Here is a 57,671-nt window from a genome sequence, read left to right as displayed (position 1 = left end):
AATTTCCGGAAGAACCACCCATTCAATCTCCCAGGTTCCCGTTGCCCGCTCATGATCTTCTTCCATTGCATTGAGTAAAGCTGCCACCTGCTGCCGTATAATCGGAACCATGCCACTGATGTACACAGAAGAAACCGGATTGTGTTTTTGCGGCATGGTACTGGAAGCACCTCGCCCTGCGGTAAAGGGTTCAGTGACCTCGCCAACCTCCGTTTGAGCCATTAGTTTGATATCCAGGGCAATCTTTCCCAAAGTACCTGTAATCAAACCCAACAGGCAGGCGACTTCCGTAATTCTGTCACGCATGGTATGCCAAGCGATAATAGGTGTGCCGAGTTTGAGCGCCTCCATAATGCCAGACTGTACCGCTAACCCCCGGTCACCCAGGGACGCCAGATTACCGGCTGCACCGCCAAATTCACCAACCAGCACACGTTTCTTGATTTCTTGCAGGCGCTGTTGATGTCGGTGGAAACCAGCCAACCATACAGCCGCCTTATAGCCAAAGGTGATTGGCACGGCCTGCTGAAGGTTACTGCGAGCTACCATTGGCGTATCCCGGTAATCCTTTGCCAAGTTCGCCAGGGCATCGACAATGGCGTCTACCTCTGTTTCCACTAACCCCAGGGCCGCGCGAATCTGCAGCACTGTTGCGGTATCGGTAATATCCTGGGTAGTGGTCCCCCAATGGCACCACTGCCCCGCTCCCCCGCTACAAAGCGCAACTAGCTGTTGAACAACCCCAAGAACCGGGTAGCCAATCAGCTCTGTTTGAGATTTCAACCGCGCAAAATCGATTTCCACAGCATGGCAGTGCCGACAAATTTCATCGGCTGCCTCCTGAGGGATAATACTCAACTGTGCCTGAACCCTGGCCAGTGCAGCTTCCACATCCAGGTAGTACTGTATTCTCTGCCTGTCTGAGAAAATCTCACTCATGGCATTGGTGCTGAACATTTCACTAAAGACTACTGAGTCAATCAATGTTGCGGCCATTCTTCACCCCATAAACATCAGGCGATGCCAGCGACTTTACATATATCGTTAATAAGAATTCAGGGAAGCTCTCGAACTTAGTGAAAGGGACATGAACAAACTAATAACTGACTATGGTGAGCCTGCTAGATAAAGAATAGCACCCAGTCTGAGGCTGCTATATTGAATTAACCAACATATATAAGGTCTTTGCCAAAGGAATAGAAATTTTCGGCTCACTCCCCCTAATTGGAGCCCAGGCCGAACGCCAGATATCCCGTTATTGCCAATAGAAGTAATACTCCTATCAACCCTACGCGACCAGGCATTTCTGATGGTGAGGGTTGAATATCCCTCTCCTGCATATAAGAGTCGACTATCCCTTTAGCTTCTTTTAGATCAATCGCTCGAGACTCACGCAGCAATTTTATAGCCAGGATTGTTCTACCATCTTCGATCGCTTCAATCACATTTTTTTCCAAATCCATCATGCATCCATCGAAAGTTCCAGGAAGTATAATTCTGGCACATGAAACACAAAAATTCATGGTTTTGATCCTCTCCTACCCAAGGCTTACCTGAAGGAAGCGGCAGGACGATGACCTCCTCTAAACTGACCAGGCTTATATCTCTACTACGGGAATTGATCTATATCAATCACCATACAAAAACCAGACATAGGCACAACTTATGTTTTCAAAAAAAATCCACCAACAAAAACATAACCTCATATTACTGAGCACATCAAGAAGAACAAATCCAAATAGAAGATAGGAATCAAAATTAAAATACCCACTAAGTATTAGTTCAACCTAACCTAATTCCACACATTCATCAAAACACAAGACACATCGACAAAGAGGTTATTGATTAAGAAAACTCGATCGGTATACTGAAATACCAAAACGATAACAATAGCTCACTCGCATACACCGGACGTATGTCAGAAAATTGAAAGCTTAATACATTAAACTTTTAGCTTTCTGGCGGCTTGATTAAACATGGAATTAAAGGCTTAAGATGAACGATCAAAGCAGGGCCTGGCTAGAGCAACTATCGCAAGAAGCACTTAAGCACAGAGCAATAAACCACCCTTACCTTGTACAATTTAGCAACGCATCACTTCCCGATTTCCGTTACGCCGTAGCCGATTTCGCTCAGCAATACAGCTTATACTCATCTCGTTTTGTCAATTTATTAACTGCGGTGATCTCCAAACTCACCGATCAGAAACATCGCAATATTCTGCTGGACAACCTGAGTGAAGAGTCCGGTTACTATGCCGAGAATGAACTTCAGGAATTACATTCCCATGGTATAGATCCGAGCTGGGTTCGAGGCATCCCGCACGCTGAACTATTCAACCGGTTTAGAGAAAAAGCCACCAGAGATATCGCAGAAATTCCAGTATCAGATGATGCTGCTATCTGGTATGACATGCTCTCAGCAGTGCTACTTTATGGCTCTACCGAAGAGGCTATAGGCGCTCTGGGCCTGGGCACAGAACACGTGGTAAGTTCAATCTACCCCTTCATTGAAAAGGGGCTAAAACAAATACCTGAAATTAGCCCCGAGGACTACTGCTTCTTCTCCGTTCACACCTTGATCGATGATCATCACGCAGAGAGCTTAAACCAGATCGCCTTGGATTTTGCCAACACCGAGATGGGGAGAAAGCGCCTGCACTACGGCGTCTTGAAATCGTTAAACCTGAGAGCGGCCTTCTGGGATGGCCTGCTAGATCGAGCACACAAAAACAAAAAAAACAATTCGAATAATCATAAAGTATCAATCGACCAAAAAACAGGAGTGGCTCAGGATGAACCAACCTCTATCAACTGAGACGATTTATAACGCACAAGCAAGTAACTGGTTACGATCAGAAAAAGTTTTGCTAAGTGATTTTACTGCGAGACCCCGCGTCCTTGAATCTCTTGGAAATATCGAAGGGCAAGATATTCTGGACTTTGGGTGCGGCGAGGGTTATGTGTCACGCATGCTCCTTGAAACAGGGGCAAAATCGGTCTTTGGCGTAGATTCCTCAGCTGAAATGATTACCCAGGCACAAACAATGGCTTCAGAGCTAAAGTTGGCTAATGCTAACTATGCTGAAGGCAATGTGGTTACCTTTGACCAGTTTCCACAAACCAGCTTCGATAAAGCTATTGCGGTTTTCCTTTTCAATTATCTGACTATCGAAGAAATGACGCAGGTAATGACCAGAGTGCACGCCTTACTGGCACCAGGTGGTACCTTTGTCTTTACCGTACCCCACCCCTGCCTGCCATTCATGCGAGCAGAAACCCCGCCTTTCTACTTTGAACACGGAAAAAAAACCTATCTCGATGGTATCAACCAAACCTTCGAGGGTAAAATTTGGCGTAGAGACGGTATTCCCGTATCTGTTCGCTGTGTTCATAAAAATTTTTCACACTATTTTGAAGCCCTGGCAAAAGCGGGCTTTAATAGCCTGCCAGAAGTAAAAGAATTAGCTGTAACTGATGAACATCTGGCATTTGACCCTAAATTTTTTGGCCCACTAAAAGGCTATCCACTGCATGTGTTATTTAAGGTGAAGGCAAATGATTGATATGGCTCCAGCTGAGGTTGTTCGAGCACAAGCCTGGACAGCTGCAGAGATGACCACAAAATCCAACTGGAAGTTTAGCTGGCCAACCCAGTGGCAGGCAGAAATAAAGGCCCTGCAAGAGTGGGCCTTAAATCAAGAGGACCCCATTCAAGCCTTGCAGAAAGATTCAGTCTCCACCCCACAGTTCGATCAACTTGCCCAGCAGATCAAATACGAGGTGCAAGAAGGAAATGGGGCAACCTGGATCCAGGGTGTCGAAGGTTTTGATCAAAAAATCCTAAACCTATTATTTCTAAAGATCAGCTTGGCAATGGGGAAGACTATCGATACCTACGGTCGACTTTACGGAATATTGGACACAGGCAGAAGTTATAAAGACGAAGCGATACCAGTTTCTCAAACCAATGCTGCCACTGGAGTACATACAGATAGCTCACAGCGGGCGATACAACCCAATATTCTAGGCCTCTGCTGTATAACTCCAGCAATAGAAGGTGGTAAATCCAAAGTTGTATCGGCGGCTCAAGTGCACGAGAATCTTCGGGAAAATACCCCGCAAAAACTGGAACTACTCTACGACAACTATATTCGAGATCTTGTCACACCAGGAAGTGATAAAGCGACTCAAAATGTTCTTAACAATTACTTTCCAATTTTTAGCTACACCAATGGCAAACTTTCTATCCGTTATATGCGCTACTGGATAGAGAAAGGTCACCAACGAGTGGGCAACCCCCTAACGAAGGAGGCTCTCCAAGCACTAGACTTTCTCGATGGGGAACTCAACAATGAAGAAAACGTTGTTAGCTTTTATATGAATTCTGGCGACATGATTTTTATTGATAATACTAGAATCCTGCACGATCGCGATGAATTTATCGACACACCCGGGCAAAAACGAATATATACAAGGGTGTGGATAGATTAAGTGCTTACAGGCTCCTGGAGAATCTTTTCCTGGGGCCTGTCAATTAGGAGTATTAGTCTACTGGGTAGGTAATTATAAAGTCGGATCCGATTTAATCATTCTCACTAGCAACATAAGTATGAGGAAGCTGAATATATTCAAAAAACTTTCGCCCAAATCGGCCTCCAGTACTCTCTCTAACTCCAGGCCTGCCAAAAAGCAGCTCCCCTATATTCACTCCAACCCCAACATAGAGCTCTCTACGCAAAGGGTCGTCTCGTTCTTTTTCTTTCAAGGTGAAACCCCGAGCAAAGTAACCCCCATGTAACTCCAGATAATTAAGAGGATTTCTCCGTGATAAGCCAAAGCCACTTAACTTTAAGGCCAGTAGATATTTTTGCCCCGAGTAATCTGAGTGTGGCTTAAAGCCAGAGCGATTACCCGATGGAAGATATTCTAGACGAAAATCCAGCTTTTCCCTAAGCCCGGGGATATTCCGTCTTAGGTAAGAGATTCCTACCCCCGCAGTATTGGCAACAACGTCCTCCCAGGCAAATCCATGCTCCTTAGAGTAACCATCGCCCAACTCCACAAATAACATACTCAGCCAAGCTAGAGTGACTGCACTAGCCTCCGCCCCCACAGCATTATCAGCCTTGCAGTGTATGGCATCTGTAAAGAATTCACTGAGAAGATAGCTCCCATAGACATGACCTAGCTTATCCATACCACCATTGGCAGTATCATCCTCAAAGAAACCTTCACTAGTTGTACCAAAACTACTAGATCCCCAATCCCAATCCACTAAACCAATCGCTAAAGTGGAAACAGCTACCCCTGCAGCCTCAAATGGAATGGTAGAAAGGTGCTGCTTGAATTTAGACAGTTTAAAGCCATGCTTTCTAGAATCAGCCACCGGGTACTGTTGTACACAACCAAATCTTTGTGATTCTTCGAAGGATATTGAATTACGGCCTACAGGGCTGGCCACCTCTTTAGCTAACACCTCAAAGCTCCACATAGCAAAAAGCATGACTAAAGAAATTCTCTGAGCTATTACACGATTCATCATTTCCATTTATTCCTTTAATAGGAAAATCCGACTTCAACTTTTATCACATTCAAGGGTAAGTGTTGTATGACAAAGCAAACTATCTTAGCAATAAAGCCAAACTTGATAGTTCAACCATCCTTGTTATCTCTATACATACCAATCATTAAGATAGGAATAAATATAAACAAGGTTCAGAAACAGACCTGAAAGATATTATTGCGCCACAAAAGTGAGCTGGATAGAAATTATACTTCTACATGGACATATTGAATCAACTGGCATTATTACTGGAATAACTCACTTCAAGACGATGCAATTGCCTATAAACACCGCAACATGAGGATAAAGCAATTATAAAAGTAATATAATTTATTTAATATGAATAATCGACCAACCGCCAAACATTGTTACTATAAGTTAAGAAATAGCAAGGATCAACCCACCCAAAATTAAATCATAAAATTTACTGGCTATCAATACTTGAAAGTGCATTCCAAAAATTACTCTCATAGACTTGAATAAGCCTTACGCGAGTTTCAATGTCCGACTCACGCACTCCTGCGGCTAAGCCTTGCGACACTATAGCTATAGCCTGCTCTCTAAAATCAGAAGGTAAAGCACTAAAATTGATTAAGAACTCCAGCTGACTGTCAGACAACCCCTTATACTGTTTAAGTGCTTTTGCCATACGGCCAACATTTTTACCAAAACTTTGAAAGTTGATTAAAAGAGCTGCCGCAATCTCTGCAGGTTGTGCATAATTTGCCAGCCATGCTGTATAAGCTGGATACGCCTGCGCTCCAGCTAGCGGACGATACTTAGTAATTTGACTTTCCGAGATATTAAGCGCCTGAATTAGAACCGGTAATTGCTCACTGGCTGACACCTCATTAACGATTAAACGATAAAAGAATTTTTTGATCACCTTACTTGAAGAACCACCGAATCGATGCAAGGAGAGCGCATTATTGCGAAGGTCAGATTGAATAATCAGACGCTGTTCCAGTACAAAAGCGTTTACAACTGACATTGACAACTCATTCTTCTCTAGCTTCTGGAGAATGACAGGAACTTCATTACTAAGATATTTCTTTTCAAGCCTCTGAATTAACTCTTCGGCCTTATTTTGTTCCTCCTTAACAGCCCCAGCTACAGAATTCGCTATCGCTATTACAAAGAAAGTCACAATAACCACCATCCTGGAAAAACATCCTAAAGTCACCATATGGCAGCCCCGCAATTAAAACATTAAGTGTAGCACCCTTTAAGAGTCTTGATTAAACCACCTAAAGAAATCTCAATAGATAATGTAGATAAATTACTAGCAGAGGCGATGTTATTTATTTGAAATTAACAAGAGGTATAAATCGCCACCAGCAAGATGAAACTGCTTTCATTAAAAAAAATAAATTTGCCTTACACAAAAAACTCTCAAAACTGTTGTGGTCTAATCCTTCCGGACACTTCGCTAAGATGGTAAAACCAGCAAGCGAGGTAAAGTATGACAACAAAAGGTACGCGCCGGCAATTCAAACCGGAGTTCAAGAAAGACGCCGTAGCCCTTGTCTCTGAGCAAGCGTATTCGATTTCTAAGGCCGCAGAGGCTGTAGGAACCGCTGCCAGCAACCTGCGACGCTGGATAAAAGAGCTGAAGCAGGAAGAGAGTGGAGTAAGGCTGGATACCGGCGAGCGCGCAGAATTGGATCGGTTACAACACGAAAACAAGCCGTTGCGGATGGAGAAAGAAATCCTAAAAAAGGCCAGTGCATTCTTTGCGAAAGTAATGAAATAAAGTAAAACTTTATTAAGAAGCAACAGGGCCGCTTTCCAGCTAGGAGGCTCCGCCGAGTAATGCAGGTAAGTATTACTATTGGTGCCACCACAGTAATGGCTTGCTTGACACTAAAAAATGGCAACTATGCTATCGCTTGAAGGTCTTATTTGCAGAATCTCGACAGAGCCATGAAAGTCGTCGGTTAATGAAACCTCTACGTAAGGGAGGCATTGCGATCGGGCGCCATCGAGTCCGTAAGTTAATGGAAAAGCTCGGTTTGACGGTAAAATGCAAGAAGCGATTTACACTGACGATAGATAGTAACCACCAACTGTCGGATGCAGAGAATTTTCTGAAAGGGATTTCGCACCGTGTACTAAAAATCAAGTTTGGACTTTGCAGGCCTGGCTGTACTTAGCAGTACTGATTGATCTCCATTCACGCCGGATTTTTGGTTGGCGCTTAGATCGTCAAATGGAAACAGCTTTGGTAAGTCACACATTGATGATAGCTGTCAATTTTCGCACGACCCCCAAAGGTCTTCTATATCATTCTGCTCGAGGTAGTCAGCATGCCACCAAACGCTATTGAAGCAGCAGCGAATGGTGTACTCAATGAGCCACAAGGGAAACTATTGGGACAACGTACCGACTGAACGTTTTTTAACGGTCTCAAGCGGTGGAGGTGCTCTAGTGATATTTGTAAAAAATGGAGAGACCTGCTCTATCGGTTACAGGATTAGCAAAGATTGTCTAGGTTTTTCGCGAATATGAGTATGCATATCACGGCATACCCACAGCCTTCTCAAACTTAGGTGGGCACTTCTAACCTTTGGAATGGGACCATAATTTATGCTTACTGCCATCTCTATTCTGTAGAGTAAGAAAGTTAAAACTAGCTGGGTCCCGCAAATGATAACCTGTTAACACTCCTTTGACCCCCTATCTGAACGACTCTGCGAATCTTAAGAACTGTATGTATTAATCCCGGGTTTTCAGGCACCTATAACTATTATTATTCTACCAAGACCGGTTAGCTGATTCCGACATCGGCTACCGTGAAACTATAACAACCTAAAAGCACCATGAGCGTAATATTCCAAAATCGCTCAAGTTGCGTGTACTAATTGCTGAAAATATAGGAAGCGTGATGATTTAAAGCACGCAAATACTTATATCTATGGCTTGCCCATGAAAAATTTTGGAAATCTAATTTATCCAGCCCCTCTACACACTGGACCTTTTTAAACATAGCTTCAAGCCTTACAACCGCATTCCCTACTCCCAAATAACGCAGCTTCTCGGGATAAAACTCTGGATAGCACTGCTCATCTGGCACCAATGGCGTACAGCCCGCTACTGCGGCCTCCATGACGGCCAGCCCTTGAAACTCGTGGTAGGCGGTAGAGAGAAACACATGGCTATTGCGTAAAGTTTGCCGATAGAGTTGTTCGTTTTCCACATAGCCTACTACCAGGAGGTTTTGGCTGAACTCCTGTTTAATCCGTTCAAATTCTTTTGGGCTGTTGCGAAAGGACTGGCCCATCAGATTAAGTAAAAATTTTACTTTATTCTCCTTGAGGCCCTCTAGGATTTTTAGTAAGCGGTCGACTCCTTTGTCATATTCCCAGCGGGCGGCCCAGCTGATAATCAGGATATCTTCTGTGACCTCCCCTTGGTAACCCTGTGGCCAGCGATGATTCCAGGTAAAATCAGCCTCGAGAGACTCCTCAATAAAAAGTGCGTCCTCTAAAGGCACAGGTAACACTTGGGATTTTCTTTCAATTTCCTCGCAAACTCCAGCAGGCACGCAGTCTGGAAAACGCTTTAATAACTTGGCCGCCCCTTCGAGTAAAGTGCGGCGGTTATATTCCGAGTTAAATAGCAGTAAGTCACCAGCCAGTGCGGTATAAATATTCAGCAATTTCGGCTCTAAGGACCGAAACGCATCTGAACTGCTTGGATAGGCAAACTGGTTCTCGTGGAAATACACCGCGGTAGGCACCCCCACGATCTCTGGCGCTAAGCCACGCAAGGCGCTGAGATCGGTCATAGAGGTAGCGATAATCAGATCCCATGTCTGCCTTAACGTCTGTGCATTCTCGCCCCTAGCCCAGGTGAGACTGTTGCCGCGAATACGCCAGCTGAAATAGCGCGGTGGCAGTGTAAGAACTGTCCACTGCCATTCGGGAAATGCGGCGACTAAACCCTTACGCCAGCGCTTATGGCTATCTGCGTCGTAGGCCGAGAGTAAAAGAACTTTCATGGGAAATTAAAACAACAAAATTTGGAGATGCAGGGCTTAAACAAAATATCCAGCCCAGCTAGAGGCCATCAGGCGGAGAGTATCAGTCGAAAGTACGCACATTCATAAGGCGTGCAAATAGACTGGAGGTGTCCCAGCGGGAACCGCCGATCGCCTGTACCTCGCTGTAGAACTGATCCACTAGCGCCGTCACTGGTAACAGGGCTCCGTTGTGTTGAGCTTCCTGCAGGACAATAGCCAAATCTTTACGCATCCAATCCACAGCGAAACCGTGGTCATACTCGCCCGCCAACATGGTTTTGGAGCGGTTCTCCATCTGCCAGCTCTGTGCAGCGCCTTTGGAAATAACATCGACTACCTGCTCGCCATCCAGCCCTGCCGCCTTGGCAAAATGCAGCCCCTCGGCTAATCCTTGGACCACCCCGGCGATACAAATCTGATTAACCATTTTACATAGCTGACCGCTGCCCACCGGCCCCAATAGAGTTATTGCCCTGGCAAAAGAATCAATCAATGGCTGAACACGCTGGAAATCCGCTTCCTCACCGCCAACCATCACCGTGAGCACGCCATTTTCGGCACCGGCCTGACCGCCGGATACCGGGGCGTCGAGAAAGCCGATGCCTTTCTCATTGGCAATCTCTGCCAATTCACGGGCGACATCTGCCGAGGCGGTAGTGTGATCCACAAACAATGCACCCTCTTCCATAGTCGCGAAGGCACCCTGCTCTCCGGTAACCACCTGGCGTAGGTCATTGTCGTTACCTACACAAGCAAACACCACTTCGGCACCTTTTGCGGCCTCAGCGGGTGTTGCAAAGCACTCCCCCTCATATTCGACGAGCCACTTTTCTGCTCGACTGGCTGTGCGGTTATACACTCGCATCTTGTGACCAGCCTTTGCCAGATAACCCGCCATGGGGTACCCCATTACACCCAGGCCAATAAACGCTACCGTTGTCATATTCATTACCCCCATATTATCCAAATAAGTGCCGCCCCCAGAATCAGGCGGTAAATAGCAAAAGGTGCCATGCCGATACGGCTAATAAACTGCAGGAAAAAGTGAATGCATAGATAAGCACTAATAAAAGAAAGCACCGTTCCCAATAGAATATCGCCCCAAGGCACACTCTCCAGAGCGAGCAAATCGTATGTCAGTAACATAGATGGCAACGCGATTGCCGGTATCGATAACAAGAAGGAAAAACGTGCGGCGGCTTCGCGTTTCATTCCAAGCATCAGTCCCGCAGTCATGGTGATACCGGAGCGGGAAGTGCCGGGAATAAGAGCCAATACCTGCGCGCAACCGATGATCAGGGCCTTTTTCCAGTTGAGCTGGGCCAGGTTCTGCCGCCGTGCCCCACGCACATCGGCCCACCAAAGTAACAGACCAAAGCCTATTGTAGTGGCTGCTATAACCGCCGCTGTGCGTAAATGGGTTTCTATATAGCCTTTGAAGATCAATCCAACCAGACCAACGGGGATGGTTGCCAACACGATCAGCCAGGCCAACCTACCCTCGTCAGTAAACTGCCTGGACTTCAGCCCCCCAAGGCCATCACACAATAACAACCCAATATCCTTGCGAAAATATAGGACTACCGCAATCAGCGATCCAAAATGCACGGCCACATCGAAGGCGAGCCCCTGATCCTGCCAGCCGAATACTTCAGCGGGCAAAATCAGGTGTGCCGAGCTGGAGATGGGAAGAAATTCAGTAAGACCCTGAATCAGAGCCAATACAACAATCTGAAAAATTTCCATGAATTACCGGGATCGAATTTTTTGTCGTTTTTGCCAAGTAACTTCATTGCGAAGATAGACGGGCTCCAATTCCTCGGCGGAAAGCGTCTTAGCTGCCTGCCATAGGGGAACAGCCAGCTCGGCAATATCCCGTGCGTGAATAAGGGCATCCAGATCACACTCCTTTGCCTTGGCCGCAGCTAGCGCTTCGTAGTGCCAACCAGGACCAGCGCCGTAAAAGGAAGCGGCCAATCCATCGGTTTCCAGAGACAACAAAACCTGCTCCGGGTTCTGAACGGCTTCAGGGCACAGGCTGTCATTGGGCGACTGGGTATCGTATATACCCCAGTACACCTGCTGCATACGGGCATCGAGCATCGTCACAATAGGAGATTCGCCCCATTCCGGGTGTGTTCGCCTCGCTCCTAAAGCCAAGGCTGCAAGACTGGATACCGGTACTACTGGTTTATCCACGGAAAAAGCCAGCCCCTGCACGCAACTGATTGCGATTCGCAGCCCGGTGAACGAGCCGGGACCTCGACTTACGGCAAAGGCATCCAAGCCAGGCAGGGTTAATTCAGCTTCTGCCAATACTTCGTCCACCATCGGTAACAAGCGGCGAGTATGGTCACGCTCTGCCTGTACGAAGCGCTCGGTAATCTGGCCGTTACTATAAAGTGCCACAGAGCAGGCACCAGACGTGGTATCCAGGGCAAGAATCTTCACAACTGTCTCAAACCGGGTAATCGAGGGAGGTGAATTGTGGCATGGTCACAAAGGCTAGTCATGTAGATTCATACGATGCGGAAAGAGAAAACCCCGGCATAAGCCAGGGTTGACGGGAAGCCAGCCATACTCTAGTGGCTAACAGCGGACTTGGTATTTATGGAACTAGGCTGCACTCTTCGGCGGGCGACCACGCCGACCTGTACCCGCTTTAGGCGGGCGGCCACGACGTGCGGGAGCCTTTTTAGCTGCTGTCGTTGCGGTGGTGGACTTCTTAGGACGGCCCACCCTTTTAGCCTTCGCAGGCTTGGCTGCAGTAGTGGCCTTTTTAGGGCGCCCGACACGCTTAGCGGCTTTAGTTTCAGTGGCAGCCTTTTTAGGGCGGCCCATTTTTTTGGCGGAAGGAGACTTTTTAGTCGTGGCTTTCTTCGCCTTTTGTACCTCTGCTTTTAACTTAGCCGCGGCTTTTTTCTCCAGCTCCTTCGCTTTTGCCACAGCTTTCTTCGCTGCAGCTTTTACCTTGGCCTCAGCTTTCTTCTCTGCGGCCTTGATCTTCTTAGCGTGAGCCTTTTCCCGGGTCTTCACCCAGCGCGCCTCAAAGGCTTTGAGGGCTGCAGCCAGCTCTTTATCGGCCTTAGCGGAAAGGCTATCAGAAAGGGCGCTAACCTTCTCTTTAGCCGATTCTTCAGCGAGACGAACGGCATCCATGGTCTTGGCCTTAACGAGTTCCACTTTGGCCATCGCCAGCTTGGCGCGCAATTCCTTTGCCTTGCTATTGGCATTAGTCAAAGAAGTCTTTGCCGCTGCCGTGCTACTTTTTTGAACCCGCGCCTTTGCTTTTGCCACACGATCCATTTGTGCATCCAGCGACTTGCTCGCTGCATCCACTGCTTTCTGTGCTTTATCGACTATTGGCGACGCTTTGGTCGAACCAGTTGTCTTTTTAGCACGTGTACTCTTTTTTACTACTCTTGCCATCCCTTGTCTCCTCACTAAAAAGAAGAAGTACTTCCAAAAGTGTGCCGGCAGCATTGCCTGTTAGCGATCGAATAAAACCACGATGGGTTATTTTATTACTTATACAGAGCGACGCACCGCCTATTTCGATACAACTTTATCAAAGTTAATAAAAATACAGGGCATTGCAAGTAAAAAAGCGAAAAATGAGAAATTTTTCAGCAAAAAAGTATCTTTTTCTTATCAAATTGCCTTTTACGGTGACCAAATTGGTAAAAGCTTGAAATTATTTTGCTCCAGGCAACTTATCTTCAATAATCGCGGCAAGTGCTTGAATATGGTCTGCACGTAAATTTAACGCGGGAATATAATGGTATTCACTGCCGCCGGCATCGATAAAATTAGCGCGATTCTCCACCGAAATTTCTTCTAGTGTCTCCAAACAGTCCGCCGAAAAAGCCGGGCAGATTACATCGACACTCTTAATTCCGCTTTTTCCCCACTCGATTAGTGTTTTATCCGTATAAGGCTGCAACCACTCCGCTTTACCAAAGCGTGACTGGAAAGTAACTTGCCAGCGATCCTGAGTAATTTGCAATTCTTCAGCGAGCAGCCTCGCCGTTTCCTGGCAGTGGCGATAATAGGGGTCTCCCTTATCAACATTCGCTTTGGGAATACCGTGGAATGACAACATGAGTTTTTCGGCCTGGCCGCACTTCTGCCAATGCTCTCTAACGGAATTGGCTAGAGATTTAATATAAAGCGGTGAATGGTAATACTCCCTAATCAGGGTAATATCCGGAATATCACGACTTTTTCGAAAAATCTGCGCCACTTGATCGTAAATGGCAGCCGTCGTCGTAGCGGAGTACTGGGGATACAAGGGTAAAACGATAAAGGATTCATAGCCTTTCTTTCGCAAACCATCAATAACCTTGTCAAGGCGCGGCTCGCCATAAGTCATCGCAAATTCTACAGCAAGGTCCCGCCCTTTATCGTTCAGATGCTTTTGTAACAACTCAGCCTGGCGACGCGTATAGTAGAGAAGTGGAGAACCTTCAACCTGCGCACCGTCTGCACTGCAATTCCATATTTCTGCATAAGCCGGAGCAATGCGCTTCGGGCGAAAAGGCAATATGAAGCCATTTAAGATGGCCAGCCACAGCGGCCGGGGTATTTCCACCACGCGGGGATCGGAGAGGAAATCCCGCAGGAATTCTCTCACCGCAGGTGCCGTGGGGTGTGCGGGGGTACCCAGATTCATCAAAACTATCGCTGTGGACATACAAAGACCCGTCTGAAATACAATTTTGCCAGGAAAAACCTGCCGGCAATCTTAATGATTGACCAATCAACTACAAGGGATAGCGCTCCCTGAAACTGCGCAAAGGGGTCCCCGGCAATTCGGCAAGATACAAAAAAGCCCCCAAGTGGGGGCTTTATAAAAAAGTGCGATTGCAGCAATCAGCTGAGTGCCTCGATGACCTTTTCGCGGATATCATCCATGCTGCCAACACCCATCACTTTACTGTATTTGGGGGCCGCTTCAGGGGAGCGCGCTTCCAGCTCTCGGTAAAAGCCAACCAACGGCGCTGTTTGCTCGTGATAAACCGCCAGGCGCTTGCGCACAGTCTCTTCAGTATCGTCGCTACGCTGTACCAATGCCTCGCCAGTCACATCGTCCACACCTTCGCTTTTGGGTGGGTTGTACTCGGTGTGGTACACACGGCCAGAGCCTTCGTGTACGCGTCGCCCGGAAAGGCGTTTAACGATTTCCTCATCATCCACTGCAATTTCCAGCACGTGATCGATGTGGACATCCGCATCCAGCAGGGCTTGTGCCTGGGGAATAGTGCGCGGGAATCCATCGAACAGGAATCCATTGGCACAGTCCGCCTGGGTAATGCGCTCCTTCACCAGGGCAATAATCAAGTCATCGGAAACCAGCTTGCCGGCCTCCATGATGTCTTTCGCCTGCAGGCCGAGAGGGGTGCCCGCTTTCACCGCTGCGCGAAGCATATCGCCGGTGGAGATCTGCGGAATGCCGAACTTCTCTGTTATGAATTGTGCCTGAGTGCCCTTGCCGGCTCCCGGCGCCCCCAAGAGAATAATTCGCATGTTCAGTTAGCCTCCAAAACTGTCGACGCATCAATAGCCGCCGCGCCAAAAGAGCGCTACCTTACACGCACACCCCAAATTGGGCAAGATTGTGGCCGTTATGTACCCATTCCCGCAGGGTAAGCGACCCTTTTACCTCGATCACTCATTGCCGGAGCGCGGTTTCTCACTCGCTTTTGCCCGCTCCCAAAGCCCATCTAACTCCTCCAAACTCGCATCTGCAGGCACACGCCCATCGGCCCGGAGTGCCGTTTCCACAGCGCCAAAACGACGCACGAACTTACGATTGCACTGACGTAGTGCCGTCTCTGGGTCAATTTTGAGATGTCGGGCAGCATTGACACAAGAAAACAGTAAATCGCCGAGCTCCTCACCGGCATGCTCGCGATCTCCGGCTTCGATGGCCTCCCGCAGCTCCGCTACTTCTTCTTCAATTTTATCCAGTACGCCATGGATATCCGGCCAGTCGAATCCCACTTGAGAGGCCCGTTTCTGTAATTTGGCCGCGCGTGTCAATCCCGGCAGCCCCGCAGTGACGCCAGCCAGAATGCCGACTTCCCCCTTTTTACTGCGCTCCTCCGCCTTGATCGCCTCCCAATTCCGCTTTACCTGAGCCTCATCCACTGCAGCGGTATCATTCTCGCCATAGAGGTCTCCACTGGGAAATACATGGGGATGGCGGCGCACCAATTTACGCACCAGGGTGTCCACAATACGGGAAAAATCGAAATGGCCCTGCTCGCGCCCGAGCTGGGAGTAAAAAATCACCTGGAACAATAAGTCCCCAAGCTCTTCGTGCAGGTGTTCGTAATCCTCAATCTCAATCGCTTCCGCAACTTCGTAGGCCTCCTCTATCGTGGAGGGCACAATCGTGGCATATGTCTGTTTTAAGTCCCAGGGGCAACCTCCATCCGGGTTGCGCAACTGGGCCATCAGGTGGAGCAGGTCCTCCACCGTGTACTGATTTTGCAATTATCCCCCTCAGCGCAGCATGCGCCGCTTCGCCGATGCCACATTAGGCAGGCGGTTAATGCGGTGCAATACATAACTCAATTCTTCAAAATTGTGGATCTCAGCGGTAAGCACCATTTCAACCGTATGCTTATGCTTATTGGTATTGGTTTGCATCGCCGTAATATTGATTTTCTGGCTGTCGAGCATGGCAGTGACATCGCGCAGTAGTCCGAGGCGATCATAAGCCTCGATGACGATTTCCACTGCATAGAGCTCCCTCGGCTTTGCCGCCCAGTTAACCTCCAGTACCCGCTCGGATTCCTCCGTCTGCATGCGCAGCATATTCGCGCAATCCTTGCGGTGTATCGACACACCGCGGCCAAGAGTGATGTAGCCCATAATTTCATCACCAGGTACGGGATTACAGCAACCGGCAATATGCGTCAGTAAATTGCCAACGCCTTCAATATAAACATCCGCCTTGCCCGCCCCGGAGGCCACCGGAGCGGTGAGTGAGGGCACTCGCTCGACATTATCGACCTTGATCATGCGCTGGGCGGTATTCAATACCTGCCCCACACCGATATCTCCAGCCCCCACTGCCGCATAGAGGTCATCCAGCGAGTGCATGTTCAGCTTGGCTGCAAGCTTTTCAAAATCAAAATCACTGAGGGCCAGTTGCTTGAATTCGCCGTCGAGGATACTGCGGCCATCCGCAATATTTTGGTCGCGTGCCTGCTGCTTGAACCAGTGGATAATTTTGGCCCGCGCCCGCGAAGTGGTGATATACCCCATACCCGATGACAGCCAATCGCGGCTGGGCGCTTCACGCTTTCCGGTAAGAATCTCCACCTGGTTGGCGGTTTCAAGTTCGTGATTGAGCGGCACAATGCGTCCATCCACCTTAGCTCCGCGGCAGCGGTGACCGATCTCAGTGTGAATTTTGTAGGCAAAATCCAGAGGCGTCGCGCCGCGAGGCAGATCGACCACGTGCCCATCGGGGGTGAACACATAGATACGCGAGTCCCCCTCCCCGGCCTGCAGGTCATCCTGCAAGGGGTTCCCCCCCACCTCTTCATGCCAATCAAGCACTTGGCGCAACCAGGAAATTTTTTGCTCGTAGCTATCCTGGCTCTCTGTTTTCAAATCGGTGCCTTTATAGCGCCAATGTGCACAAACCCCGTACTCGGCCTCTTCATGCATGGCAAAAGTACGAATCTGCACTTCCAACACTTTGCGCTCTGGGCCGATCACCGCCGTATGTAGGGAGCGATAGCCATTTTCCTTTGGGGAGGCAATATAATCATCAAACTCATTGGGAATGTTGCGCCATAGGTTGTGCACTATCCCCAGCACCGCATAGCAATCCCGTACCGTAGGCACGAGAATACGCACGGCACGTATATCGTAAACCTGGGAAAAACCGATATTTTTGCGGCGCATTTTACGCCAGATACTGTAGATATGCTTCGCGCGGCCGTAGACATCTCCTTCAATGTCCGCCCGCGCCAGCTCTGAGCGCAGAAGTTCTAAGACCTCATCGATATATTTCTGTCGGGCCAGCCGTTTTTCATCCAGCAGACGTGCGATCTGCATGTAATCCTCGGGCTCCAAATAGCGGAAAGACAGATCCTCCAGCTCCCATTTGATGTGCCCGATACCGAGCCTGTGGGCCAGTGGCGCATAGACGTCGGCCACTTCGCGGGCCACGCGCTGACGCTTTGCCGGCTCAGCATTTTTTGCCGCGCGAATGGCGCAGGTGCGCTCGGCGAGCTTAATCAGGGCAACTCGGACATCGTCAACCAGTGCCACCAACATACGGCGAATATTTTCCGAGTGCTCCTCGACCGCCCCACCTTTACCACCTTCGCCGGTATCCGCACTGCGACTGCGGATCGCCGCCATGCGCAAGACACCGCGAATCAGCTTGGCCACGACAGGGCCAAACTCCTCTTCCACCTTTTTTATCGCCAGGCGCTTTTCCCGAACCGCCCGGTAGAGTACCGCGGCCACCAGGGCTTCGGAGTCAATTTGCAGATCCGCCAGTATCTCCGCCATTTCCAGGCCCGAGGCAAAACTGCTGGCACCTTCCGCCCAAATATTTTCTGCATCGATCGCTCGCTGTTCGGCCTCAGCACTGACTTCTGCGGCGCGACGCAGGATCACTATAGCGGCACCATCCAGCCCAGCCAATTTCTGTACATGGCGCAACCACGATTCCAAATCGTGCTCGCTCTCACCTCCAAAGGAATGATGTTTTCTGACTTGAACCATGTTTTACCGAACCGAAACAGGAATTTGTAAACGCATTGGCACCCATTGCCAGCCAGTAAAACTGCAATACCAGCCAAATGCAGTGCGCACTCCATTTAAGGGGCGTTTCTATCATAGGTTTGGGCACACTAAAGTCCACGATTTTCTTTATGTTTTTCAATAAGCTGCGCGAAATTCAGCGATAACCTACCCCACTGCGGACAAAACTTTTCACCGGGAGCCGCAAACTACGACACCATAACGAACCAGGCCAAATAATTTGAAAAAACGTTGCGGGCAAGGACAACTCGACCAAAGGAGGGATTTGCAAGCCGAAAAGAATTTGCTTAGCTTCCAATGACTTTTCCATCGCCTGAAAGGTCGGCAATTGCACGTCATGTATTCAACTCTAGTTTTGATCAAATCAGCAAAAATAAGAGTTAATTTTCGGCATCTAAAAAATACTACCAGCCTATAAAACGCGATCAAATCTTCGTGCCGGCACACACCATTAGTGGACAAAATCGAGGCAAAAAATTCTTTTGCAATAATAAGAATAAAGTACCGCTAGAAATTCCATGGTACCTCTACTCTCAGGGAGAAAATGATCGCAAGGCAAAGAGCCTTTAAATAAACCCTAGAAAAAAGATTTTGAAATATGCTTTAAAGAAAAATAACTGGGAAAATAGCGGCCTTTTAACCTAAGAGCAACAACCAACATCAAGGTTCACCAGCACCCGATTTAACACAGAGGCGCAACAGAAATACTGCACGCCCCGTAAAGCCTCACGAATTGAACAACCCAGATGATAAGTAACGATCCCCCCGATCGCAGATGATGGCCACAATCGTAGCATTCTCCACTTGGCTTGAGAGGCGCAGAGCACCGGCAACAGCCCCTCCAGAGGAAACACCACAAAAAATACCCTCCTCCCGCGCTAGTCTACGTGTCATCTCTTCGGCTTCACGCTGATCCATATCAATGACCAGGTCCACCTCCTCGGGGACAAAAATTTTCGGTAGGTAAGCCTCGGGCCAACGACGGATACCGGGGATACTGGAACCGTCCGTAGGCTGTAAGCCCACGACCTGAATAGCGGGATTCTGCTCTTTTAAAAAGCGGCCACAGCCCATAATGGTGCCGGTTGTGCCCATGGAGGAAACAAAGTGTGTCACTTGTCCATCGGTCTGCTGCCAGATCTCAGGGCCTGTGCCCTCATAGTGGGCCAGGGGGTTGTCGGTATTGGCAAATTGATTGAGCACCAAACCCTTGCCCTCGGCTTGCATTTTCAGGGCCAAGTCTCGGGCCCCCTCCATACCTTCCTCTGCGCTGACCAGAATTAACTCAGCACCGTAAGCAGTCATAGAGGCCTTGCGCTCCGCAGTCGCACTGTCCGGCATAATCAGGATCATTCGATAACCCTTAATAGCCGCCGCCATTGCCAGTGCAATACCGGTATTGCCACTGGTCGCCTCTATTAAAGTATCCCCAGATTTGATCTGCCCCTTACCTTCGGCATGGTTAATCATTGAGAGCGCCGGACGGTCTTTTACTGAACCGGCCGGATTATTGCCTTCCAACTTAAGCAAAATCGTATTGCTGGTATCACCGGGCAGGCGCTGCAGCTTAATCAGGGGGGTATTGCCTACGCAGTCAGCAATCGTGGGGTAATCCATAATGCATTGATCCAGACATGTATAGCGGCCGCACAGTGTACCCGAAGCTTACCCCCAGTCTAAATAACGACTCCTTAGGTGGACTGTATAGTCGAGTTATTACGCTCACCCATAACAGAAAAACATTGCCCTCTATAGCGGGGATAAGAGTGCGCCTCTACTTACATACAGGTAAAATGGGGAAAAAATAATCGACAAGGCCCTCTACTCGCCATGGCCCCAAACAATACCGACACCTCCATACCGGCGCCTTCTGAGCTGCGCTCGCTGCGTTCAACCATGTTTCGCTTCACGGTAGCTCCAGCGCTGATCCTGGCTATGACCCTGGCCCTGGTCTTCACACTCCAACAAATGCACGACCGCCGTCAACTACTACTAAGCCACGGACGCGCGAGCGCAGAACAGCTGGCCGAACTGATCGAGATGAGCGGTGGGCACCCCTCTGAGCTGCGCATGGAGTGGCTGCGTAAAAGTCTGCTAGCTCTGATGCTGGAAAAGGATATGGTCCGTTCGGTACATATCTATTCCACAGAAGCCAGTGCGAAGCGTCCGCTTGATATAGCCACCGGCTTGGGACTACTGGCCAGTGTTGGTCCACGGCCACGCACTCCCATCACCAGCGATCAGCTCAATAAACGCGAAGCCTTTATTTTTGAAGATGACGAAACCCTGCAGGTTTTACAGCCATTAAAGGGTGATATAACCACCTGCTGGATCAGTATCGAGCTGCACCGACCCTACTTTCTCGTGGGCACCTATCAGGTATTACTCGTTGGCCTTGTAGGCCTGATTATTTGTACCCTGGCGGCCCTGGCCTGGTCGGTGATCTTGTCTGAGCGCTTTGCTCACAGTCTGGTGCGCATGGGGCAGGTTCTGCAGGCTATAGGCCGCGGTGAGTTCGATCGCCGCACTCACGAAATAGAAAACCGCGAGCTCGCACAACTGGCCAGCCAGATCAATGAAATGGGGGAGAGTCTCGGCAACTATCAGCGGGACTATAAATCAAACATACTACAGAGCATGGACGATCTACGGCAGTCCCTCGACAGTATGGAAGAACAGAATATTGAGCTGGATCTGGCCCGCAAAAGAGCCCAGGAGGCGAGCCGTATCAAGTCGACGTTTCTGGCCAATACCAGCCATGAAATTCGCACCCCCCTCAACGGCATTATTGGCTTTACCAACCTACTACTCAAAACTGAAATTGATGAGTTACAGCAGGATTACCTGCAAACCATCCTGCGCTCCTCGGAAAGTCTCCTCACCACCATTAACGATATCCTGGATTTTTCCCGTATCGAATCCGGCAACCTGGTACTCGATCATATTCCCATGGACCTTGGGCAGTTACTGGAGGAGACCCTGCAGATACTCGCTCCCTATGCCTACGAACATCACCTGGAGCTGGTACCGCTTATCGACCCGCAGTTACCGGCCACATTGGTAGGCGACCCCCTGCGCACCAAGCAAATCTTTACCAACCTCCTCGGCAATGCCGTGCGCAGTTCGGAGAACGGCAATATCCCTGTACGCCTGACGGTGCAAAGCAACAAGGATTCTGAGTTGGTATTGCGTATCGGCGTGACCGATCTCGGAAACCGTATTGATGACCCCGGCCGCCGTGAGCTGGAACAAATCCTCAACGCCAAAACACCGCAACACTCGCAGCAAATCAGCGCCAACGGCCTCGGCATGTCCATCGCCCGCAGCTTGGTTGAGCGTATGCGCGGCAGCACCGGTATGGAGGTGGCCGCCAATGGTGGCAGCACCTGTTGGGTAGAGCTAACGCTGATGCCAGAACGCAACCGGGGAATCCCCCCGCGGGTGCTTTTCCCCGACTGTCGCATATTAGTCGCCGACCCCAACCAGCTCACCCGCACCCAGGTCGCACAGCTGCTCAAGCAGTGGCAGGTGGAACCGGTGGAGCTCGCCGATACCGATACCTTGCAGCCCGCAATTGAGCAAATGTGGCGGCACGACGCGCTGCCAGATGCATTAATTATCGACACCGCCATCGCCGAGGGAGATTTCGACAGTTTCAGCACCAAAGTGCAGTCACTGGTCGACGCTTATCAGTGTCGAGTCATTGTTCTCGGCGCCCCGGCGGAGTTGCGCCGCTGCTATGAGCAACTGCGCACCCGCACCCTGACATTCCTCGGTAAACCGGTAACGCGTGAGAACCTGTTACGCGCCTTGAAAAGAGCGGTGCCTCAACAAAGCCAACAGCGCTCCAGCAGCGGCGCTGTGCCCGCACTGCCCTGGCCCGCCCCACCCAAGGTGCTAGCCGTGGACGACCACGCCGCCAACCGGCGCTTGGTAGGAGAGCTATTACGCGCTCAAGGTGTGGAAGTGGTTATCGCCGCAAGTGGCGAGGAAGCTTTACTGCACTGGCAAAAGGGTGCCTTCGATCTGGTCTTTATGGATATCCAGATGCCCGGCATGGACGGTATTGAAGTCACCCGCTGTATTCGCGAGCGAGAAACCGGCAAGCGTACGCCCATTATCGCCCTCACCGCCCATGTGGGGGCAGAGGAGAAGGCGCGACTGTTGTCCGCCGGGCTGGACGATTATCTGAGCAAGCCGGTAAGTGAGGCCCAGCTCTCCCATATGATCAAGCGCTGGCTCAAAATCATCACCCCCCAGGTGGTGGAAACACTGAACCCCAAACAGGTAAGACTGGTGGATATCGGCGAGAGCCTGAATCTCGCCAACGGGGACGCCAAGCTGGCCAGAGACATGCTGCAAATGCTTATTGATGGATTGATGAGCGACGAGCGAGAACTTGAGCGCCTGCAGGGACTTGACGATCTGAAGGGAATGTTTGAACTGACCCACCGTATGCACGGCGGCTGCTGTTACTGCGGCGTGGCGCGCCTGCGCGAAGCCACCTGTGTATTACAGGAAGAGCTGCGCACCCAACAAAATAAGGAAAATCCGATGCTCGATCGACGCAAGCTGGATGCTGTGCTGCGAGAAATTCGCGCCTTGCGCGAATGGGCATCTGAACAGGATCTGGATACCCTGTTTGGGTTGGAGGTTGCCTAAATACCCCACTGGAGTGCAGCCGGGAGCCCGCCCGGCTAATCGCGGGCTTCAAAAATCACAAATGCCAGGGCCGCATCCTTTTCATCGGACAGTGAAAGGTGGATCACACTGACGCCCATCGCCTCAGCGTGTCTTCGCGCCTCGCCGTGCAGCAGCACCAGTGGAGCCGCGCCCTGACGCCGGCGAACTTCAATATCTTGCCAGGAAACACCCTTACCAATGCCGGTACCCAGCGCTTTCCCAACAGCTTCTTTTGCGGCGAAGCGCTTACACAAATAGGCCGCACAATTGACCTCGGGCAGATCGGCAAAATCACAGCGCTCGCCATCGCTCAGTATCCGCGTCACAAAACGCTGCCCATGGCGCTGCCAAACAGATTCGATCCGGCCGTAACTGCAAATATCGGTACCGATACTGACGATCATTTCCCATAGACCTGCTTGAATAATTCACGGCTCTGCAATGGCTTATCTCCCAGTAAAGAGCGCAGTAAAATACGGGTCAAACGCTTTGCCGGGGCCAGTATATCCGCCGACCAACAGCCGCTCTCCCGTGCCCTCAGCATACCCAGTAGTTCTGCACCGTAAAACTCTCTCTCGCGCCCGGCACGCGCCGGTTGCCTATGCACCGGCACAAAACCCAGCTCCAATTCCAGCCGATAGCTGCCATCTTCACTCACCGCTCCCTGACTCTGAACGCAGTAATCCAACGGCGGGCAGCTACCCAGCTCCGTCAACAGTTGAAGCTCAAAACTGCGCAGCGGCCCTTCCAGCTCGGTGCTCTCGGTACCTCCCAGGTCGGCTAGCTCCTGCAAAAGGCGCTGATAGGCCGCAAATAACCCGTAGTGGGCCTCCCCTTCCGGCAACAGACGTACCATCAACTCATTCGCGTAGAGCCCACCATATACGGCGCGCCCCTTTAACCAAAGAGGCGCGCCGGCATTCTCCACCGGCCCCAGGGTCTTCAGTGATCCGGCACCCAGCAGAGTAACCAGCAAAGGGGTAAACGGTTGCAGCGCCTGTTGACGCCGTTGCTTGTCCCGACGCGCACCGCGGGCAACACACGCAATACGGCCGAAATCCGGGGTAACCAACTCGAGAATCAGACTCGAGTCACGGTAGGGACGGGAGTGCAGAATGTACGCCGGCTGCGCCGGCGGTGGTGTCTTCATGGTGGTCGGCCAAGCGAATGGGGTTAATCGTCCCGGTAGCCGAGGCTGCGCAAAGCGCGCTCGTCATCAGACCACCCTGACTTCACTTTAACCCACAGATTCAACATGATTTTGCTATCGAACAGGCGCTCCATATCCTCGCGAGCCTGACTGCCAATCAGCTTGATACGCTCACCCTTATTGCCAATGATCATGCGCTTTTGCCCGGACCTCTCCACCAGGATCGCCGCACTGATATGCAAGACCTTGCCTTCCTGAGCAAATTCTTCCACTTCAACCGTCACCTGATAGGGCACCTCTGCGCCCAGCTGACGCATAATTTTTTCCCGCACAATTTCTGCGGCAAGAAAACGCGAGCTGCGATCGGTAACCTGGTCTTCAGGGTAGAAGTGCTCCCCCTCAGGCAAATGTTGGAGAATCACCTCTTCCAGAGTGTCGAGGTTGACGTTGCGCAATGCCGAAATGGGCACAATTTCCGCTTTGGGGTTCTGTTCCGCCAAGGCCTGTAACTGCGGCAGCAGCTCACCCTTGTCATTCAACTGGTCGACCTTGTTGACAGCGATGATCAGCGGGCATTTGAGGCCGCGCAGTTTATCGGCCACCAACTGGTCTCCCTCACTCCAGCGGGTACGCTCCACCACAAACACAACCACATCTACATCCCGCGCCGCACTGGAAGCTGCTCGATTCATATAGCGATTGATCGCTTTTTCCTGATCTGAATGCAGTCCAGGTGTATCAACAAAGATAATCTGGTTGGGCCCCTCGGTCTTAATACCGAGCATATTGTGGCGGGTGGTCTGGGGTTTGCGCGAGGTAATCGCCAGTTTTTGCCCCAGTAAATGATTCAGCAGTGTGGACTTTCCCACATTGGGACGGCCGACAATCGCGACATAGCCGCAGCGAGAGGGTTGTTCGCTCAAGAAATTTCTCCGAAAGGGTTGCAGGTACCCGGAAGCCCCAGGCCCAGCTCGCCCCCAGTGTGCGGGGGCCATCTGTTCGAGCCGGGCGATGATCCGCACCAGCTCTCATTGTAAGGTTAGTCCTGGCCAGTGAGGCGCTTATAGGCCTCTATCGCAGCGGTTTTTTCTGCAGCGCGACGACTGTTGGCTTCACCGCGAACCGGCTGCGCCAAGCCGCTGACGCGGCATTCAACTATAAAGTGCTGGGCGTGCTCGGCACCGGATACATTTACGACCGAGTATTCCGGCAGGGGTTTCTTGCGCGCTTGCAACCACTCCTGCAGGCGCGTCTTGGGGTCTTTTACCGTCTCCAGGGATAGGTCCTGTAAACGCGGTGCAAACCAGTCCAACACCCTCGAACGGGCAGTCTCCAAGTCCGTATCGAGAAAAATAGCACCGATCAGGGCCTCCACCGCATCGGCCAGAATGGAGGCGCGGCGAAACCCTCCGCTCTTCATCTCTCCTTCGCCGAGGCGCAGACAATCGCCGATATCCAGCTCACGGGCCAGCTTTGCCAGGGTTTCACCACTGACCAACTGCGCGCGCAAACGGCTCAGCTGACCTTCACGCCCCTGAGGGAACTGTTCGTAGAGTGCGGCACCGATGGTAAAGCCGAGGATGGAGTCACCGAGAAATTCCAGGCGCTCATTATTACGGCTACCGTGGGAACGGTGCGTGAGAGCCAACTCCAGCAGCTCTCTCTGTTCAAACTTATGGCCAAGGCGCTTGCAAAGGCGCTCCAGTAAAAGGTCAGTCACGTTTGCGGAATTGCTCCAGATCTACCAAAGGATCACAACAAAGCTCGGGCTTGGCCGTATCGAGCTGTTTGTTAAATTTCATTACGACATCCACGTTGTAAATCAACGGCTGGCGCAACTCGTAATTAATGCTGACCACCGTGCTCTTTGCCCCCCTTACCACCTGCAGTGATTTAGTGGGCTCGCCACGCACATTATTGATCAGGAAAAAACGGCCCAGCTCTTTCTTAATCTGGCCCGTCGACATACTTTCCAGTTCGGGATTATCTCCCAGGGTTTTCAATGCTTCACTCACGTAGCGCGCATCCACATAGGCCGGCGCCATCTTGGAGACACAGGTGAGGGCAAAACCCAGCACCGCAATAACCAGTAACCAACCCCAGTAACTCATACCGCGCTGGTGCCCCAGTGAACAATGATTTGCACTACCCATAACTTTGCCCTCAATCCATATCGCCGGCGCAACACCGGCGGTGTTCTCATTATTGGATAGAGCCTACACGTTTAAAACTGGGCAAACTGAGCCAATTATCCCAATGCATCCAAATGGCAAAGGCTTTTCCCACCACATCTTGCTCTGGCACAAAACCCCAGGCACGACTGTCGAGGCTGTTGTCGCGATTGTCGCCCATCATAAAGTAGTGACCTTCCGGTACAGTTCCGCTGAAGTTACCGTACTCGCCGCTACGTACATTTTTGGCCATCAAGTGGCGTTGGCCATAGAGGTTTTCCCACAGGATTTCTACCTGAGGGTTAACCGGGGGAACGGCCTGTATCAGCTCCTGTGGCGCCAGCTCACCGTTGACATAGAGCACATTGTTTTTCAGCTCAATCTTGTCGCCAGGCAGACCGATGACGCGTTTAATAAAGTAGGTATCGTTCATGTGCGGAGGGAAAAACACCATCACATCGCCGCGCTGGGGCTCACCGATATTTACAACCTTGGTACGCGACACCGGCAGGCGCAGGCCGTATTCGTACTTGTTAACCAGGATAAAATCGCCCACCTGCAGAGTCGGCACCATAGAGGCGGACGGGATTTGAAAAGGCTCAACAATAAACGAGCGCAACACAAAGACGATGGCCAAAATCGGGAAAAACGACTTTGCGTACTCCACAACAATTGGATCTTCCTGCTTAGCAACACCTTCTTTTTTGCGTCGACGGGCAAAAAACAGGCTGTCCACCAGCCAGATACCGCCACTGATTGCAACCAACCAGAGCAGAATCAGAGGTAAATTAATATCCATTATGTATCTCTATTATCCTTGATCCCAATGGTGGGCCGAGCCCACTATTGATCCACTTTCAGCACGGCCAGGAAGGCTTCCTGCGGCACTTCCACACGACCGAGTTGTTTCATACGACGCTTACCCGCTTTCTGCTTCTCCAACAGTTTTTTCTTACGGGTGACGTCGCCACCATAACATTTTGCGGTCACATTCTTGCGCAGGGCTTTCACCGTGGTCCGCGATACGACCTGGCCGCCGATAGCCGCCTGAATCGCTACGTCGAACATCTGCCGGGGAATTAGCTCTTTCATTTTTTCCGCCATGGCACGCCCCTTTTGCTGGGCATTCTCCCGGTGCACAATCAGAGCCAATGCGTCGACGCGATCACCGTTAATGAGGATATCCAGGCGCACCAGTTTTGCCGCTTCGAAGCGCACAAAACCGTAATCCAAGGAAGCGAAACCGCGGCTGACCGACTTGAGACGGTCAAAGAAGTCCATCACCACTTCGCTCATCGGCAGCTCGTAGCGCAGGGAAACCTGAGAGCCCACGTACTGCATATCTTTCTGAATACCACGCTTCTCGACACAGAGGGTAATAACGTTGCCCAGGTATTCTTGCGGTACCAGAATGTTCACCTCGGCGATGGGCTCGCGCATTTCCTCGATATTGCCCAAATCTGGCAGGCGCGAGGGGTTATCGACCATCATCACCTCGCCATCGGTTTTCTCAACCTCGTAAACGACCGTGGGCGCCGTGGTGATCAGATCCAGGTCGTATTCCCGCTCCAGGCGCTCCTGGATAATTTCCATATGCAGCATGCCGAGAAAGCCGCAGCGGAAACCAAAGCCGAGGGCATCGGAGGTCTCCGGCTCGTAGAACAGGGAGGCGTCATTGAGGGAGAGCTTCTCCAGTGCATCGCGGAAGGCCTCATAGTCATCGGAGCTCACCGGGAACAGGCCCGCATACACTTGCGGCTTGACCTTCTGGAAGCCAGGCAGCATCTTGATGTCATCGACGCCCTTGGCATGGGTCAGAGTGTCCCCCACCGGGGCACCGTGGATATCTTTGATTCCAGCCACCACAAAGCCCACCTCACCGGCGCGCAACACTCCGGTTTCATGGCGTTTGGGGGTGAAGATGCCAACGCTGTCCACCACATGGGCGCGACCGATTGACTTGGTGACAATCTTATCCTTGGTTTTCAGAGTGCCATGAACCACGCGTACCAGCGACACTACGCCCAGGTAACTATCGAACCAAGAGTCGATTATCAGTGCCTGCAGCGGTGCCTCGACATCACCTTTTGGCGGGGGCACCAGCCGCACCAGATCTTCCAGTACGTCCTCCACACCCAAGCCGGACTTGGCACTGCAGCGGGTGGCATCGGCCGCATCGATACCGATAATATCTTCGATCTCCTCGGCAACTTTATCCGGATCTGCCTGAGGCAAGTCCATCTTGTTCAGTACCGGGATAACTTCCAGGCCCTGTTCGATCGCGGTGTAACAGTTGGCCACCGACTGAGCCTCAACACCCTGAGCCGCATCCACCACCAGCAACGCCCCTTCACAGGCCGCCAGAGAGCGGGATACTTCATAGGAAAAGTCCACGTGTCCCGGTGTATCAATGAAATTCAACTGGTAGGTTTTACCATCCCGCGCTTTGTAGTCGAGCGTTACGCTCTGCGCCTTGATAGTAATCCCGCGCTCGCGCTCCAGCTCCATGCTGTCGAGCACCTGCGCTTCCATTTCGCGGTCGGAGAGACCACCACAGTCCTGAATAAAGCGATCCGCCAGGGTAGATTTCCCGTGGTCGATATGGGCAATAATGGAAAAATTGCGGATATGTGAGAGATCTGTTGCCACTGCGGAATAAAAACCCTTGAAAAATCATATGATTAGCTGACGGCGTTGGCAGCTGTGTGGCGCAAGTCTAACAGAACTCATGGGCAGAGGTGAGGGGCAGGTGACCCATTGGGCCACCATTCACCCTTCACACTTAACTTTCGATCTTAATTGTGCGGAAAGTTGACTGTCCGGACCGGAAGAAACGGATTGGCAGCAGCTCGTCTTTGGGCAGATCATCGACCACTGTTTTGTAGTCTTTTATATCTGTCACTTCTTCAAAGCCCAACTGGGCAATGATATCACCACTGCGCAGCCCCGCTTTGGCGCCAGGCTTGCCGGGGATCACTTGACGCACCAACACACCGGCATCGACATTCCAGCGCTGCTTCATACCCTCAGGGATTTCCTCTACAACCACCCCGAGAGGCCCACCGACTCTAGCAGCAGGCTGAACCGAAGCCTGGCTACGCTCCTCATCCGAGCCCGGCAGGGAACCGACAATCACTTGCAGCTTTTCAGTCCGACCCTTGCGCATCAGCTCAACAGGCACCTCAGTACCCGGGCGAACCTGACCAACAACGTGGGGCAGGTCTCCGTGTACACCGATCTTGCGACCATCGAAACGCGTGATGATATCGCCGGGCTTGATCCCGGCCTCAGCCGCAGGGGTACCTGGGCTCACCTGCTCCACCAATGCGCCAGAGGGCTTGCCGAGCCCCATTGCTTGGGCCATATCGCGGTCCACATTGCGGATTCCCACGCCAAGCCAACCCCGGTCCACGCGCCCTTTTTCTTTCAGCTGGGCCAATACATCCTGGGCCAGGCTCGCAGGAATCGCGAACGAGAGACCTATAGAGCCGCCACTACGGGTATAGATTTGGGAGTTGATGCCAACCACTTCGCCATCGAGATTAAACAGGGGCCCACCGGAGTTGCCGGGGTTGATAGCCACATCGGTTTGGATAAATGGTACATAGTTCTCGCGACTTTCATTGGGGATACTGCGCCCCATTGCACTCACGATACCGGCACTGGCGGAGTAATCGAGACCAAACGGAGAGCCGATCGCAACCACCCACTCGCCCACCTGAAGCTCCTCGGAGTCACCCCAGCGCACCGCCGACAGGTCCTCGGCTTCAATTTTGAGAAGCGCGAGGTCGGAACGCTCATCGGTACCGATCACCTTGGCCTCGTACTCGCGGCGATCAGTCAAGGTAACCGTGACTTGATCTGCGCCTTCGACCACATGGTTATTCGTCACGATGTACCCATCGTCGGAGATAATAAAACCGGAGCCCATGCTGGCCACCGGGCGCTGACGCCGGCGGGGCTCAAGCAGGTGCCGGAAAATATCGGGGATTTCCTGCTGATATTGCGGTGCATTATTGCCGCGGGCCACCCGGTTGCGGTCTACGGTGTTGATTTTCACCACCGCCGGGGAATTTTCCTGGATGAGTTCGGTAAGCTCTGGCAGCCCGCGCGCACTGGCAGCTGCGGAAACCAAAAGACAGAGCACCAATAGATATTGTGAACAACGTTTAACCATAGGTTTGTTACCCCTAGTGTTCCCTTCTAATATGAAACCATTGGAAATTGAGTCCCTTCCAGGGTTTGCCTTGGCAAAGTAGCTGTGGCCCCTTTGAGGACAATCAGTAACGATTTAGTGGCTATACAGCCACAAAAGTTCTCCCGCCTATTGTAAATCTGTGTAAAGGGCCTGCGATGTCCAGATTGCGCCCGCGTCCACAGCGCGGTCAATTCCACCTCGCCAGAGAGCTGTACGGACACAGTGCTCTCGGAGCCCCTCTTTTTTACTTTCCCGCACACTCCAGCTGCAGCGCAGGCCTAATAATGGCCGGCACTCACGGCGACGAAGTCGCGGCCGTCGTTGCACTGTCTTGCGCCCTGCGTTCTCTGGCAGCGCAACACCTCAAGCACCATGTGATACTGGCGGTAAATCCCGATGGATGCCAACTGGGCACACGCTGCAACGCGCACGGAGTAGATTTGAACCGCAACTTTGCCACAAAAAACTGGGATGGTGGCGGCAATGTGTACCGCTGGAACAGCTCGGCAGATGCCCGCGACGTGAAACTGAGCACCGGCGACAGCCCCGGCTCGGAAAGCGAGACCTCAGCTCTCTGCCAGCTGATTGATAAACTAAAACCTAAGTGGACAGTATCGATCCATGAACCTCTCGGCTGTGTGGAGGACCCGGATCAGACAGACCTGGGCATCTGGCTGGCCGAGGGGTTACAGTTGCCATTGGTCAAGGAGGTAGGTTACCAAACACCCGGCTCCTTCGGTACCTGGTGCGCCGAGCGCGCCCTGCCCTGTATCACAGTTGAACTCCCACCCATCTCTGCCGATGCTGCCAGTGAAGAGTACCTAGACATATTTATCAGCCTGCTTACCCATGACCGTTAAAACCGCATTCAGCAACCACGCACCTTGCGAGTAACTAGCATGAAAATAGAATATTCTGACCGAACAAAAAATAAGATACAAACTGCAACGCTTTACTGTGGGCCAGAATAACTCAGGGTTCTGATTTCTGGCATTGCAACTTCACCTGGTAACCGGATGAATTTATAGTCATAGTTCGCAACACCAACTCCAATACCTCCGTATACAGCTGTCTCTAGTGAAGACAAATCACCCACAAACCATTTTAGATAGTAAGTTTTACCAGCTTGCAGCTCTAGGTCTAAATCTAAACGATAAAAGCCTACGGACTCATTCTCTGCAGTAAATCTGTAAATGCCTGTTTCTAATTGATACACCAAGTAACCACCATTCTTAAGTGAGCCTACTTTTTTTTCATTTACAAACAATTCTGGAGAAACACAGCAATTAACAACTGTTTTTGGTCTGTATATATAAACGGTTGCTCTCGTTTCTGATGCCGGCAGAGGTGAAAAAACAGGTCCACTCGCCGCACACCCAGAAACAATAACCACTAAAATCAACAAGAATAATTTTTTCATTAAATTCTCAATTTCCAGATCACACAACTACCCATTTACGACCAAAAAACTCGGCCGGCGGTAAAGCGCAAAGGGGGCTCCGCATCCTTGGCCAGCCAAGTGGGGCCGTCCAAGTCTAGATAGCGAGCCCTGGGACCCAGGGGCCAGGCGGCGCGGATTGCTCGTGAAGTACACAACATACAGCCGAGCATCACCTCAAACCCCTGTCTAACCGCTTCCTCCGCTAAGGCTTCTGCCTCGCCAATACCACCCGTCTTATCGAGTTTGACATTAATCATCTCATAGCGCCCTTTCAGGCGCTGCAGATCGGTACGGGTATGGCAGCTTTCATCGGCACATATGGGCAGGGGATGGGTAAAAGTAGCGAGAAAATCATCATCACCGGCGGGCAACGGTTGCTCTAGCATAGCAACCTCCAACTCCGCCAGCCGCTCGCAGCGCGCCACCAGATTGTCACTGCACCAAGCCTCATTGGCATCAATCACTAACTGAGCGCCGGGCGCGGCAGCACGCACGGCTGCGACCCGTTCAAGGACGTGACGATCATCCAATTTAAGCTTGAGCACCCCCACCCCTGCAGCCACAGCTTCAATCGCCGCCATGGCCATCGCCTGCGGGCTGTCGATCACCAATGTCTGCACGGTGGGTAGGGAATCCGGGCCGCAAAAGGTCTCGCCATTGTAGCGGGCCTCCCAGTCCGCCAAAGCGCAATCCAGAGCATTTCGCGCGGCACCGGCCGGTAGGCGCGACGCCAGAGCACTTCGTTTCAAGCCTGCAGCAAGTTCGGATAAGAGGGGCTCGAGCTGCCTGACCACAGAATCGGGGCTCTCGCCGTAGCGGGCGTAAGGGGTACACTCTCCAATACCCACACAGCCCTCCAGCTTGACCTCTACCACCACAACTTCTGCCTCGGTGCGAGCCCCTCGAGAAATAACAAAAGCCGTGCGCAGGGGCCAGCGTTCTATGTAGCAGCGGGCCAGCATGAAAAACTCCAATCCATAAACCTTGGAGCTATCAGTTTAGGTTCCGTAAGTTAAGAGCGCTCGCTTTCGGGCTCGACCCGCAAAAGCACCGGTGTATAGGTAGGGTTGGCGGATTGGAGGCGACTGTACCAGCGAACACCCAAAGCGCCCCCAAGAAGACCGGCGAGAGCACCAATTACCGCCCCGGCCTCAGCAAACAGGTAATCACCCAGTAACGCCAAGAGCAGCAGGGAGATCAAAGGCACCAAATAAACCAGCAAGGTGCTGCTAGTGAGGGCATTTTCATTAATACCAATCACCGCAGTATCATTCAGGGAAATTTTATTGGCGGGGTAGCCATTGAGAACGGCACGCACCCGTGTGGAAGAAGAAAAGAAATCGCCAAGAAGACCTGTGCCACACCCAGATTTGGCCTCACAGCCATTGCAGGCGCTGCGCTGGATGGTTTCCACCCAGACAGCATCAGACTCTATGGCGACAATACGGCCGCGCTCTTCAAGCAAGGCATTCAGCCTTTTTCAATAATGGAGCTAGCCACTCTGCGCGCCGTAGCATCGGGGATCTCCCCCACAACGGTAATGGTATAAGCTACGCCGTTCACTTCCATCCGGTCCATATAAGCTACGGTTGCACCCCGTATCGCGCGACCTTTGAAATCCTCAAGCTCGGGTCCAAGACGCTGCACAAATACTGTGAAAACACCCAGCCCATCACTGAAGACCATCATATCGCCATCGGACAGTGGCTTTACCGAGACGACCTTAAAGCCTTCCGGCAGCCAACGCACCTGCCAGCGACTCTGAGAAGATTCACAAGTGGCACGGTTATCCACACGTCGGGCATTCTTGGAGACGGCATCGAGAGCGGAGTCCTCAATCGGTGACAGGTCCAACTGAACAAACTGATAGCGCTCCAACACGCGGCCCTGAGTACTGACCAGCATAGTTTTGAGCGGTAACCCGGTCTCCCGATCGAGACTGACCACCAGCCCCAAGCGATAGCGGTCGCGTGGCCGGGCCTCAATCACCACCGCATCGCGGTCAGCAATACGCTCCTCACCGCGCAGGATAAACTGATAAGCGCGCTGTACCTGTTGCTGTCCCACCGCATTCCACAAAGTGGTTCTGGCGCTGGGCGATACACCGAACTCACAGTTGCCGCCACTGCCGTGACTGATCAACTCCCGCGGCTCACCACTCAGGTAACGCACTCGCTCCACCTGCTCACCATCGCGCACAGCGTGCACCACCTGAAGCGTTTCCAGCATACCGGCGTGCTCAAAAGTCACCAGCCCACTGTACTCCAGCTCTGCAACTGCCGTAGCCAACTTGGCCAACCACTGCTCTACCTCGTTGCCGGCCACCGCGACAGAAACCGCACCCGGGTTGGACAAAGCCTCTGAAGAGAGCACCGTGGGGTCAATGAGAGAAGGCTCTGCCAGAGATTCCTGGCCAGCCACCGACGAGGCCGGACTGGTGGCGGCTTCTACAGTGGCGCTAACCACGGTAGCGGCCGCAGCCTGGGAGCTGGCCATATCGAGGTGAATGGTACTTGGAACGCTGGAGGAAATACCGGCTTCGGTGCCAACGGCGTCTTGCGCCAACACCGGCAGCGCCAGCGCCAGCAGAGAGGAAGCCAGCAGCAAACTGCTGGCCCTGCGAATTCCAATACGGATAAGACTCCCCCTGAAAACGGCTTTCGTCACGCTACATTCCAACTTGTTCGCCATAGGTCGCGCGTGCAAAAGGCACCATACCTTGGCTTCCGACATGCGCGGCCTGTTCGGAATGTTGAATCATTACGCGGTTTAAGTGGCGCATCAGCTCTGGCGTAGGCGCCTGCTGGATGACCTGTTGACCGACAACGCCACCGCGCTGTTCCGGAACAAACCGCGGAGTCGCAGTGCTCACAGATCGGGTAGATGGCGCAGGCACATAGAAACCGGATGGCTGTGGGGCGGATTGAACCACCGGCTGAGCCGGTCGCTCGACTTCCGCTACCAAATCGGCTCCCTGCACCGGACTCTGCTGGGTATCGGTCATCTGCTGAACCCCTAAGATCGCGGCGAACGCCACAGTCGCGGCTACAGCGCCACGTGAAAGCGGACGCCACCAGCGGTTGTTGATCAACCCATTGGCCGCAATCGCACCACCACTCCCCTCTTGCGATAGCGGCTCTTCGAGATCGATTGCCGCTGAGATACTCGCGGCGAGACCACTATCGACCGGGGCAGTCTGTTCGCGGCGCATTACGCTCGCCGCCAGTTGGTAGCGTGACCAGCGCGCACCCAACTCTTCAGAAGCAGCCGAAGCTTTGAGAAGCCTCTGCAACTCCAACTCGCTGACTTCGCCATCCATAAGCGCCGAGAGCGACTCGTTGAGACGTTCCTGATGATTCCCGTGGGACATAGGGGTTAACCCTCTTGTGCAATCATTTATTCGGTGCCCACACGCACCATAGTTGGTATGAGTTATGACCGGGCTCGCGGCGGTTGGTTTCCCCAGCTGGGAAAATTTTCCGCTAATTTAACTTCGGTCACCCAGTGTTTCCGGTTCCCCGGCCATCACGGCCTGGACTGTCCGGTCAATCGCTTCCCGTGCGCGAAATATCCTCGAACGCACCGTACCCACCGGGCATCCCATCACCTCGGCGATTTCCTCATAACTCAGTCCCTCAAGCTCCCTCAGCGTAACCGCTGAGCGCAGATCCTCTGGCAGGGCACGAATGGCGCGGTGCACCGCGGCTTCCAGCTGATCCCGAAACATCTGATTTTCAGGCGTCTCGTTATCCCGCAACAGGTCAGCACCCGAGTAGAACTCGGCATCCTCCAAATCCACGTCGGAGGATGGTGGCCTGCGGCTGCGGGAAACCAGGTGGTTTTTAGCGGTATTAATCGCAATACGGTACATCCATGTGTAAAAAGCGCTATCGCCGCGGAAATTGGCGAGCGCTCGATAGGCCTTGATAAAGGCCTCCTGAGTTACATCCTGTACCTCACTGTGGTCCTTAATGAACCTACTGACTACGGCAACAATCTTGTGTTGATACTTGAGTACTAACAGGTCAAAAGCGCGTTTATCTCCCTTTTGAACCCGCTCTACCAGCTCGCGGTCACTCGTTGACGCCTGATGCGCTGTCATCCCCAACTCCCATATCCAGCCACACTACGGGCGCCACGACTATTTATTAATGAGCTGCCTGCGCAGGCGTTTCTTTTACTCTGTTGAAGACACTGACAATAGGACATAAGTTCCACGTCAAATCGACGAATAATCAGGAGGCGCTATACTACGCGACCCTAAAAGATAAATGAAATCTATGAATGCCCAGGTAAACTACGACGTTCTCGTAATCGGCAGCGGCGCCGCCGGCCTCACCCTGGCCTTACATCTCTCGGCCAAGTACCGCGTAGCCCTGCTCTCTAAACAGCGCCTGCAGGACGGCTCCACCTGGTTCGCCCAGGGGGGGATCGCCGCGGTACTGGACGAGATGGATTCGGTGGAGTCACACATTGCAGACACATTAGACGCGGGTGCGGGACTCTGCCACCCATCGTCAGTGCGCTTCACTGTGGAAGAAAGCACGGCAGCGATCCGCTGGCTGATCGACCAGGGAGTGGACTTTACCCGCGAAGGTGAGGACTACCACCTGACCAAAGAAGGCGGCCACACCCATCGCCGTATTATTCACAGCGCCGACGCCACCGGGCGCGCGGTACACAGTACCCTGCTGATGAAAGTGCTCAACAGTCCAAACATCGACTGTTTCGAGCACCATGTGGCCATAGATCTAATTCGCCAGCCAGACCCAGAAAAAGGCCGCTTTCGCTGCGCTGGCGCCTATGTGCTAAACAAAAACACCGAAGGGGTGGAGTTGCTGCAAGCCAAGGCGGTGATACTCGCCACCGGCGGCGCCAGTAAAGCCTACTTGTATACTAGCAATCCCGATGGCGCCAGTGGCGACGGTATTGCCATGGCCTGGCGCGCCGGCTGTCGGGTGGCCAATATGGAATTTAACCAGTTCCACCCCACCTGCCTCTACCACCCAAAAGCCAAAGCTTTCCTGATTACTGAAGCCCTGCGCGGCGAGGGCGCACAGCTGAAACTGCCCGATGGCAGCCGCTTTATGGAGCGCTTTGATAAGCGCGGCGAGCTGGCGCCCAGGGATATTGTCGCCCGAGCTATCGACCATGAAATGAAGCGCCTCGGTGCAGACTGCCTCTACCTGGATATCTCTCATAAGGATTCGGGCTTTGTGCGCGAGCACTTTCCCACGGTCTATAGCAACTGCCTGAAGTATGGCATTGATATCACCCGGGAACCCATTCCTGTGGTACCCGCCGCACATTATACCTGCGGCGGAATCATGGTAGACCAGCACGGATGTACCGACCTGGACCAACTCTACGCTATCGGCGAAACCACCTTTACCGGTCTACACGGTGCCAACCGTCTGGCCAGCAATTCCCTTCTGGAGTGTCTGGTTTACGCGCGGTCAACCGCACTGCATATCGACGAACACCTAGAGTCCGTGCAGTCGCCCCGCAGGGCAGCGGACTGGGATGCCTCCAGGGTTACCGACTCCGATGAAGATGTAGTGATCTCGCATAACTGGGATGAGTTGCGACGCTTTATGTGGGACTACGTGGGTATCGTGCGCACACGCAAGCGTCTGTTGCGCGCCCAGCATCGGGTAAAATTACTTCATCGGGAGATCCGTGAATTCTACGCCAACTACCGCATTACTAACGACCTAGTAGAGCTGCGCAACCTGGCCCTGGTTTCCGAGTTGATTATCCGCTCAGCACTGGACCGGCGCGAGAGCCGCGGCCTGCATTACTCTCTGGATTACCCGGGTCTGCGTGAGTTAGCCATGGATACTGTTTTGGTACCGGAAAATTACGCCAACCAACGGCAGTTTATTTGATTGCGCACAAACGGCGGGCCGCCGCCCGCCTTAGCGTGAGAAACGCAGTGCAGCTTGCAACCTGCGCCAGTCATCTCTAACCAATGCATCCCGCGCCAATACCAGACGCAAGGGTACGCCAGTCTGATCCCGCCCATGAATGACAACCAGCCAGCGCCACAGCAGCAACTCCCCCCGGAACTGAAACTCCCGCTCCTCACCGCCTGTGCTACGCCAAAACCAGCGACGCTCGCGGGTTGATAACACACCGGTCATTCGCCTCAGACGCCCCCTCTCAAGTAAGGCATAAATCAACACCAACAATAGCGCCGACCAGAACAGCCAGGGAGGAAGCTGGCACAACCACAACAGAAGCGCTGCCTGGATTACCGCAACCAGCAAAAAAAGAAGAAGGAATGGCGATGACGCAACGGCGCAACTCAGGCGCGCGCTGCGTTCAAAATACTGGGGAGACTGGCTATTCCTGAAGTCCGGTGTTGTCACGGATAATCTGCACTATACGCAGCAGGTCTGGATCGACCGGATCTTCTCGGCGCATAAACCAGGCAAACAAGTCCTGATCTTGCTCGTCCATCAGCCGGATATAACGCTGCTGATCCTCTGGCTCCAATGTTTCATAGATATTATCCAGAAATGGCAGCAGCACCAGATCCAGCTCCAACATGCCGCGGCGACTGGCCCAAAACAGGCGGTTGCGATCCATACTTCTTTTCCAACCAGGTTAAAGAGCGCAGTATACCCGCAGCCCAGGCAAACTTGAAAAGGGGCGCGGCAATCCCCAAATAACGCCACCAAGACAACCGGAGGTGGCAGCACTATGGACCAGCAACAGTGGCAGGATTTTCTCAGCAACGAAGGCGCCATTTGGGAAGGCGGCAGGGCCCACTTCCCCCTTACCAGCAATGACAGCCCCCAGGGCTTACATCTGATCGACCTGGGCCCCGTGGGCGGCGTTTCAGTGAGCGGGCCCGACAGCCAGAAATTCCTGCAGGGTCAGCTGACCTGCGACCTGGTAAACCTACCCGACAGACACAGCACCCTTGGGGCACACTGCAACCCCAAGGGGCGTATGATCAGTGCTTTCAGCGCACTGAAACTCTCCCAGAGCGAATTTATACTCCGAATGCCGCGCGACTTAGCGCCAATTGCCCAACAGGCACTGGCCAAATACGCCGTCTTTTTTAAAACAGAGCTGCGTGATATCAGCGACGAATTCCACTGGCTCGGCCTACAGGGGCAAAACGCGGCTCAACAGGCCTCAGAGATATTGGGGTTCGCCCCCCTATCTTCCGGTCAAGTCAGCACTTTTGAGTATGATGGCCAGCGCTGTATTGCCCAATCGGTCAATGAAAGCCAGCTAACCCTCTTAGTACCAGCCAGCAAGGCTCAGGAACTCTGGCTGGAACTCTCTCCCCACAGTGAGGCCAGCGGCTACGATCAGTGGCAAAAGGGGCAGATCGACGCTGGCATCCCCCAAATTGATGCTGCCACTTCCGAAATGTTTATCCCCCAGATGACCAATCTCCACCTGCTTGGCGGCGTCAGCTTTAAAAAAGGTTGCTACACAGGCCAAGAAGTGATCGCCCGTATGCAATTTCGCGGCGCCGCCAAGCGCCGCCTCTATCGTGCGAAGTGCGAAGGGGGCGACTTGCCAAGCAGCGGATTGGAAATCTTTACTGAAGGCACCCAGAGCATCGGCAACCTAGTGGAGGCCTGCCACAGCAAAGATGGAATACAGCTATTGGCTGTGCTCACCATCGCCAAGGTCGCCGCCGGCCAAACTCTGCAGCTGAAAGACGGCCGTACACTGGAGATTCAAGAGTTACCTTATGACGCGGACGCCGACCCTTTAGCTTAAATTATCGGAGTCCAAACAAAAAAGTGGTACAGCTCAAAGGTTGCCTGTCATCAGCTATAAGTCAGCGCCGGAAAACCCGATACCCACTCCTTTGCACCGATGAGCCAATATTCCATCCTTAGAAATTTAATAATTGAAAGCGATTCAATTTAGGCATGGTAAACAAAACTAAAAGGGCGGCTTTTCAGTCGCCCTTTTCCTTGATCCGTGTTTTGTTTGCGCCCCCTGAAATCCTACAAAATAATTTGAGTCCTGATTCTCCACAACCGCAACCACGACCACTACAATATTTAAGCTTGTTTCTACACCTATTTAGGGGCACGGCCGTGAAGGGAGACGCTATTGAAAGAGATGGAGCAGCTTATCGTCGCCCTGGAGTCCTGTATCGTATTGGCAGGCTTTGCCGCAATTGTGGGTACACTCCAGCCCAAGAAAGGGAGAAATATAACCAAGGGGAGAATTGTATCTCTCGCAATGATTATTTATATAAGCCTAGTCAATGCCCTTCTCGCCGGATTCACTCTTGCGTTATCTAATTTTGACATCAGTGAGCAAAGCTTATGGTCAGCTAGCAGTGCCGCCATGAGCCTAGCCACGACATTTTCCATCATTTATCTCTGGCAAAAAAAACGCCTCAAGTCGGTATCGATTGCCGCCAAAATCACGTACTTCCTTCTCTTTGGTTTTGCTGGCACAATGGTTTTTATCAACCTGCTAAATGCCTTCGGAATAATCTTCAATAAAGAATTTGCCCCTTACTTCCTTTCTTTTATTTTCAATCTATTTGTCGTGGGTTATGCCTTTTCGAGGCTACTTATGCGCCCACTATGGGAGGTGGTTAGAGAAAATGAATTGAAAAACCTACACAAGCCTCGCGCTAACGTCAGATGAAAAAATCGCTAATCAAATAGCTTCGCTCGAGATACTGAGACCACCATCACCCCCTAGACACATAAAATACATTTTTTGAACCGACAACAGCAGTGAAGCCAATAAGGTCAACCCCCAAAACAAAGTCTTACCCTGCCGAAACTGTAAGAACCACAATGCTAAATGGAGGGCTCCTATGATAAAAAAGCATAAACTATCCTTTGAACACGGATAACTTCGTCTCTTTTTAATACCTCTACTCGGGGCGACAGCGAAAGATGAATACACTGTCGGGACAAATTGAACAACTACTCCACATTATAGAGGTCTCCATTATTTTGGCGGGCTTTGCAGCAATGGTCGCAACATTTCAATCACGCAAAGTAGAAAGCATCACCCGAGGACATGTTGTCTCACTTGCCATGATTGTCTACATCAGTTTATTTAGCGCTCTACTCGCTGCTTTTTCGCTTTCCTTATTAAATTTTCACATTGAAGCCGGATATGTCTGGTCAACCAGCAGCAGCCTGATGGGAGTAGCAACGACAGGATTTATTGTCTACCTCTGGAAGAAAAGGCACTTTAAATTTGTCTCTATCATTATGAGATTTACGTACTATGCGCTTTTTGGCATAGCCTCATTCGTAGTGATCATAAGCACCTTAAATGCCGCAGGTATATTCTTCGAAAGAGAGTTCGGTCCTTATTTCCTATCATATATTTGCAATCTGTTTTTTGTGGGCTTTGCTTTTGCCAGACTCCTAATGCGCCCCCTCTGGAAGTCCGTTGACATTAAAGAAAAAAATCGTACACAAACAGAAAGAGGAAAGGCTCGCCGATAGCCCCCTTACAACCCAAAACCGCATCTCAAGCTATTCATCCAAACCAATGGTCAGTACATACTGACCTTATCTAGTACAGCATTTGTTTAGTACATTGAAACAGATTGCTCGTAACACCCCCTCTATAGACGGAAATGAACAACCAGCAAAAGCACTCGAAATTCTGTCTATGCCCCTTTACATATGGTATGTTTGCAATATTACAGTTCAGTTGTTGGGCCATTGTAATGCCCCACAACTGCTTGACCTAACATCATTCAGCACTCTAGAGGGCGAACAGCTTATTGAGAAACCAATAATTGAAGTGAGACTTCTCGCCGCTGAGATTGCACTTTCATCCTCTAAAAGTATCACCGGTATTTGTGTACCCACATATCGACAATTCTCAACTACCCGTATCGAGCATAGCTATAAATTTAAACAGACTCCTACACAAATCATCACCGACCGCTGCACAATGATTTACTCGCAACACAAACCAGTATTCAATACCTATAGAAACTTCAAATAATGTAAATTTTTGCGTTACCACCAAATGCAAAACATAAGCCAGAAAACAACTCATGCAAGGATAAAGCTCCCTGCACAACAATCAAACTGAACACACATGCAATAAAAATTATGAAAATAGCAATTTTATCAAGAAATCCAAAACTGTATTCTACCCGCCGCCTTGTTGAAGCAGCCATTGAACGCGGCCATGAAGCACGCGTAATTGACCATGTCCGCTGCTTTATGGACATGGGAACCGAAAATCCCTCTATTCATTATAAAAATGAAGAATTTATACCTGGTGATTTTGACGCAGTGATTCCGCGTATCGGTTCATCAGTTACCTTCTATGGCACTTCAGTAGTTCGGCAGTTCGAAATGATGGGAACTTATTGTGTCAATGAGTCTGTTGCTATTTCCCGCTCTCGGGACAAACTCCGCTCTATCCAGCTGCTATCACGCAAGGGGGTAGGTATTCCAGTTACCGCCTTCGCCAACTCACCTGACGATATAGAGGGCTTAATCAGAGAGGTGGGAGGCGCCCCCCTAGTAATTAAAGTATTAGAGGGTACTCAAGGGATCGGTGTGGTGCTCGCCGAAACAAAGAAAGCGGCAGAGAGTGTTATCCAAGCCTTTATGGGGGTAAAAAGTAATATTCTTATTCAAGAATTTATTAAAGAGGCCGGGGGCAGCGATATTCGCTGTTTTGTGGTTGGCGGTAAAGTAATTGCGGCGATGCAGCGAACAGCCCCAGAAGGCGAATTTAGATCCAATCTGCATCGCGGCGGAACGGCCAAACTGGTCAAGCTATCCCCCTCGGAAAGAGCGTGTGCTGTAAAGGCTGCAAGCATTATGGGACTCAATGTCTGTGGTGTTGACCTTCTCCGCTCCAGTCGAGGACCACTCATTATGGAAGTTAACTCCTCACCCGGCTTAAAGGGCATAGAAGAGTCAACCAGTAAAAATGTTGCGGGAATGATTATAGAGTTTATTGAGAACAATGCTAAACCCAACAAAACAAGAACTCGAGGGAAAGGTTAACCCTCTTCGGCTCTTAACAGCACTACGTTTATGGTCGCCTTAGCGGCCATAAACGCCCCAGATGTGCCGTAGAACCCGGCAGTCTTATATTTATCGGAGCTGGTTATTTAATGGCAAAATCTAAGCCCAAAAACAGGGTCTTAATGTAATTTACATACAAAAATATGCCCCAAATTTAACTGGGGCATATCTAGAAATATTGTAAAAGAAAACAATACCTAGCCGTTTACCAAGGCTGCTCCTCACCCAGGTGAACAAACTGTCCGGTGGGGCCATCATTTTCAATCAAAGCAAGGTCCACAACCGTTTTCGCCCCTTCAGTCACATCCATAGGCGCAGCACTGGTCCCCAAATCGGTTTTCACCCACCCTGGGTGCGCACTGTTTACCTTAACTCCAGTGCCGGCGAGGCTTTGGCTCAAGGAAACAGTAAACATATTTAGCGCAGCTTTTGAAGCATTATACGCGAAAGGCTTTACCGCACTCCAACCGGATTCCTGGTCGGCATTTACCGCCAATGAGCCCAGGATACTGCTTACATTCACAATACGACCAGCGTTACTCTTTTTTAACAAAGGCAGCAGTTCTTGTGTAAGTCCGACCTGGGAAAACAAGTTGATACCGAAGGTGGTTTGCAGGTCTTCTTGTGAGACAGTCTCACTATTGTTCTGCCCCCACTCACCCTCCACTATAACGCCGGCGTTGTTTACTAGAATATCCAGTCGACCATATTGTTCGGCGATCTTTTGAGCTGCCCGCGCACGATCCTCTGCTTTGGTGACATCCAATTCAATGATATCAATAGGCGCAACCTTGCCGCTCCAGTTAGCTCTTACTGCCTCCAGCTTGACCCTGTCCCGACCAGAGAGGATTACTTTGACACCTTGGTCAGAAAGCTGTTTGGCCGCCTCTAAACCAATACCTCTATTTGAACCAGTTACCAGTGCAATTCGATCGTTCGACATGATAAATCTCCTGTGAGTCGGGTTGTTTCGAATACAGGAGCATTTTATTATTATCAGCAATGTGAACAATTGTGGCCCAGGAAAATGAATGTTCGTGATTTGGAAACAATAAGCTTTAGAACCTTATCCGTATTCGTACACGTATGTAGGACCTTGAACCTATCCCTGGTGGCAGATCAGCTAGAACTTCCCAAGTCGACAGTCAGTAAAGAGGTTTCAAGGTTGGAATCCCACTTGAAGGCCAAATTACTAGACCGCACTACCCGTCGTGTTGCACTCACAGAGGTCGGGGCTATTGCCTATGAACGGGCCCTGCATCTGGTGGAAGACTTTAAAACAATGCAAAACGACGTGCTGGTAATGGATCAGCAGGTCCAGGGATTACTCCGGATTTCAGCCCCCCCAGCCCTGGGTGAATTTCTTTCCAAGAAGGTTATGCCCGCCTTTCTTAAACGCTGGCCCAAAATTACCATCTCTTTAAATCTCACCTACGACTTTGAAGATCTCTTCTCCCAAGGTATTGATCTCGCCTTTCGGGTTGGCGACATCCACGATGAGCGTTTGATTTCCCGAAAACTTGGCAGCTCCACACGAATACTGGTAGCCAGCGTTGAATATCTCACCACCCATGGAACACCCAAGTTACCTGAGGAGCTGGTAAGCCATAACTGCCTTAGATTCCAGTTCAACCCAGGAGATACCGAATGGACGCTCACCTCTGACCAATCGACTATAAACATTCCAGTTAATGGAAATTTCTTTTGCGCCAATGTTTCAGCTTTAAAAAATGCAGCGGTCAATGGGGTGGGAATTGCCCAGCTACCCATCAATAATATTATGGAGGAGCTGGATAAAGGTTTACTAATTAATATTCTTCCAAACTGGCATGTTCCACCAATGGACATTCATGCCGTTTACCGCACAGGACTGAACAAACCCAAAAAATTGGCTGCGCTACTTGACTTCCTCAAAGAGGAAAAGAATCTGTTTAAGTGGAGTATTTAGCAATATGGGCAACCAAGCTGAGATGACCAGATAAGCCCCACCAATTCACTTTAAAACAAAAAACTTAACTTGAATCGGACAAAATCTGGCTAGAGGCCTCTATCTTCCTTATTTTCACTATAGATGGAAAACCTGTTACCATCCCTCTTACTGTAGATTTAGTGACGGCAAATAAAGAATTGTTGTTTTTAAGGCTCCTTACCAACTCTGGCAAATGCACTCCCTTCTGACACAAAGCCTGTATTGCTGAGTAAGTCCCATGGGACCAAATACCAAAAACCAAGCATATACAGCTACCCTTATGGTAAGGATTTTCCGTGAAAAATATAAACCCATAATCTTCAGTAATTGAGCCCCTCAATGTATTCGACTGATAAAAACTATCATCAACCTCATCAACAGCAAAGCGACCCAGAAAATCCACCTTAAACTTTGAGTCAATTTTCCTGGTAAGCAACAAATCACGACTCACAACATTTATGGCCGGACCCCCAACACATATAAAGGTCTTATGATCGCCGACAAAATTTCGGGAATCATGGAAGATAACCTTTCTTTTGGGATATACTTTTTCAACCCTGTCTTTTAAAAGCTGCATACCAAGAGATTCATCATAGGGCATAAACAACACATTATCAGGGATTTGACTTTGAGTACTAGTAATTTCAGAAAAGAGTGTTTTCTGCTTAATTAAAGGAAGCACCACATGAATTTCAGAATCAGAATCTCCAAAAAATTTATCCCACAAATCTTTATAGGCTTTTGCATCGAATTTTTTCTTAAAAATCGCTGCAGAACCAATAAAACTTGCGGTAAGAAGAGCCTCCACAAATGGAGCAGAAAGAAAATCCAGAAAAAAATCGGTTAACGCCAACTCCACCGGCCCCTCCTCACTCAAACTGTTAGATGTCGTAAAAAATCTTACACAACACCACCCTTCACGATAGAAAAAAACCTACAGATTCGCCTTTTGGTAAGCCGCCCAAATTCAAACTAAAAATATTGTAGACAACTTATAAAAATTAAATGTCACCCATCTGTGAGAGTGCGCCTTCCAGGCACCTAAATACACTAATGCAGAGGTTTTATTAAAAAAACCTCAAACACTTATAAAAACCATTAAATTCAATTGATTCAGTGTTCCCAACTTGCCCATAAAGACCGTAAGTCGGAACACCATTTTGTGGAATGGCTTTTACTGCATAAATATGAACTATTACACCTCTACAGAAACTCTCTTTAACTGATTCGCTTCCGGCAGGGCCCACACAATGGCCTTTTCACCGCGCTGCTGCAACCAATGGTTAACTTGCGAGAAAGGTTTGGTGCCAAAAAAACCGCGGTGGGCAGAGAGGGGCGATGGATGCGGTGCGCGTAGTACTAGGTGCTTCTTGCGGTCGATAAAACCGCCTTTCTTCTGTGCGTAGCTGCCCCACAGGACAAACACTAAGCCTTCGCGCTGTTCCGCCAACTTGTGGATCGCGGCATCGGTAAACTGCTCCCAACCACGACCCTGGTGAGCACCGGCCTTGCTGTCCTCCACCGTGAGGGTAGCATTCAACAATAAAACACCCTGCTCAGCCCAAGGCTGCAGGCAGCCGTGATGAGCAGGGGGTATTCCCATATCAGAGTGTAATTCTTTATAAATATTCTGCAGGGATGGTGGAATACGCACACCGGGCATAACAGAAAAACACAAGCCGTGTGCCTGCCCTACGCCATGGTAGGGGTCCTGCCCCAAAATAACCACTTTTACCTGATCAAAAGGCGTGGAATTAAAAGCATTGAAAACCTGACCACCGGCGGGGTAGATTTTTTTTCCGGCTTGCTTTTCTCCACGTAAAAAATTGCGTAGCTCTGCCATATAGGGCTGTTCAAATTCTTCGCCTAATACATCGTACCAGGAAGGGTGAATCTTGATTTTATCCGGAACCGGCATTATTTAACCTTCAATATCTTTTTAACGTGTTTCTGCAATTCGGGCACTACCTCTTTTTCAAACCAGGGCCTACGGCGCAACCATAAGGAATTCCGTGGGCTGGGGTGCGGTAAGGGGAAATACCTCGCTGGAAGAGCATCGCGGTAATGACGAATATTCTCGGTAATATTACCATACCAGTGCGGCAGGTAATGGCGCTGCGCATATTGTCCCACCAAAAGGGTGAGTTGCAAATTGGGTAGCTGCTGCAACAAGCGATTATGCCAAGTAGAGACACACTCGGGCCGCGGTGGCAAGTCACCTCCTTTACCCCTACCGGGATAACAAAACCCCATGGGAATAATGGCAATTCGCGACTCATCGTAAAAAGTATCGCGGCCTATCGAAAGCCATTTACGCAAGCGGTCACCGGACGGATCGTTCCAGGGGATATTCGTGGTATGAACCTTGGTGCCTGGCGCCTGACCAACAATCAATATACGAGCCGATGCTGCTGCACGCAGTACCGGATTGGGTCCCAGCGGTAAATGATCCTCACATAGTCGGCAAGCACGTATTTCTTCCAACAGTACTGGTAACTTCTCGGCTGCCACCTAATCTACTCCCTCCGGAAAAGCCAGGTGTAACAGGAGCGCACGGCGGTCTTGGGGATCGTGAATACGGCTAATATTATCATTATCAAATACAATAAAAATGCCCAGATCGCCCACCGCCAAACCATCGCCTTTTCCCCCAGTACGAGAAACTTCGTAGCCAAGTTCAGAGGAATTTTCATGCTCCCAATAATCCAGGCACCACTTCGCTTTCAAGCTTGGTAACACCCTCCGACACACAGCGTGCCCATTCGGCTCCAAGGTAAACAAAGCACCGTTATAGTAATCGAGGCCCGCTAAATTTTCAGGTTGCCCACGAAAATTCAGTCCTGCAACTGGCGGCGGCGTGAAAATTTGTACCCCCCCCTTGGCGTCAAGCTTTACCAACGCGCGGGGATCTCGCTCTAGTACCATCCAAAAATTATCTCCAACTTTCTGCAAACCCACACCTGAGAGGTTGTACCCTTGCATATAACCCTGGGCTTTAGCTTTAGCCGACCACATATTTTCCAGCCAATGCCCCCTCCCCTGAATATCTACTTCGGCAATACGGTTATAGCGTTCGCTCAACAGGTAAAAGGTATTACCTGCACAGCTGATTGCTTCAAAGTCCATCGCCACTGCTGGCCGAGTAAGGTCCAGCAGAAAATACCATAAATTTCTTGGCCTATCTTTCTTTGGAACACTCAACCCAGATAGAGTTAAATACGTCTCAAGTCTGGCGTGCGTACCCTTTAATACAATCTGGTAAATTTCCTGAGATTTTTTGTCTGAAACAGTAAGAAGCTTACCGTTGCAAAAACTTAACCCGGAGAGACTTAATCCCGCACTGGCATCCACCCAGTAATGATTTAACTTTTGGGCAGGAATAATTTCTGCTGCTACCCCTAGCTGTGACAGCAACACACTAACCACACCGAATAAGAGACGTTTAATCACAGTAATTCCAATTAATATTTACCAGCTGCTAAGACAAGTCGTATTTACCAGATATCATGGCGGCTTCTACCAAAATACGCCGGGAAAATTATCTGGTAATTTGCCTAGGCGACTATCTAATCAATCAAAATGATATATCACCTTACTGACATACAGGATGAACAGAAGTACAAACTGTAGCGCAGCAAGCGTGAACACGAGTAATGGCACAAACACACCGGAGAAACTAGAAAGTTGCCACGACTTCCAGAGGGATAGGGCACTGAGAATGATGCAAATACAACCAGCAGCCATCAAGTAATATAGATCTAAATTTTGCCAGATAGACGCAATAGCACCGTACTTATGTGTTCCCACAGCCCAAATCGGCATCGCTGACGCCACGACACCAATACTAAGGGCTGTACTTAAAACCCCGTAATAAACGAATTTCATCTATTGATCCAGGTAAGTTTAAGCGTCTAACGGGAGTTTTTAATCATACTGCAGCAGGCGTTTACTGACTCACTTAAGCGCAGAAAGCCGTAGCCTGAACACCCTCTTAGTGCCCACAGCTATGGCAATACTCACTAGAACTAATGATGAACATCAGGGAAGGTCAGGTGCAGCAACAAGGCTCGCTTGTCCTGCGGTACTTGAGCACGCCCCACATTGTTATTATCCAAAACAACGAAGATACCCTGAGGATTGACCGCCAAGCCCTCCCCCTTACCGTAGCGGGTTTCTTCATAAATCCGCTCAGGTGACTCCTCCAGTGCGCGGTAATCCACACACCACTGAGCCTCTAAACTCGGGAGCTCCCTGCGGCATACTGCGTGGGCGTTGCGCTCCAGGGTAAATAGCGCCCCGTCATAATAGTCGAGACCCGCCAGGTCCTCAGAGCGCCCATAAAATCCAAGACCAGCAACTGATGGCAGAGAAAATACACTAACCTCGCCTTTGGTATTGAGCTGTAAAAGGCCGCGGGGCTCACGCTCCATGGCCACCCAAAAGGCTCCTGCGGCCCTGACCAGCCCCTCACTGGAGGCATTGGGCTTTTGCAGGTAACCTTCCGCCTTGGCTATAGGGGACCAGATATGCTCCTGCCAACTTGCCTTGCCTTGACCATCCACATTGGCAATGCGATTGTAATGTTCACTGACAAGGTGGATGGCGTCTCCAGTACAGCTGATTCCTTCAAAGTCCAGCTGATCCGCAGGACGAAAAAGCTCCATGAAGGCAACCCAGAGACTTCCCACCTGCTCCTTACTGGGAGTTTCCAAATCTGTGAGAAGCCGATGGGTACGCAGCTCGGCGCGCTTGCCATCCAGTGCCAGCGAGTAAATCTCCCCAGAGTTCTTATCGGAAACAGCCAGTAACTTACCGTCACAAAAGCTGAGGCCGGAAATATCCAGGCCCTCACTGTTATCCACCCAGTAGCTGGCTTGCAGCTTTGCGGGGATGATTTCCGCTGCCACAGCCAGAGGCGCGAGCAATATAGAAGCAACACTGAGGAGGAAACGTTTAATCACTGTGCCGCCAGTTAATCACGGAAGTTGTTAAATTGCAGGGGCTGTTCCAGCTCCTTACTTCGGAGCAGCGCGATGACCTGTTGCAGATCATCGCGCTTCTTACCAGTAACCCGCACCTGCTCGCCCTGAACAGCGGCTTGTACCTTGAGCTTTTCATCTTTAATCAGCTTAACGATTTTTTTTGACAATTCTTTGTCCAGGCCATTTTTCAGGGTCACACCCACTTTCACCTGTTTGCCGGATTGCTCTTTTTCGCCCACCTCCATCGCCAGTGGGTCGATATCACATTTGATCAGCGCGCCGCGCAGCATATCCACTATTTGGTCTACCTGCATATCCACCTCTGCGCGCACCACCAGGGAAAAGTCGCTCATCTCCACTTCCGCATCCACGCCCTTAAAGTCGAAACGGTTGGTAACAGTGCGGTTTACCTGATCTACAGCATTGGTCAGTTGGTGTTTGTCTACTTCGGATACAATGTCAAATGAAGGCATTAATTTCTCTGCTCCTATTTCCAGATTTGCGGAGTTATCTCCGTATTGTGATGGCTATCGGCTAGCCAGATATGGCCATCTTGAATGGTGATACTGAGATCCATATTGCGCTCGGCCATCAGCGCTAACGGCTCTGTGGTATCGGCGTCGAGATGATAAACCTTAAGGTTTTCAAATCGTACAAGCTGACTGTCGAGCTTTTGCCACCAAACTGGCGCAGCTCGCCGCCCGTAACTGTATACCAAAACCTGTCCAGCGCGACCGCAGGCCTTGCGCAATCGCTCCTCGGTGGGCAACCCAACCTCAATCCAGAGGTCGATTTCACCAGTAAGGCTCTTCTGCCACAGATCGGCCTCCTCGTCAGAGGAGAGTCCGCGGGTAAACTCCAGGGAGTCTGCGGCATTGTGCGCAAAGGCCAGTAAACGCACCATCATACGCTCGTCCGTTTCCGACGGGTGGCGCGCCAAAGTGAGCTGGTGCTCGGCATAATAGTCGCGATCCATATCGGCTATTTGTATTTTGGCTTTGAAAATTGTTGCTTTTAATGCCATTTCGGCTCCATCTCTACACCACCTTCAGCACTGTAACTAAGGCGGACTATTCTTGGTTGGTTCACGGGAGAATAAGGATATTCCGCATGACCTCAGCTACTGGCAGCAGCCCGTTCATCTGGCGCTGCACTCTACTCTGCCTGCTGACGGGTTTCCTGAGTGGCTGCGGCATCAATAATATTCCCACCTATGACGAACAGGTGAAAGCGACCTGGGCCCAAGTAGAAAACCAGTATCAGCGTCGCACAGATCTGGTACCAAATCTGGTAAAGACCGTTCAAGCCTATGCTGGGCATGAGCGCGAGACTCTACAAGCGGTTACCGAGGCTCGGGCCAAAGCGAGCTCCCTACAGCTAGACGGCAACCTCCTCAATGATCCGGCCAAGCTCCAGCAGTTCGAAGCCGCCCAGGCCCAGCTCTCCAGCGCCCTATCACGCCTGATGGTGGTTGTAGAGCGATACCCCGACCTCAAAGCCAGCCAGAACTTCCTCAGCCTGCAGTCGCAACTGGAGGGCACCGAAAACCGGATCAGTGTCGCGCGCCGGGATTATATCCAGGCAGTGCAGCGCTACAACCGGGAGATTCGTACTTTTCCCGGACGCATCTGGCATGCACTCCTCTATAGGGGTATGCCGCTGCGGGAAACTTTTCAGGCCACCAGCGAGGGAGCAGAACAGGCTCCAGAAGTAGACTTTCAATAGGCAGGTGCTGATAACCCTATGATACGCCTCGCCAAGACTATATTTGCCCTAATGACCCCGCTACTGGCCGTGGTGTTGTGGGCCGAGGTCCAGCTCCCCCCCCTCTCCGGACGAGTCGTGGACAGGGCCGAGCTTCTGACCGCCGAAGAACGGTATAAGCTCACCGAACGAATCCAGCAATACGAGTCCGAGAGCAGTAATCAGCTGGTCGTCGCCATCCTGCCCGATCTTCAAGGTATCACGATTGAGGAATATGCTAATCAGCTGGCACGCGAGTGGAAGCTGGGGCGCAAGAAAAAAAATAATGGCGTACTGTTCTTAATTGCTCCCGGGGAACGCAAAGTTCGCATTGAGGTGGGCTACGGCCTAGAAGGTGTCCTTACTGATGCCCTATCTGCCAATATTATCCAAACCAAGGTACTGCCAGAATTTCAAAGCGGCAACTTTGCCGGTGGTATTAACGCTGGAGTAGGCTCCATTATTGCCGCCACTAAGAATGAGTATGTAACCGAGCCAGTGGAAACCAAAGAAGGTCGGCGCCTAGTCTTTCTGATTGGTCTATTCCTGGCTCTGATTATGCTGCACTTATTCGGGACTTCCGTTCTCAGCTCCCCAGTACACGGACGCAACTACAAACGTGGCCGCTTTGGCGGCTACTATGGTAGCGGCGGCTTCGGTGGTGGACTGCCGGGTGGAAGTTCTTCCGGAGGGGGCGGATTTAGCGGTGGGGGTGGAGGGTTTGGCGGAGGGGGCGCATCGGGAGGATGGTAATGCTCAACAATAGTTATCAACGCCAGGTGGCCGAAGCCATCAAGGAAGTGGAATCCCATACCGATGCGGAGCTTGTGGCGATTGTCGCACGGGAAGCCGACAACTACCTGTACATCTCCACTCTTTGGGCCGCCTTTTTCACCCTACTGCTCTCACCACTCATTGAATTTCTCCCCTGGTGGATCAACTTTCAGCAGGCCTTCCTTCTGCAATGGATACTCTTTATCGCCTTGGCGCTACTTTTCCGCTGGCGCCCGATTACCATGCGGCTGGTGCCCAAAAAAATCAAATATTGGCGTGCCGCAAATCTCGCCCGCCGGCAATTTCTAGAACAGGAGTTACACAGCACCCAAGATCGCCTAGGCTTACTAATTTTTGTCTGTGAAGCCGAGCACTATGTAGAAATTCTTGCGGACCGTGGCCTTGCCCAGCAGGTTACCAATGATCATTGGCAGGTAATCATTGAGGCATTTATCCACGAAATTAAACGTGGCAAAGCGGGAGAGGCCCTACTCCAGTGTATTGCGCAATGCGGAGATTTATTAAAAGAGGCCGCCCCCAGCAGCTCAGTGAAAGATGAACTACCCAACCACCTGATTCTGATCGACTAAAGCACCGGATAATCACCTTACCGACAAGTAGGATTTTAACGTCACAATTCGCGTATGTCGTCGCAAGAATAGGACTTTCGACTAAGCTTCAGTAATTTCCATACTACTTCCTTTTCATTTTTCCGGATGACATTCACAGCATTCATTAAAAATCAATGAATATTGCTACTTTCAACATATCTTATTTTGAGTACAGACCCTGGGAGAAGCAGTGGGAATACCCGATGACCAGTAATTTTTTATAAGTAAGAAAAGATATAGCTAATGGGAAAGCGCTTAACTTTATTATGGCTATTGATCACTCTCCTGGCATCCTCATATATCCGTGCTGATTTTATCAGCCTGAGCGGAGCGGAAACAGCCCCCAATATCGCTGAAGTAGAAATACTAAGTCACAGCTTGCGAGTTACCCTTGAAATTTCCGCTGCCGATGCCGATGCATTCTGGCCAGGAATCACTCCATCAGAAAGCATCTATGAAATAGCCAGATTCGCACAAACCCATAAAGAAATCGCCTTTGAAGTGCACTCACCAAAGGGGAGAATAATACCCAGTAATACTTCAGTAAGAATTGCACAGAGAAAACCGAGATACTCCCCCTTCGCCGGAAAGGTAGATCCCAGGACCGGACTGCATCTGCCGGAGTTACCTTCTGATAAAACTATCCTACTGGCCACTCTCGAATTTCCTATTCAAGAGCTCAAAAACCTGAAATTACACCCACCTCTAGATAACGACGGCATAGCCTCTGCCACTATCGGATTCACCAGCCAGCATGGGCGCACGCCTGTCAGTGGATTCCACTATTTATCACGAATCGAATCACTCAAAATCGATAGGGAAGATCCTTGGAACACCCGATTCGAAAACCAAGATATTAACCCTCACAACCGCTACCCCCTCAGATCTTTCCTCTATGTGGAGCCTCGTCAAGTACGCCATGAAATCCTTTTGCGCCCCAGGGACTTACTGCAATGGACCGCACAGCCCTTTGACGCATGGCAGACCCTCACCCGAGAAAAAAGAGCCTTTTTACAGCGTACAACTGAGGGATTCTTACAGAATAAAAACCCCACTACCATAGACCAGGAGTTATCTATTCCGATCAGCACTGAAATATTATTCCTCAAAGCCAACAATATCGGATTCACCACTGTAAAGAATGACGAGCAGATCGAAATTGGCTCACTGTTGATTGGTTACCGAGAAAAATTCTCCATCAAGGAATTACCACAGAGTGTTACCGTTGATTGGAAGCTATTTACCGAAACCATCAATTCCGTACCCACCCTGATTCAGGATCCTGCCGGGCCCTTCCCCACCCATGTTGTGCCTGACTTCCCCGATATCCAATGGCGTAATTACCTCTACGACTACCGCGCGCCCAACAGCGATCCGGTTCCCGTTAAGACCCCTAACGCCGTAATTCCGATGGCAGTACTCTTTTCGTTCTGTTTTGCAGTTTTCTTTATTCTGACTCTCCGCAGTAAAAAAATGGAGACCAAAAATAAACATCCCATCCTCTTTTACAGCGTTGTCATTATTTGTGCCGTACCTATCTACTATGCCCTACCTGGGGAGCTGCGAATTCCCCTGCCGGGAACCATCAATACAAAGGCACTCGAAGAAATTACCGAAACACTTTTGATCAGGCTCTCCGCCGCCTATGAAGAGCCAGAAAATGAAGAGCTTAAGTTACAGCTAGCCAACCTAGTGAGCCGAGATAATTTTGATAAAACTCTCTCCAACCTGTCACAGGTTTATCAACCACAAACTAGCACCGGCAACCAGGGCTCGGTGAAGTCTATCGGTGATCTGGAAGTTGAATACGCCGATCAAACATTCGAAAATGGCAGTAAAACTTTCCGAATTATCGGTAAATGGCGTTCAATTACTGAAGACTACAGTTGGGGACATATGGAACAGCTACCACGTGAGACGCGTGCAAGCATCGAAATTACCCAGTCGGATAATTACTGGAAGATATCTGCATTTACACCGCTATCCATACGATAAGGCTAAGAGTAAACAGAGTAGGAAAGTGCCATGAGAAATCTTCGATTTTATGTCTTTCAGTTTCTTTCACTCACCCTGGTTCTTTGCATGAGTGCACAACCCCAAAGCGCTGAGGCCCACCTTCTACTCAACCCGAACGTAATAACCCCGCATATTGAGCATAGGACCAGCAGAATCAACCTTTCGATGAGACTGCCTTATGCAGCAAGCACCTCGCTAGAAGAATATCGGCTCTCCAGCGCACGATATTCTGCCCCCCACAATCAGGAAAAGACAAAAAATTTAACCCTCAACTACAGACCAGGGAAAATGAGAGTTATTCACTCAAAGGGCCTAGTGCAAAAATCAGCCCTGATCAGCTATACCAACCTAGACACCATACAGACCTTCCTCAGGAAAGGTATAGTGCATATCATTGGGGGACTAGATCATGTACTTTTTGTACTCTGCCTAAGTCTTGGCGCCTTGACCCTACCCTTACTTTTATGGCGTATCACCGGATTTGCCATTGGTCACAGCATTACCCTTTCTGCTGGAATTTTTGGCTTTATCCCTGTCGCCGTCTGGTTTATCCCCCTGGTTGAAACCGGGATAGCCCTCTCCATTATCTACATGGCCTGGCTTTCCCTGAGGATAAAACCCACCGGAAAAACATCTAATGAACACACAATATTTTTCACCACCTGTCTATTGGGGCTTTTGCATGGACTGGGGTTTTCGTTTGTTTTGCAAGAAATACTCAAGTTAGATTCACCCAATCTCTGGCAAAGCCTACTGGCTTTTAATCTCGGTGTAGAAGTCGGACAAATATTTATTATTCTTGCAATCTGGTCTCTCTTTTACTTGGCTAGGCACTGGCAAAAAAACTGGGAGGCTCAACTACGCTACTCGATTGCAACCATTTGCGTTGCAATAGCCGTAATCTGGGCTTTTGAGCGCGGAGCTGGGGTTATAACTGTAATACAGCAGAAAGGTCTATCAGACTCTACTCTAGCAATAAATACTAGAGGTGAAAACAGGTTTTGACAACTTGGCTTTTCCTTAGATTTCAAAACAACTGTATTATCGATTAGCAACGCGAACTTTAAACTTTTTATACATTAAACATTGTAAATCTCTCCAACTGCTTATACCCCCTTACGATCTATTAGTATAAAATTTATGCCCCCTCAAACCCCCCAGAAAATTACCAATTCCTCTATTGAGCAGTTACAAAATAATATCCGAAACCTCATCTTTAATTTTTACACGAAGGCCTTTTTATGTCTTGCAAAAACCTCTCGATATTGATTAATTAGCCAACCATCCCAATATTTTTGGTCATAAAAATTATAAATTTGTTTCTTCCCGAAATTACCGAGGTCTGCAAGCCTTACATCATCATATATAATAGAATTTATATCCTTAAACAATTGGCCTGCAGTATATTCCTTTTCACCTACACCACCAAAGTTTGAATAGGAACCCTTATACCAATTATCTTCATCTATAAGACCGATATATCCCTTTGAACCAATCGCAATTACAGGTCTACTACAACCCAGGCAATCAAGAGCACTCCTTCCTGGGGCTACTACCAGATCGGCTGACTGGTAAAGTGTATTGAGATCATCTTCTGACTGCCAACCCAGAAACTGTATACATTTTCTACCAACTCTTTCATTTAACTCATTTGCAGCCAATTCCAGCTGAGCTTTCGCAGGTCCATCACCCGCAACCAACCATTGCCAAGAATCTAATTTTCTCTTAGCTTGGTTTTTCCACGAATTCATTACACACCTAAGGATAAATTTTTTATCCGGCCCCATACGACATGCAAATACAATTATTCGATCACTCTCGCTTATCGAACCCTGAAAAGAACTTCTTATTGTCTTTACTCTGTCCGACCGCTTACTAGCTCCACCATGGAAAACCTCATGATTTACAGCATTTGGGTAAATCAATATCTTATGAAGATCTCTAACTCCCTCCTTAACCAGATGATCCCTTACACCAGGACTAACACAGTAGATACGACCATAATCCTCACACCCCTCCTCTAAGGAGTCAGTATATTTTCCATGAATTGTAATCATAATTGGTATATTTAATATTTTGGCGATACCTTGCCCCACCTCCCTTGAAGCAAATGGATGCGCATGAACAATATCAAACTTATGGGATTGGGCTACGTAAGCAGCTGATGCGGATAGGTCTTTAAAATCGTCTTCAATAACATGGAAACCACCGTCACGGCATTGCTGCGCGAAAGGTCCAGGTTTACACAATATAGTGCAGTGCCAACCCTCCTGAGTTATTGCCCTAGCCTGAGCATATACATGTGAGTGAAGCCCGCCAAGCGGTGCCTTGAAGAAAACAGGGACAAGAATACGCATAATCACTCCTATTATTTAATTTAAGATCAAAGCCCATATCTTTACCCCCCCACTACCGCTCAGATGGCCTCCCCTAGCACAACACCACTTTTATGAGCACTTCTTGCCACTATTAACCCGGCGATCCTATAGTTCTATATAATATCCAAATGGATATTATTGATGCAAGAAAATTACCCGCTTCC

The 57,671-nt window shown here is 50.3% G+C and carries 59 protein-coding genes (1 of these 59 running past the window's edge); 19 read left to right on the top strand and 40 right to left on the bottom strand.

The features are described from left to right. Together pcaB and Q1A69_RS14220 are read right to left on the bottom strand one after the other, a co-directional pair. Positions 1 to 996 carry the 5' portion of a 3-carboxy-cis,cis-muconate cycloisomerase gene (gene pcaB / locus Q1A69_RS14225; RefSeq protein ID WP_299586604.1) on the bottom strand. The gene continues 354 nt to the left of window position 1, outside the view, so 996 of the gene's 1,350 nt are visible here — the first part of the coding sequence; it begins with the start codon at positions 994 to 996; the stop codon falls past the left edge of the window. Positions 997 to 1,220: 224 nt separating this feature from the next. Beyond that, entirely contained in the window at positions 1,221 to 1,463 is a 243-nt protein-coding gene (locus Q1A69_RS14220; RefSeq protein WP_299586602.1) for a hypothetical protein, read from the bottom strand. A gap of 532 nt (positions 1,464 to 1,995) precedes the next feature. Here Q1A69_RS14220 and Q1A69_RS14215 point away from each other — a divergent pair. From Q1A69_RS14215 to Q1A69_RS14205, 3 genes are read left to right on the top strand one after another with little or no spacing between them, the layout of a single operon-like run. Next, positions 1,996 to 2,817 carry an iron-containing redox enzyme family protein gene (locus tag Q1A69_RS14215; protein WP_299586600.1) on the top strand — a complete coding sequence of 274 codons (822 nt, stop codon included), beginning with the start codon at positions 1,996 to 1,998 and terminating at the stop codon, positions 2,815 to 2,817. Continuing rightward, positions 2,795 to 3,565 (top strand): class I SAM-dependent methyltransferase, encoded by a 771-nt coding sequence (locus tag Q1A69_RS14210; protein WP_299586598.1) that lies wholly within the window; start codon positions 2,795 to 2,797, stop codon positions 3,563 to 3,565. The genes Q1A69_RS14215 and Q1A69_RS14210 overlap by 23 nt, the downstream gene beginning before the upstream one ends. Next, the gene (locus tag Q1A69_RS14205) at positions 3,558 to 4,493 is read left to right on the top strand and encodes a TauD/TfdA family dioxygenase (RefSeq protein WP_299586597.1); all 936 of its coding nucleotides are present in this window, start codon (positions 3,558 to 3,560) and stop codon (positions 4,491 to 4,493) included. The genes Q1A69_RS14210 and Q1A69_RS14205 overlap by 8 nt, the downstream gene beginning before the upstream one ends. A gap of 91 nt (positions 4,494 to 4,584) precedes the next feature. Here the strand turns inward: Q1A69_RS14205 and Q1A69_RS14200 are convergent, their stop codons facing one another. Together Q1A69_RS14200 and Q1A69_RS14195 are read right to left on the bottom strand one after the other, a co-directional pair. Further along, positions 4,585 to 5,544 (bottom strand): DUF2279 domain-containing protein, encoded by a 960-nt coding sequence (locus Q1A69_RS14200; RefSeq protein ID WP_299586595.1) that lies wholly within the window; start codon positions 5,542 to 5,544, stop codon positions 4,585 to 4,587. 445 nt (positions 5,545 to 5,989) lie between these two features. Continuing rightward, entirely contained in the window at positions 5,990 to 6,724 is a 735-nt protein-coding gene (locus tag Q1A69_RS14195) for a hypothetical protein (RefSeq protein WP_299586593.1), read from the bottom strand. 303 nt (positions 6,725 to 7,027) lie between these two features. On the opposite strand from Q1A69_RS14195, the gene Q1A69_RS14190 reads away from it, so the two are divergent. The 3 genes from Q1A69_RS14190 to Q1A69_RS20400 all read left to right on the top strand — a co-directional run bounded on the left by Q1A69_RS14190 (position 7,028) and on the right by Q1A69_RS20400 (position 7,891). After that, the gene (locus Q1A69_RS14190; protein WP_299586591.1) at positions 7,028 to 7,318 is read left to right on the top strand and encodes a transposase; all 291 of its coding nucleotides are present in this window, start codon (positions 7,028 to 7,030) and stop codon (positions 7,316 to 7,318) included. A gap of 100 nt (positions 7,319 to 7,418) precedes the next feature. Continuing rightward, positions 7,419 to 7,718, top strand: coding sequence for an IS3 family transposase (locus Q1A69_RS20405; RefSeq protein ID WP_366525588.1), 300 nt, complete (start codon positions 7,419 to 7,421; stop codon positions 7,716 to 7,718). Next, positions 7,697 to 7,891 carry a DDE-type integrase/transposase/recombinase gene (locus Q1A69_RS20400; protein ID WP_366525587.1) on the top strand — a complete coding sequence of 65 codons (195 nt, stop codon included), beginning with the start codon at positions 7,697 to 7,699 and terminating at the stop codon, positions 7,889 to 7,891. The genes Q1A69_RS20405 and Q1A69_RS20400 overlap by 22 nt, the downstream gene beginning before the upstream one ends. A gap of 531 nt (positions 7,892 to 8,422) precedes the next feature. Here Q1A69_RS20400 and Q1A69_RS14185 read toward each other — a convergent pair. The 10 genes from Q1A69_RS14185 to cysM form a co-directional block, all read right to left on the bottom strand. Further along, positions 8,423 to 9,565, bottom strand: a complete 1,143-nt coding sequence (locus Q1A69_RS14185; protein ID WP_299586588.1) for a DUF3524 domain-containing protein — start codon at positions 9,563 to 9,565, stop codon at positions 8,423 to 8,425. A gap of 82 nt (positions 9,566 to 9,647) precedes the next feature. Then, complete coding sequence (locus Q1A69_RS14180) at positions 9,648 to 10,529, bottom strand: NAD(P)-dependent oxidoreductase (protein ID WP_299586586.1); 882 nt, start codon at positions 10,527 to 10,529, stop codon at positions 9,648 to 9,650. Between the two features lie 5 nt (positions 10,530 to 10,534). After that, positions 10,535 to 11,332 (bottom strand): undecaprenyl-diphosphate phosphatase, encoded by a 798-nt coding sequence (locus Q1A69_RS14175; RefSeq protein ID WP_299586583.1) that lies wholly within the window; start codon positions 11,330 to 11,332, stop codon positions 10,535 to 10,537. A gap of 3 nt (positions 11,333 to 11,335) precedes the next feature. Further along, on the bottom strand, positions 11,336 to 12,037 hold the full coding sequence (gene tsaB / locus Q1A69_RS14170) for a tRNA (adenosine(37)-N6)-threonylcarbamoyltransferase complex dimerization subunit type 1 TsaB (protein ID WP_299586580.1): 702 nt from the start codon (positions 12,035 to 12,037) through the stop codon (positions 11,336 to 11,338). Between the two features lie 165 nt (positions 12,038 to 12,202). Beyond that, positions 12,203 to 13,069 carry a hypothetical protein gene (locus tag Q1A69_RS14165; protein ID WP_299586577.1) on the bottom strand — a complete coding sequence of 289 codons (867 nt, stop codon included), beginning with the start codon at positions 13,067 to 13,069 and terminating at the stop codon, positions 12,203 to 12,205. 211 nt (positions 13,070 to 13,280) lie between these two features. Beyond that, on the bottom strand, positions 13,281 to 14,279 hold the full coding sequence (gene hemH / locus Q1A69_RS14160; protein ID WP_299586574.1) for a ferrochelatase: 999 nt from the start codon (positions 14,277 to 14,279) through the stop codon (positions 13,281 to 13,283). A gap of 179 nt (positions 14,280 to 14,458) precedes the next feature. Beyond that, on the bottom strand, positions 14,459 to 15,112 hold the full coding sequence (gene adk, locus Q1A69_RS14155) for an adenylate kinase (protein WP_299586571.1): 654 nt from the start codon (positions 15,110 to 15,112) through the stop codon (positions 14,459 to 14,461). A gap of 141 nt (positions 15,113 to 15,253) precedes the next feature. After that, complete coding sequence (gene mazG, locus Q1A69_RS14150) at positions 15,254 to 16,084, bottom strand: nucleoside triphosphate pyrophosphohydrolase (protein WP_299586569.1); 831 nt, start codon at positions 16,082 to 16,084, stop codon at positions 15,254 to 15,256. Between the two features lie 9 nt (positions 16,085 to 16,093). Further along, on the bottom strand, positions 16,094 to 18,340 hold the full coding sequence (relA, locus tag Q1A69_RS14145; RefSeq protein WP_299586566.1) for a GTP diphosphokinase: 2,247 nt from the start codon (positions 18,338 to 18,340) through the stop codon (positions 16,094 to 16,096). A 765-nt stretch (positions 18,341 to 19,105) separates the two neighbouring features. Continuing rightward, a complete protein-coding gene (gene cysM, locus Q1A69_RS14140) occupies positions 19,106 to 19,996 on the bottom strand; it encodes a cysteine synthase CysM (RefSeq protein WP_299586564.1) in 891 nt (296 codons plus the stop codon). A 213-nt stretch (positions 19,997 to 20,209) separates the two neighbouring features. Between cysM and Q1A69_RS14135 the strand changes: the two genes are divergently transcribed. After that, positions 20,210 to 23,041, top strand: coding sequence for a response regulator (locus tag Q1A69_RS14135; RefSeq protein WP_299586561.1), 2,832 nt, complete (start codon positions 20,210 to 20,212; stop codon positions 23,039 to 23,041). 35 nt (positions 23,042 to 23,076) lie between these two features. Here Q1A69_RS14135 and acpS read toward each other — a convergent pair whose 3' ends face one another. From acpS to Q1A69_RS14095, 8 genes are all read right to left on the bottom strand, one after another. Continuing rightward, positions 23,077 to 23,466 carry a holo-ACP synthase gene (gene acpS, locus Q1A69_RS14130; protein WP_299586558.1) on the bottom strand — a complete coding sequence of 130 codons (390 nt, stop codon included), beginning with the start codon at positions 23,464 to 23,466 and terminating at the stop codon, positions 23,077 to 23,079. Then, positions 23,463 to 24,212, bottom strand: coding sequence for a DNA repair protein RecO (gene recO / locus Q1A69_RS14125; RefSeq protein ID WP_299586556.1), 750 nt, complete (start codon positions 24,210 to 24,212; stop codon positions 23,463 to 23,465). Before recO ends, acpS begins: the two co-directional genes overlap by 4 nt. A gap of 23 nt (positions 24,213 to 24,235) precedes the next feature. Continuing rightward, positions 24,236 to 25,135: a GTPase Era gene (era, locus tag Q1A69_RS14120; protein ID WP_299586553.1), complete on the bottom strand. Its 900-nt coding sequence runs from the start codon at positions 25,133 to 25,135 to the stop codon at positions 24,236 to 24,238. A gap of 116 nt (positions 25,136 to 25,251) precedes the next feature. Further along, entirely contained in the window at positions 25,252 to 25,932 is a 681-nt protein-coding gene (gene rnc / locus Q1A69_RS14115; protein WP_299586551.1) for a ribonuclease III, read from the bottom strand. After that, the gene (locus tag Q1A69_RS14110; RefSeq protein WP_299586549.1) at positions 25,925 to 26,365 is read right to left on the bottom strand and encodes a DUF4845 domain-containing protein; all 441 of its coding nucleotides are present in this window, start codon (positions 26,363 to 26,365) and stop codon (positions 25,925 to 25,927) included. Before Q1A69_RS14110 ends, rnc begins: the two co-directional genes overlap by 8 nt. Before the next feature lie 49 nt (positions 26,366 to 26,414). Then, the gene (gene lepB, locus Q1A69_RS14105; RefSeq protein ID WP_299586546.1) at positions 26,415 to 27,182 is read right to left on the bottom strand and encodes a signal peptidase I; all 768 of its coding nucleotides are present in this window, start codon (positions 27,180 to 27,182) and stop codon (positions 26,415 to 26,417) included. A gap of 44 nt (positions 27,183 to 27,226) precedes the next feature. Further along, positions 27,227 to 29,032, bottom strand: a complete 1,806-nt coding sequence (gene lepA, locus Q1A69_RS14100; protein WP_299586543.1) for a translation elongation factor 4 — start codon at positions 29,030 to 29,032, stop codon at positions 27,227 to 27,229. Positions 29,033 to 29,165: 133 nt separating this feature from the next. After that, complete coding sequence (locus Q1A69_RS14095) at positions 29,166 to 30,560, bottom strand: Do family serine endopeptidase (protein ID WP_299586540.1); 1,395 nt, start codon at positions 30,558 to 30,560, stop codon at positions 29,166 to 29,168. Between the two features lie 176 nt (positions 30,561 to 30,736). Here Q1A69_RS14095 and mpaA point away from each other — a divergent pair, with 176 nt between their 5' ends. Further along, positions 30,737 to 31,441: a murein tripeptide amidase MpaA gene (gene mpaA, locus Q1A69_RS14090; RefSeq protein WP_299586538.1), complete on the top strand. Its 705-nt coding sequence runs from the start codon at positions 30,737 to 30,739 to the stop codon at positions 31,439 to 31,441. A gap of 92 nt (positions 31,442 to 31,533) precedes the next feature. Here the strand turns inward: mpaA and Q1A69_RS14085 are convergent, their stop codons facing one another. From Q1A69_RS14085 to rpoE, 6 genes are all read right to left on the bottom strand, one after another. Further along, the gene (locus Q1A69_RS14085; protein WP_299586535.1) at positions 31,534 to 32,001 is read right to left on the bottom strand and encodes a DUF2846 domain-containing protein; all 468 of its coding nucleotides are present in this window, start codon (positions 31,999 to 32,001) and stop codon (positions 31,534 to 31,536) included. Between the two features lie 35 nt (positions 32,002 to 32,036). Then, a complete protein-coding gene (ycjG, locus tag Q1A69_RS14080; protein ID WP_299586532.1) occupies positions 32,037 to 32,984 on the bottom strand; it encodes an L-Ala-D/L-Glu epimerase in 948 nt (315 codons plus the stop codon). Between the two features lie 50 nt (positions 32,985 to 33,034). Next, the gene (locus Q1A69_RS14075) at positions 33,035 to 33,487 is read right to left on the bottom strand and encodes a SoxR reducing system RseC family protein (protein ID WP_299586529.1); all 453 of its coding nucleotides are present in this window, start codon (positions 33,485 to 33,487) and stop codon (positions 33,035 to 33,037) included. Positions 33,488 to 33,492: 5 nt separating this feature from the next. Further along, on the bottom strand, positions 33,493 to 34,689 hold the full coding sequence (locus Q1A69_RS14070) for a MucB/RseB C-terminal domain-containing protein (RefSeq protein ID WP_299586526.1): 1,197 nt from the start codon (positions 34,687 to 34,689) through the stop codon (positions 33,493 to 33,495). Between the two features lies 1 nt (position 34,690). Next, entirely contained in the window at positions 34,691 to 35,392 is a 702-nt protein-coding gene (locus tag Q1A69_RS14065) for a sigma-E factor negative regulatory protein (protein WP_299586523.1), read from the bottom strand. 117 nt (positions 35,393 to 35,509) lie between these two features. Next, a complete protein-coding gene (rpoE, locus tag Q1A69_RS14060) occupies positions 35,510 to 36,124 on the bottom strand; it encodes an RNA polymerase sigma factor RpoE (protein ID WP_299586522.1) in 615 nt (204 codons plus the stop codon). Positions 36,125 to 36,293: 169 nt separating this feature from the next. On the opposite strand from rpoE, the gene nadB reads away from it, so the two are divergent. Further along, complete coding sequence (gene nadB, locus Q1A69_RS14055; RefSeq protein ID WP_299586519.1) at positions 36,294 to 37,910, top strand: L-aspartate oxidase; 1,617 nt, start codon at positions 36,294 to 36,296, stop codon at positions 37,908 to 37,910. A gap of 30 nt (positions 37,911 to 37,940) precedes the next feature. Here the strand turns inward: nadB and Q1A69_RS14050 are convergent, their stop codons facing one another. After that, complete coding sequence (locus Q1A69_RS14050; protein WP_299586516.1) at positions 37,941 to 38,393, bottom strand: protein YgfX; 453 nt, start codon at positions 38,391 to 38,393, stop codon at positions 37,941 to 37,943. Next, positions 38,368 to 38,613, bottom strand: coding sequence for a succinate dehydrogenase assembly factor 2 (locus Q1A69_RS14045; RefSeq protein WP_299586513.1), 246 nt, complete (start codon positions 38,611 to 38,613; stop codon positions 38,368 to 38,370). Before Q1A69_RS14045 ends, Q1A69_RS14050 begins: the two co-directional genes overlap by 26 nt. A gap of 114 nt (positions 38,614 to 38,727) precedes the next feature. Between Q1A69_RS14045 and Q1A69_RS14040 the strand changes: the two genes are divergently transcribed. The 4 genes from Q1A69_RS14040 to rimK all read left to right on the top strand — a co-directional run bounded on the left by Q1A69_RS14040 (position 38,728) and on the right by rimK (position 43,013). Beyond that, entirely contained in the window at positions 38,728 to 39,768 is a 1,041-nt protein-coding gene (locus tag Q1A69_RS14040) for a folate-binding protein (protein WP_299586511.1), read from the top strand. Between the two features lie 342 nt (positions 39,769 to 40,110). Continuing rightward, complete coding sequence (locus tag Q1A69_RS14035) at positions 40,111 to 40,659, top strand: hypothetical protein (protein WP_299586509.1); 549 nt, start codon at positions 40,111 to 40,113, stop codon at positions 40,657 to 40,659. Between the two features lie 257 nt (positions 40,660 to 40,916). Further along, a complete protein-coding gene (locus Q1A69_RS14030) occupies positions 40,917 to 41,480 on the top strand; it encodes a hypothetical protein (protein ID WP_299586507.1) in 564 nt (187 codons plus the stop codon). Positions 41,481 to 42,101: 621 nt separating this feature from the next. Further along, positions 42,102 to 43,013: a 30S ribosomal protein S6--L-glutamate ligase gene (gene rimK, locus Q1A69_RS14025; RefSeq protein WP_299586502.1), complete on the top strand. Its 912-nt coding sequence runs from the start codon at positions 42,102 to 42,104 to the stop codon at positions 43,011 to 43,013. Between the two features lie 226 nt (positions 43,014 to 43,239). Here rimK and Q1A69_RS14020 read toward each other — a convergent pair whose 3' ends face one another. After that, on the bottom strand, positions 43,240 to 43,977 hold the full coding sequence (locus Q1A69_RS14020; protein WP_299586500.1) for an SDR family oxidoreductase: 738 nt from the start codon (positions 43,975 to 43,977) through the stop codon (positions 43,240 to 43,242). Positions 43,978 to 44,061: 84 nt separating this feature from the next. On the opposite strand from Q1A69_RS14020, the gene Q1A69_RS14015 reads away from it, so the two are divergent. Continuing rightward, on the top strand, positions 44,062 to 44,982 hold the full coding sequence (locus tag Q1A69_RS14015; protein ID WP_299586498.1) for a LysR family transcriptional regulator: 921 nt from the start codon (positions 44,062 to 44,064) through the stop codon (positions 44,980 to 44,982). Between the two features lie 64 nt (positions 44,983 to 45,046). On the opposite strand, the gene Q1A69_RS14010 is transcribed toward Q1A69_RS14015, so the two are convergent. From Q1A69_RS14010 to Q1A69_RS13975, 8 genes are all read right to left on the bottom strand, one after another. Beyond that, positions 45,047 to 45,862 carry a hypothetical protein gene (locus tag Q1A69_RS14010; RefSeq protein ID WP_299586496.1) on the bottom strand — a complete coding sequence of 272 codons (816 nt, stop codon included), beginning with the start codon at positions 45,860 to 45,862 and terminating at the stop codon, positions 45,047 to 45,049. Positions 45,863 to 46,198: 336 nt separating this feature from the next. Then, a complete protein-coding gene (gene ung, locus Q1A69_RS14005; protein WP_299586494.1) occupies positions 46,199 to 46,921 on the bottom strand; it encodes a uracil-DNA glycosylase in 723 nt (240 codons plus the stop codon). Next, complete coding sequence (locus tag Q1A69_RS14000) at positions 46,921 to 47,514, bottom strand: uracil-DNA glycosylase family protein (protein ID WP_299586491.1); 594 nt, start codon at positions 47,512 to 47,514, stop codon at positions 46,921 to 46,923. Before Q1A69_RS14000 ends, ung begins: the two co-directional genes overlap by 1 nt. Continuing rightward, positions 47,515 to 48,420, bottom strand: a complete 906-nt coding sequence (locus tag Q1A69_RS13995) for a hypothetical protein (RefSeq protein ID WP_299586488.1) — start codon at positions 48,418 to 48,420, stop codon at positions 47,515 to 47,517. A gap of 153 nt (positions 48,421 to 48,573) precedes the next feature. Next, positions 48,574 to 48,888 (bottom strand): hypothetical protein, encoded by a 315-nt coding sequence (locus Q1A69_RS13990; protein ID WP_299586486.1) that lies wholly within the window; start codon positions 48,886 to 48,888, stop codon positions 48,574 to 48,576. Positions 48,889 to 49,028: 140 nt separating this feature from the next. Continuing rightward, a complete protein-coding gene (locus Q1A69_RS13985) occupies positions 49,029 to 49,964 on the bottom strand; it encodes an esterase-like activity of phytase family protein (protein WP_299586484.1) in 936 nt (311 codons plus the stop codon). An 11-nt stretch (positions 49,965 to 49,975) separates the two neighbouring features. After that, the gene (locus Q1A69_RS13980; protein WP_299586482.1) at positions 49,976 to 50,458 is read right to left on the bottom strand and encodes a YajQ family cyclic di-GMP-binding protein; all 483 of its coding nucleotides are present in this window, start codon (positions 50,456 to 50,458) and stop codon (positions 49,976 to 49,978) included. Between the two features lie 14 nt (positions 50,459 to 50,472). Next, positions 50,473 to 51,009 (bottom strand): YaeQ family protein, encoded by a 537-nt coding sequence (locus Q1A69_RS13975; RefSeq protein WP_299586480.1) that lies wholly within the window; start codon positions 51,007 to 51,009, stop codon positions 50,473 to 50,475. A gap of 86 nt (positions 51,010 to 51,095) precedes the next feature. Between Q1A69_RS13975 and Q1A69_RS13970 the strand changes: the two genes are divergently transcribed. The 5 genes from Q1A69_RS13970 to Q1A69_RS13950 all read left to right on the top strand — a co-directional run bounded on the left by Q1A69_RS13970 (position 51,096) and on the right by Q1A69_RS13950 (position 56,134). Beyond that, positions 51,096 to 51,710, top strand: coding sequence for a LemA family protein (locus Q1A69_RS13970; protein ID WP_299586477.1), 615 nt, complete (start codon positions 51,096 to 51,098; stop codon positions 51,708 to 51,710). 18 nt (positions 51,711 to 51,728) lie between these two features. After that, entirely contained in the window at positions 51,729 to 52,481 is a 753-nt protein-coding gene (locus Q1A69_RS13965; RefSeq protein ID WP_299586474.1) for a TPM domain-containing protein, read from the top strand. Beyond that, complete coding sequence (locus Q1A69_RS13960; RefSeq protein ID WP_299586471.1) at positions 52,481 to 53,092, top strand: hypothetical protein; 612 nt, start codon at positions 52,481 to 52,483, stop codon at positions 53,090 to 53,092. Before Q1A69_RS13965 ends, Q1A69_RS13960 begins: the two co-directional genes overlap by 1 nt. Positions 53,093 to 53,356: 264 nt before the next feature. Continuing rightward, a complete protein-coding gene (locus Q1A69_RS13955) occupies positions 53,357 to 55,108 on the top strand; it encodes a hypothetical protein (protein ID WP_299586469.1) in 1,752 nt (583 codons plus the stop codon). A gap of 30 nt (positions 55,109 to 55,138) precedes the next feature. Beyond that, positions 55,139 to 56,134 carry a HupE/UreJ family protein gene (locus Q1A69_RS13950; RefSeq protein ID WP_299586467.1) on the top strand — a complete coding sequence of 332 codons (996 nt, stop codon included), beginning with the start codon at positions 55,139 to 55,141 and terminating at the stop codon, positions 56,132 to 56,134. Positions 56,135 to 56,352: 218 nt separating this feature from the next. Here the strand turns inward: Q1A69_RS13950 and Q1A69_RS13945 are convergent, their stop codons facing one another. Next, positions 56,353 to 57,486 (bottom strand): glycosyltransferase family 4 protein, encoded by a 1,134-nt coding sequence (locus Q1A69_RS13945; RefSeq protein WP_299586464.1) that lies wholly within the window; start codon positions 57,484 to 57,486, stop codon positions 56,353 to 56,355. Positions 57,487 to 57,671 lie beyond the last annotated feature (185 nt).

It is taken from the genome of uncultured Microbulbifer sp., from assembly GCF_947498635.1.
GTDB classification, from domain to species: domain Bacteria; phylum Pseudomonadota; class Gammaproteobacteria; order Pseudomonadales; family Cellvibrionaceae; genus Microbulbifer; species Microbulbifer echini.
The sequence above is the reverse complement of the archived record's forward strand: the minus strand, read 5'-3'. Positions and strand labels throughout refer to the sequence as shown.

Bases quoted from the DNA above. Each gene is read 5' to 3' on its own strand.
- Q1A69_RS14220 (WP_299586602.1), bottom strand. From the start codon at position 1,463: ATGGATTTGGAAAAAAATGTGATTGAAGCGATCGAAGATGGTAGAACA.
- Q1A69_RS14215 (WP_299586600.1), top strand. From the start codon at position 1,996: ATGAACGATCAAAGCAGGGCCTGGCTAGAGCAACTATCGCAAGAAGCA.
- Q1A69_RS14210 (WP_299586598.1), top strand. From the start codon at position 2,795: ATGAACCAACCTCTATCAACTGAGACGATTTATAACGCACAAGCAAGT.
- Q1A69_RS14205 (WP_299586597.1), top strand. From the start codon at position 3,558: ATGATTGATATGGCTCCAGCTGAGGTTGTTCGAGCACAAGCCTGGACA.
- Q1A69_RS14200 (WP_299586595.1), bottom strand. From the start codon at position 5,544: ATGATGAATCGTGTAATAGCTCAGAGAATTTCTTTAGTCATGCTTTTT.
- Q1A69_RS14195 (WP_299586593.1), bottom strand. From the start codon at position 6,724: ATGGTGGTTATTGTGACTTTCTTTGTAATAGCGATAGCGAATTCTGTA.
- Q1A69_RS14190 (WP_299586591.1), top strand. From the start codon at position 7,028: ATGACAACAAAAGGTACGCGCCGGCAATTCAAACCGGAGTTCAAGAAA.
- Q1A69_RS14185 (WP_299586588.1), bottom strand. From the start codon at position 9,565: ATGAAAGTTCTTTTACTCTCGGCCTACGACGCAGATAGCCATAAGCGC.
- Q1A69_RS14180 (WP_299586586.1), bottom strand. From the start codon at position 10,529: ATGACAACGGTAGCGTTTATTGGCCTGGGTGTAATGGGGTACCCCATG.
- Q1A69_RS14175 (WP_299586583.1), bottom strand. From the start codon at position 11,332: ATGGAAATTTTTCAGATTGTTGTATTGGCTCTGATTCAGGGTCTTACT.
- Q1A69_RS14165 (WP_299586577.1), bottom strand. From the start codon at position 13,069: ATGCTGCCGGCACACTTTTGGAAGTACTTCTTCTTTTTAGTGAGGAGA.
- hemH (WP_299586574.1), bottom strand. From the start codon at position 14,279: ATGTCCACAGCGATAGTTTTGATGAATCTGGGTACCCCCGCACACCCC.
- adk (WP_299586571.1), bottom strand. From the start codon at position 15,112: ATGCGAATTATTCTCTTGGGGGCGCCGGGAGCCGGCAAGGGCACTCAG.
- relA (WP_299586566.1), bottom strand. From the start codon at position 18,340: ATGGTTCAAGTCAGAAAACATCATTCCTTTGGAGGTGAGAGCGAGCAC.
- cysM (WP_299586564.1), bottom strand. From the start codon at position 19,996: ATGGATTACCCCACGATTGCTGACTGCGTAGGCAATACCCCCCTGATT.
- Q1A69_RS14135 (WP_299586561.1), top strand. From the start codon at position 20,210: ATGGCCCCAAACAATACCGACACCTCCATACCGGCGCCTTCTGAGCTG.
- acpS (WP_299586558.1), bottom strand. From the start codon at position 23,466: ATGATCGTCAGTATCGGTACCGATATTTGCAGTTACGGCCGGATCGAA.
- recO (WP_299586556.1), bottom strand. From the start codon at position 24,212: ATGAAGACACCACCGCCGGCGCAGCCGGCGTACATTCTGCACTCCCGT.
- Q1A69_RS14110 (WP_299586549.1), bottom strand. From the start codon at position 26,365: ATGGGTAGTGCAAATCATTGTTCACTGGGGCACCAGCGCGGTATGAGT.
- lepB (WP_299586546.1), bottom strand. From the start codon at position 27,182: ATGGATATTAATTTACCTCTGATTCTGCTCTGGTTGGTTGCAATCAGT.
- Q1A69_RS14095 (WP_299586540.1), bottom strand. From the start codon at position 30,560: ATGGTTAAACGTTGTTCACAATATCTATTGGTGCTCTGTCTTTTGGTT.
- mpaA (WP_299586538.1), top strand. From the start codon at position 30,737: ATGTCCAGATTGCGCCCGCGTCCACAGCGCGGTCAATTCCACCTCGCC.
- Q1A69_RS14085 (WP_299586535.1), bottom strand. From the start codon at position 32,001: ATGAAAAAATTATTCTTGTTGATTTTAGTGGTTATTGTTTCTGGGTGT.
- ycjG (WP_299586532.1), bottom strand. From the start codon at position 32,984: ATGCTGGCCCGCTGCTACATAGAACGCTGGCCCCTGCGCACGGCTTTT.
- Q1A69_RS14065 (WP_299586523.1), bottom strand. From the start codon at position 35,392: ATGTCCCACGGGAATCATCAGGAACGTCTCAACGAGTCGCTCTCGGCG.
- rpoE (WP_299586522.1), bottom strand. From the start codon at position 36,124: ATGACAGCGCATCAGGCGTCAACGAGTGACCGCGAGCTGGTAGAGCGG.
- nadB (WP_299586519.1), top strand. From the start codon at position 36,294: ATGAAATCTATGAATGCCCAGGTAAACTACGACGTTCTCGTAATCGGC.
- Q1A69_RS14045 (WP_299586513.1), bottom strand. From the start codon at position 38,613: ATGGATCGCAACCGCCTGTTTTGGGCCAGTCGCCGCGGCATGTTGGAG.
- Q1A69_RS14040 (WP_299586511.1), top strand. From the start codon at position 38,728: ATGGACCAGCAACAGTGGCAGGATTTTCTCAGCAACGAAGGCGCCATT.
- Q1A69_RS14030 (WP_299586507.1), top strand. From the start codon at position 40,917: ATGAATACACTGTCGGGACAAATTGAACAACTACTCCACATTATAGAG.
- rimK (WP_299586502.1), top strand. From the start codon at position 42,102: ATGAAAATAGCAATTTTATCAAGAAATCCAAAACTGTATTCTACCCGC.
- Q1A69_RS14020 (WP_299586500.1), bottom strand. From the start codon at position 43,977: ATGTCGAACGATCGAATTGCACTGGTAACTGGTTCAAATAGAGGTATT.
- Q1A69_RS14015 (WP_299586498.1), top strand. From the start codon at position 44,062: ATGAATGTTCGTGATTTGGAAACAATAAGCTTTAGAACCTTATCCGTA.
- ung (WP_299586494.1), bottom strand. From the start codon at position 46,921: ATGCCGGTTCCGGATAAAATCAAGATTCACCCTTCCTGGTACGATGTA.
- Q1A69_RS13990 (WP_299586486.1), bottom strand. From the start codon at position 48,888: ATGAAATTCGTTTATTACGGGGTTTTAAGTACAGCCCTTAGTATTGGT.
- Q1A69_RS13980 (WP_299586482.1), bottom strand. From the start codon at position 50,458: ATGCCTTCATTTGACATTGTATCCGAAGTAGACAAACACCAACTGACC.
- Q1A69_RS13975 (WP_299586480.1), bottom strand. From the start codon at position 51,009: ATGGCATTAAAAGCAACAATTTTCAAAGCCAAAATACAAATAGCCGAT.
- Q1A69_RS13970 (WP_299586477.1), top strand. From the start codon at position 51,096: ATGACCTCAGCTACTGGCAGCAGCCCGTTCATCTGGCGCTGCACTCTA.
- Q1A69_RS13965 (WP_299586474.1), top strand. From the start codon at position 51,729: ATGATACGCCTCGCCAAGACTATATTTGCCCTAATGACCCCGCTACTG.
- Q1A69_RS13960 (WP_299586471.1), top strand. From the start codon at position 52,481: ATGCTCAACAATAGTTATCAACGCCAGGTGGCCGAAGCCATCAAGGAA.
- Q1A69_RS13955 (WP_299586469.1), top strand. From the start codon at position 53,357: ATGGGAAAGCGCTTAACTTTATTATGGCTATTGATCACTCTCCTGGCA.
- Q1A69_RS13950 (WP_299586467.1), top strand. From the start codon at position 55,139: ATGAGAAATCTTCGATTTTATGTCTTTCAGTTTCTTTCACTCACCCTG.
- Q1A69_RS13945 (WP_299586464.1), bottom strand. From the start codon at position 57,486: ATGCGTATTCTTGTCCCTGTTTTCTTCAAGGCACCGCTTGGCGGGCTT.